Origin of the sequence: Halomonas sp. CnH100-B (genome assembly GCF_024124605.1) — a bacterium.
In the GTDB taxonomy this organism is placed as follows: Bacteria; Pseudomonadota; Gammaproteobacteria; order Pseudomonadales; family Halomonadaceae; genus Vreelandella.
Genome location: NZ_JAMXRX010000002.1, coordinates 572,306 through 629,976, shown reverse-complemented (window position 1 = coordinate 629,976; position 57,671 = coordinate 572,306). Strand labels below are relative to the sequence as shown.

The 57,671-nt window shown below is 58.7% G+C and carries 47 protein-coding genes and 4 tRNA genes (2 of these 51 running past the window's edge); 23 read left to right on the top strand and 28 right to left on the bottom strand.

The genetic code is table 11. The features are described 5' to 3' along the window. A protein-coding gene (locus NH398_RS06545) for a prolyl oligopeptidase family serine peptidase (RefSeq protein WP_253017332.1) crosses the window boundary here: on the top strand, window positions 1-1,756 show its 3' portion. Its footprint begins 311 nt before the window's first position; the window shows 1,756 of its 2,067 coding nt (coding positions 312-2,067); its start codon lies off the left edge, out of view; its stop codon occupies window positions 1,754-1,756. On the opposite strand, the gene NH398_RS06540 is transcribed toward NH398_RS06545, so the two are convergent. From NH398_RS06540 to NH398_RS06530, 3 genes are read right to left on the bottom strand one after another with little or no spacing between them, the layout of a single operon-like run. Continuing rightward, window positions 1,728-2,318: a biliverdin-producing heme oxygenase gene (locus NH398_RS06540; protein ID WP_253017330.1), complete on the bottom strand. Its 591-nt coding sequence runs from the start codon at window positions 2,316-2,318 to the stop codon at window positions 1,728-1,730. The genes NH398_RS06545 and NH398_RS06540 overlap by 29 nt on opposite strands. Before the next feature lie 10 nt (window positions 2,319-2,328). Further along, window positions 2,329-3,819: a GAF domain-containing protein gene (locus NH398_RS06535; protein WP_253017328.1), complete on the bottom strand. Its 1,491-nt coding sequence runs from the start codon at window positions 3,817-3,819 to the stop codon at window positions 2,329-2,331. Continuing rightward, window positions 3,816-8,372 (bottom strand): EAL domain-containing protein, encoded by a 4,557-nt coding sequence (locus tag NH398_RS06530; protein WP_253017326.1) that lies wholly within the window; start codon window positions 8,370-8,372, stop codon window positions 3,816-3,818. Before NH398_RS06530 ends, NH398_RS06535 begins: the two co-directional genes overlap by 4 nt. Window positions 8,373-8,732: 360 nt before the next feature. On the opposite strand from NH398_RS06530, the gene NH398_RS16730 reads away from it, so the two are divergent. Next, on the top strand, window positions 8,733-12,665 hold the full coding sequence (locus tag NH398_RS16730; protein ID WP_290441414.1) for an EAL domain-containing protein: 3,933 nt from the start codon (window positions 8,733-8,735) through the stop codon (window positions 12,663-12,665). Between the two features lie 173 nt (window positions 12,666-12,838). Continuing rightward, on the top strand, window positions 12,839-13,009 hold the full coding sequence (locus NH398_RS06510; RefSeq protein WP_253017324.1) for a hypothetical protein: 171 nt from the start codon (window positions 12,839-12,841) through the stop codon (window positions 13,007-13,009). 58 nt (window positions 13,010-13,067) lie between these two features. Here NH398_RS06510 and NH398_RS06505 read toward each other — a convergent pair whose 3' ends face one another. The 8 genes from NH398_RS06505 to grxD form a co-directional block, all read right to left on the bottom strand. Beyond that, entirely contained in the window at window positions 13,068-13,526 is a 459-nt protein-coding gene (locus tag NH398_RS06505) for a YcgN family cysteine cluster protein (RefSeq protein ID WP_253017322.1), read from the bottom strand. A 39-nt stretch (window positions 13,527-13,565) separates the two neighbouring features. Beyond that, a complete protein-coding gene (locus NH398_RS06500) occupies window positions 13,566-14,138 on the bottom strand; it encodes an ACP phosphodiesterase (protein ID WP_253017320.1) in 573 nt (190 codons plus the stop codon). 31 nt (window positions 14,139-14,169) lie between these two features. Further along, window positions 14,170-14,463, bottom strand: a complete 294-nt coding sequence (locus NH398_RS06495; RefSeq protein ID WP_253017318.1) for a YcgL domain-containing protein — start codon at window positions 14,461-14,463, stop codon at window positions 14,170-14,172. After that, window positions 14,460-15,593 (bottom strand): ribonuclease D, encoded by a 1,134-nt coding sequence (rnd, locus tag NH398_RS06490; RefSeq protein WP_253017316.1) that lies wholly within the window; start codon window positions 15,591-15,593, stop codon window positions 14,460-14,462. The genes NH398_RS06495 and rnd overlap by 4 nt, the downstream gene beginning before the upstream one ends. A 53-nt stretch (window positions 15,594-15,646) precedes the next feature. After that, window positions 15,647-16,252 (bottom strand): recombination mediator RecR, encoded by a 606-nt coding sequence (gene recR / locus NH398_RS06485; RefSeq protein WP_159341718.1) that lies wholly within the window; start codon window positions 16,250-16,252, stop codon window positions 15,647-15,649. A 3-nt stretch (window positions 16,253-16,255) separates the two neighbouring features. Then, window positions 16,256-16,582 (bottom strand): YbaB/EbfC family nucleoid-associated protein, encoded by a 327-nt coding sequence (locus tag NH398_RS06480; RefSeq protein WP_044630130.1) that lies wholly within the window; start codon window positions 16,580-16,582, stop codon window positions 16,256-16,258. A 49-nt stretch (window positions 16,583-16,631) separates the two neighbouring features. Continuing rightward, window positions 16,632-18,578 (bottom strand): DNA polymerase III subunit gamma/tau, encoded by a 1,947-nt coding sequence (gene dnaX / locus NH398_RS06475; RefSeq protein ID WP_253017314.1) that lies wholly within the window; start codon window positions 18,576-18,578, stop codon window positions 16,632-16,634. Window positions 18,579-18,738: 160 nt separating this feature from the next. Further along, complete coding sequence (gene grxD / locus NH398_RS06470; RefSeq protein ID WP_159341716.1) at window positions 18,739-19,089, bottom strand: Grx4 family monothiol glutaredoxin; 351 nt, start codon at window positions 19,087-19,089, stop codon at window positions 18,739-18,741. A gap of 217 nt (window positions 19,090-19,306) precedes the next feature. On the opposite strand from grxD, the gene argF reads away from it, so the two are divergent. Next, window positions 19,307-20,227, top strand: coding sequence for an ornithine carbamoyltransferase (gene argF / locus NH398_RS06465; protein ID WP_159341715.1), 921 nt, complete (start codon window positions 19,307-19,309; stop codon window positions 20,225-20,227). A 92-nt stretch (window positions 20,228-20,319) separates the two neighbouring features. Here the strand turns inward: argF and NH398_RS06460 are convergent. Beyond that, a tRNA-Ala gene (locus tag NH398_RS06460) sits at window positions 20,320-20,395 on the bottom strand. A gap of 174 nt (window positions 20,396-20,569) precedes the next feature. Between NH398_RS06460 and uvrY the strand changes: the two genes are divergently transcribed. From uvrY to nadB, 7 genes are all read left to right on the top strand, one after another. Then, window positions 20,570-21,220, top strand: a complete 651-nt coding sequence (gene uvrY, locus NH398_RS06455) for a UvrY/SirA/GacA family response regulator transcription factor (protein WP_253017312.1) — start codon at window positions 20,570-20,572, stop codon at window positions 21,218-21,220. A gap of 46 nt (window positions 21,221-21,266) precedes the next feature. Next, on the top strand, window positions 21,267-23,081 hold the full coding sequence (uvrC, locus tag NH398_RS06450) for an excinuclease ABC subunit UvrC (RefSeq protein WP_159341714.1): 1,815 nt from the start codon (window positions 21,267-21,269) through the stop codon (window positions 23,079-23,081). Between the two features lie 99 nt (window positions 23,082-23,180). Continuing rightward, entirely contained in the window at window positions 23,181-23,729 is a 549-nt protein-coding gene (gene pgsA, locus NH398_RS06445) for a CDP-diacylglycerol--glycerol-3-phosphate 3-phosphatidyltransferase (protein ID WP_253017310.1), read from the top strand. Window positions 23,730-23,828: 99 nt separating this feature from the next. Further along, window positions 23,829-23,903, top strand: a tRNA-Gly gene (locus NH398_RS06440). A gap of 26 nt (window positions 23,904-23,929) precedes the next feature. After that, window positions 23,930-24,003 (top strand) — tRNA-Cys (locus NH398_RS06435). A gap of 39 nt (window positions 24,004-24,042) precedes the next feature. After that, window positions 24,043-24,129, top strand: a tRNA-Leu gene (locus tag NH398_RS06430). A 192-nt stretch (window positions 24,130-24,321) separates the two neighbouring features. Then, the gene (gene nadB, locus NH398_RS06425) at window positions 24,322-25,908 is read left to right on the top strand and encodes an L-aspartate oxidase (RefSeq protein WP_253017308.1); all 1,587 of its coding nucleotides are present in this window, start codon (window positions 24,322-24,324) and stop codon (window positions 25,906-25,908) included. A gap of 4 nt (window positions 25,909-25,912) precedes the next feature. On the opposite strand, the gene NH398_RS06420 is transcribed toward nadB, so the two are convergent. Beyond that, window positions 25,913-26,311: a hypothetical protein gene (locus NH398_RS06420; protein WP_253017306.1), complete on the bottom strand. Its 399-nt coding sequence runs from the start codon at window positions 26,309-26,311 to the stop codon at window positions 25,913-25,915. Continuing rightward, the gene (locus tag NH398_RS06415; RefSeq protein ID WP_159341711.1) at window positions 26,271-26,564 is read right to left on the bottom strand and encodes a succinate dehydrogenase assembly factor 2; all 294 of its coding nucleotides are present in this window, start codon (window positions 26,562-26,564) and stop codon (window positions 26,271-26,273) included. Before NH398_RS06415 ends, NH398_RS06420 begins: the two co-directional genes overlap by 41 nt. 222 nt (window positions 26,565-26,786) lie before the next feature. On the opposite strand from NH398_RS06415, the gene NH398_RS06410 reads away from it, so the two are divergent. The 3 genes from NH398_RS06410 (at window position 26,787) to lapB (ending at window position 28,681) form a co-directional block, all read left to right on the top strand. Next, a complete protein-coding gene (locus NH398_RS06410; RefSeq protein WP_139525607.1) occupies window positions 26,787-27,083 on the top strand; it encodes an integration host factor subunit beta in 297 nt (98 codons plus the stop codon). 98 nt (window positions 27,084-27,181) lie between these two features. After that, complete coding sequence (locus tag NH398_RS06405) at window positions 27,182-27,487, top strand: LapA family protein (protein ID WP_159341710.1); 306 nt, start codon at window positions 27,182-27,184, stop codon at window positions 27,485-27,487. Beyond that, on the top strand, window positions 27,488-28,681 hold the full coding sequence (lapB, locus tag NH398_RS06400) for a lipopolysaccharide assembly protein LapB (protein WP_159341709.1): 1,194 nt from the start codon (window positions 27,488-27,490) through the stop codon (window positions 28,679-28,681). On the opposite strand, the gene pyrF is transcribed toward lapB, so the two are convergent. Further along, complete coding sequence (gene pyrF, locus NH398_RS06395; protein ID WP_253017304.1) at window positions 28,682-29,383, bottom strand: orotidine-5'-phosphate decarboxylase; 702 nt, start codon at window positions 29,381-29,383, stop codon at window positions 28,682-28,684. Window positions 29,384-29,656: 273 nt separating this feature from the next. Here pyrF and NH398_RS06390 point away from each other — a divergent pair, with 273 nt between their 5' ends. Beyond that, window positions 29,657-29,941, top strand: a complete 285-nt coding sequence (locus NH398_RS06390; RefSeq protein WP_159341707.1) for a ComEA family DNA-binding protein — start codon at window positions 29,657-29,659, stop codon at window positions 29,939-29,941. A gap of 66 nt (window positions 29,942-30,007) precedes the next feature. Here NH398_RS06390 and prpF read toward each other — a convergent pair whose 3' ends face one another. The 5 genes from prpF to NH398_RS06365 all read right to left on the bottom strand — a co-directional run bounded on the left by prpF (window position 30,008) and on the right by NH398_RS06365 (window position 36,784). Next, on the bottom strand, window positions 30,008-31,186 hold the full coding sequence (gene prpF, locus NH398_RS06385) for a 2-methylaconitate cis-trans isomerase PrpF (RefSeq protein ID WP_253017302.1): 1,179 nt from the start codon (window positions 31,184-31,186) through the stop codon (window positions 30,008-30,010). 79 nt (window positions 31,187-31,265) lie between these two features. Then, window positions 31,266-33,905: a Fe/S-dependent 2-methylisocitrate dehydratase AcnD gene (acnD, locus tag NH398_RS06380; protein WP_253017300.1), complete on the bottom strand. Its 2,640-nt coding sequence runs from the start codon at window positions 33,903-33,905 to the stop codon at window positions 31,266-31,268. A 31-nt stretch (window positions 33,906-33,936) separates the two neighbouring features. After that, window positions 33,937-35,064 (bottom strand): 2-methylcitrate synthase, encoded by a 1,128-nt coding sequence (gene prpC, locus NH398_RS06375; protein WP_253017298.1) that lies wholly within the window; start codon window positions 35,062-35,064, stop codon window positions 33,937-33,939. Window positions 35,065-35,131: 67 nt separating this feature from the next. Continuing rightward, window positions 35,132-36,028, bottom strand: a complete 897-nt coding sequence (prpB, locus tag NH398_RS06370) for a methylisocitrate lyase (RefSeq protein ID WP_253017296.1) — start codon at window positions 36,026-36,028, stop codon at window positions 35,132-35,134. Window positions 36,029-36,040: 12 nt separating this feature from the next. Continuing rightward, on the bottom strand, window positions 36,041-36,784 hold the full coding sequence (locus NH398_RS06365; protein WP_253017294.1) for a GntR family transcriptional regulator: 744 nt from the start codon (window positions 36,782-36,784) through the stop codon (window positions 36,041-36,043). Between the two features lie 250 nt (window positions 36,785-37,034). Between NH398_RS06365 and pabB the strand changes: the two genes are divergently transcribed. Beyond that, window positions 37,035-38,393: an aminodeoxychorismate synthase component I gene (gene pabB, locus NH398_RS06360; protein WP_253017292.1), complete on the top strand. Its 1,359-nt coding sequence runs from the start codon at window positions 37,035-37,037 to the stop codon at window positions 38,391-38,393. 118 nt (window positions 38,394-38,511) lie between these two features. Continuing rightward, the gene (locus NH398_RS06355) at window positions 38,512-39,132 is read left to right on the top strand and encodes a phosphoadenosine phosphosulfate reductase family protein (RefSeq protein WP_253017291.1); all 621 of its coding nucleotides are present in this window, start codon (window positions 38,512-38,514) and stop codon (window positions 39,130-39,132) included. A 58-nt stretch (window positions 39,133-39,190) separates the two neighbouring features. Here the strand turns inward: NH398_RS06355 and cysB are convergent, their stop codons facing one another. After that, window positions 39,191-40,165 (bottom strand): HTH-type transcriptional regulator CysB, encoded by a 975-nt coding sequence (gene cysB / locus NH398_RS06350; protein WP_253017289.1) that lies wholly within the window; start codon window positions 40,163-40,165, stop codon window positions 39,191-39,193. A 276-nt stretch (window positions 40,166-40,441) separates the two neighbouring features. On the opposite strand from cysB, the gene trxA reads away from it, so the two are divergent. Beyond that, on the top strand, window positions 40,442-40,825 hold the full coding sequence (trxA, locus tag NH398_RS06345; protein ID WP_159341700.1) for a thioredoxin: 384 nt from the start codon (window positions 40,442-40,444) through the stop codon (window positions 40,823-40,825). 88 nt (window positions 40,826-40,913) lie between these two features. Here trxA and NH398_RS06340 read toward each other — a convergent pair whose 3' ends face one another. Next, the gene (locus tag NH398_RS06340; protein WP_159341699.1) at window positions 40,914-42,047 is read right to left on the bottom strand and encodes an AI-2E family transporter; all 1,134 of its coding nucleotides are present in this window, start codon (window positions 42,045-42,047) and stop codon (window positions 40,914-40,916) included. Window positions 42,048-42,241: 194 nt separating this feature from the next. Between NH398_RS06340 and NH398_RS06335 the strand changes: the two genes are divergently transcribed. After that, on the top strand, window positions 42,242-43,072 hold the full coding sequence (locus tag NH398_RS06335; RefSeq protein ID WP_159341698.1) for an SIMPL domain-containing protein: 831 nt from the start codon (window positions 42,242-42,244) through the stop codon (window positions 43,070-43,072). Here NH398_RS06335 and serS read toward each other — a convergent pair. After that, the gene (gene serS / locus NH398_RS06330; protein ID WP_253017278.1) at window positions 43,014-44,291 is read right to left on the bottom strand and encodes a serine--tRNA ligase; all 1,278 of its coding nucleotides are present in this window, start codon (window positions 44,289-44,291) and stop codon (window positions 43,014-43,016) included. The genes NH398_RS06335 and serS overlap by 59 nt on opposite strands. A gap of 243 nt (window positions 44,292-44,534) precedes the next feature. Between serS and NH398_RS06325 the strand changes: the two genes are divergently transcribed. The 3 genes from NH398_RS06325 to NH398_RS06315 all read left to right on the top strand — a co-directional run bounded on the left by NH398_RS06325 (window position 44,535) and on the right by NH398_RS06315 (window position 49,679). Then, window positions 44,535-45,788, top strand: coding sequence for a dicarboxylate/amino acid:cation symporter (locus NH398_RS06325; protein ID WP_159341696.1), 1,254 nt, complete (start codon window positions 44,535-44,537; stop codon window positions 45,786-45,788). A 110-nt stretch (window positions 45,789-45,898) separates the two neighbouring features. Further along, a complete protein-coding gene (locus tag NH398_RS06320; protein WP_253017276.1) occupies window positions 45,899-46,489 on the top strand; it encodes a DUF4202 domain-containing protein in 591 nt (196 codons plus the stop codon). Window positions 46,490-46,577: 88 nt separating this feature from the next. Next, a complete protein-coding gene (locus NH398_RS06315) occupies window positions 46,578-49,679 on the top strand; it encodes an FAD-binding and (Fe-S)-binding domain-containing protein (protein WP_253017274.1) in 3,102 nt (1,033 codons plus the stop codon). A gap of 43 nt (window positions 49,680-49,722) precedes the next feature. Here NH398_RS06315 and trpC read toward each other — a convergent pair whose 3' ends face one another. From trpC to NH398_RS06290, 5 genes are all read right to left on the bottom strand, one after another. After that, entirely contained in the window at window positions 49,723-50,526 is an 804-nt protein-coding gene (trpC, locus tag NH398_RS06310) for an indole-3-glycerol phosphate synthase TrpC (RefSeq protein WP_159341693.1), read from the bottom strand. A gap of 8 nt (window positions 50,527-50,534) precedes the next feature. Beyond that, the gene (gene trpD / locus NH398_RS06305; RefSeq protein ID WP_159341692.1) at window positions 50,535-51,554 is read right to left on the bottom strand and encodes an anthranilate phosphoribosyltransferase; all 1,020 of its coding nucleotides are present in this window, start codon (window positions 51,552-51,554) and stop codon (window positions 50,535-50,537) included. Between the two features lie 36 nt (window positions 51,555-51,590). After that, window positions 51,591-52,196, bottom strand: coding sequence for an aminodeoxychorismate/anthranilate synthase component II (locus NH398_RS06300; RefSeq protein ID WP_253017272.1), 606 nt, complete (start codon window positions 52,194-52,196; stop codon window positions 51,591-51,593). Between the two features lie 86 nt (window positions 52,197-52,282). Next, a complete protein-coding gene (gene fdhF / locus NH398_RS06295; RefSeq protein WP_253017270.1) occupies window positions 52,283-55,099 on the bottom strand; it encodes a formate dehydrogenase subunit alpha in 2,817 nt (938 codons plus the stop codon). Further along, window positions 55,096-56,835, bottom strand: a complete 1,740-nt coding sequence (locus NH398_RS06290; RefSeq protein WP_253017268.1) for an NAD(P)H-dependent oxidoreductase subunit E — start codon at window positions 56,833-56,835, stop codon at window positions 55,096-55,098. The genes fdhF and NH398_RS06290 overlap by 4 nt, the downstream gene beginning before the upstream one ends. A 291-nt stretch (window positions 56,836-57,126) precedes the next feature. On the opposite strand from NH398_RS06290, the gene NH398_RS06285 reads away from it, so the two are divergent. Continuing rightward, window positions 57,127-57,671 carry the 5' portion of a zinc ABC transporter substrate-binding protein gene (locus NH398_RS06285; protein WP_159341688.1) on the top strand. Its footprint extends 373 nt past the window's final position, so only the first 545 of its 918 coding nucleotides appear in the window; it begins with the start codon at window positions 57,127-57,129; its stop codon lies beyond the right edge, outside the window.

The window sequence follows — 57,671 nt, the reverse complement described above, 5'->3', positions numbered from 1 at the left end:
GCCTGAGCAAAAAACCTGTTTTCTCGACGTCCGCGAGCGCGCCGCTGACCAGCCCTTCTTTGACATGGGGGACATGGCACTCTCCCCCGACGAGCAGTGGTTGGCCTGGACGGAGGATACTCAGGGCGACGAGCGCTTTACGCTATGGTTGAAAGCCTTGCCCAGCGGAACGCCCCGCCAGCTACTCAGTGATATCGGCCCCAGCGTTTGTTGGGCGGAAGATCAGCGCGCAGAGGGGGCCACGCTACTGTTCACTCGCTTCGATGACACTCAGCGCCCGGATAGCTTATGGCGGCTATGGGTAGCATTTGACGAGGAAGAGAAACAGCCAGCCCCTGAAGTGATCTATCGCGAAGCCGATGCCGAATTCTGGGTCGGCGTGGGCAAAACGCGCTCAAAAGCGTGGTTAATGATCGAGACGGGCTCGAAAGAGACCACGGAAGTGCTCGCCCTCCCTGCCGATCAGCCCAGCGCCCAGCCCATGTGCTTGCATGCTCGCCAACCGGGCGTCGAGGTGAGCATCGACCATCGGCCAGGCACGTTTTACCGCCTACATAATCAGACAGGCCCCCACTTTCAACTGGATATGCGCGCCGAAGGCGATAACGCTAGTTGGCTACCGCTGATTGCGCATCGCGATGACGCAACGCTGGAGGGGGTCGATGCGTTTGAGTGGGGCTTGATACTCGCTGAGCGAAGCCATCAGGATGCGCAGGTACTGCTGCGACGTTTGGAGCTGGATAGTCATCACCAAACGCTGCTTGATAGCTACATTGACCTGCCCGAAACGCCCTGTTCACAGCTGCTGGAAGACTCGCCACACTTTAACGCGCGCACGCTGCACCTGCGCGAAGAGTCGTTTACCCGCCCTCCGAGCTGGTATGCCTTAAACCTAGATAACGGTGTACGCACGCTCTTAAAACAGGTGCCCGTTCATGGCAGCCTCGCCCCAGAGCAGCTAGTCAGCCGCCGAGTCTGGGCCACCAGCCATGATGGCGAGCAGGTCCCAGTCTCGGTCGTCATGCGAGCAGATTTGGCAGGCCAGCCACTGCCCACCCTGTTATACGGCTACGGCGCCTACGGAGAAGCGCTGGACCCCTGGTTTTCGATTGCCCGACTGGAGCTTCTGGAGCGCGGCGTCGCGTTTGCCGTGGCCCATGTGCGGGGCGGCGGCGAGCGCGGCGAACCGTGGTACTTGAAAGGCAAAATGGCCCACAAAGAGAACAGCTTTCACGACTTTTTAGCCGCCCGTGACGCCCTTGTCACCGCCAATATCAGTCAGCCTGAGCGAATGGTCGCCTATGGTGCCAGCGCCGGTGGGCTACTGGTGGGCACGTGCCTCAACCGCGCCCCCGAGGCGTTCTGTGCCGCCGTGCTGGATGTCCCTTTTCTGGATGTGCTGCGCACCATGCAAAACCCAGAGCTGCCGCTCACCACCGCCGAGTACACGGAGTGGGGAAACCCGGAAGCGCCAGAGGTCGCCCAGCGTATCGCGGGCTACTCGCCTATCGACAACATCCAACCGCGCCACTACCCAGCGCTGTGGATCGAAGGCAGCTGGTTCGATACCCGGGTGAGCTACTGGGAGCCTGCCAAGTTCTACGCCCGTGTCACGCAAGCACAGCAAGGAGACGCGCCCATTCTGCTGCATACCGACATGAGCAGTGGTCATGGCGGCGCTTCGGGAAGGTTCAAAGCCTGGCGAGATGCCGCGCGCCAGGATGCGTTCATTCTATGGGCGCTGGGGTTGGTGTAACGGGGTCGGCGGGCAGCGCCGCTGTGAGTGCTTGGATGAACTCGCCGAAGGCCTGCCGAGCGCCTCTCACGGCGTCAGGCCATGCGTGCTCAGGACACGCAACCTCTGCATAGTGCCAAAAGGCAGCCCAGGCGTGGGGAGTCAGCGGCATGTCGGTAAAAAAACGGCATGGCACCTGCTCCCCCAGCATGCGCTGAGCATGGCGCCCTATAAAGTGGCCGCCCAGCCGCGAGCCTTCCAGCACGTAGAGCATGCCTACCCGCTCATACGTATTGGCAGGCGCGGTGAACGCCCACGCTGAAGGCACTGTTTGGCCCAGCCGCCTGATGTCATGGCGCAGCAGCGGCTCACGCAGGGTCAATGCGTAGTGGCCTGGGTCACCACCCACCGTATGAGTCAGCGCCCGCTCTAGCCCGGCAATGGCGGGATAGAGCGCGGCAAGCCCGACGCCGTAGCGTGCCATGTCCAGCTGGGGGCTCAGCAGCGACGCCAGCGCCGGGTGATGATCGACGCGGTGATGGTCGGCTTTCGTTGCCTGCCGGAGCCGCCGGGCCAGTGTCATGGGCGCTGCCTCACTCGCCATCGTGACGCCAGGGCATGCTTTTGGCCTGCTGAAGAAGCGCACGCAGCTTCAATAGATAAAGGCGGGTACTGGCCGTCCAAGGGCGGCTGTGGCCCAAGCGCTGCTCGACCCATGCTTCGAAGGAGCGACGCGGCGAGACCACGCTCCCCCCATCACGGTAGTCCACTGGCTTATCGGGATTGCCCCCCCACGTGACGTCGTAAATATGCTCCACACGACACAAGTAGAGATTGACAGTGTGGTGCTGATCAAGAGGGAGATCGCTGATCAAAGCGACGCCAGCCACCTCACTGAGCGGCATGCCAGGACAGTCACGCTGCAGAGAGTCGCTGAGCCAAACATGGGTAGCCTCGGCCGCTGCCTGCTGCGCCACCATGCTCATGACGTGAGGCGTCAAGCCCACACCGTGCTGGTAGTACTCCTCGCCCATCTGCAACATCACCCCATCCGCAGCGAAGGTCTCCATGAGCCAGTCACTCAACTCTTCCCAAGCGCTTTCCAGCTCGCCGTGCCGCATCAGCACCGTTTTGGCGTGGTCAAAATGGCGCTGAAGACCGTCGATCACCTGCTGGCGCCGCCGCGCCTTGAAGTCACGTAGGCGAAGGTTAAAGCCCTCGCTCAGAGCACGCATGGAATCCAACTGGCTGACCGTGAGCTGCTTGGGCGCTGCGGCGTGGCAGGAGATCAACGCATCCAGCTCCCCGCCTTGAATAATCGGTAGCGAAATAGCGCCGCCCACGCCCATGTTGGCCATGTACTCCAAATGCACCGGCGAAGCGCTGCGCAAATCGACGAAGCTTAAATCGGGTGTGGCATCGGCCTGCGCCGCGTAAATCGGCACAGGGGCAGCGGTGGCATCAGGAATCGTGCGCCAAGGGTTTTTCAAATAGAGCTGACGCGCAATGTAGGGAATATCGCTGGCTGGAAAACGCAGTCCTTGATAGCTGCCCGTCACGCCTTCGCGACTCGCCTCGGCCAGCACTTCCCCATCGCCCTCCGGCATGAAGCGGTAGTACAGCACCCGATCAAAGCCACTGAGCGCCAGCAAGTTCTCCATCAACGTCTGACACTGGGTCGCCAGCTCCTCCCCACTCTCGGGCACGGCAGCCACATGGCTGCTGGCCGCCATCGGCGCGGCATGGGCATCGACAGGGTACAGCTCGTAGATCCAACCGTTGCCGTGATGGCTGGTGACCACCACATCGAACTCCTGTTTAGGCGTATCGCACTGGCCAATATAACGCTCGCCTGGGCCGAGTTCAGGCAGCGCAGCGGTCACATCGTGCAGACAATCCGGCAGCGGCTGACCGAGTCCGACAGGAGGCTCGACGTCGCTCAACAGGGTCTCGGCGTTGGCCGAGCAGTGAGATACCACGCCTTGGGCATCGGCGATCAGCAGTACGCCATGCGGCTGAATGGCGCCTGAGAGGTGCAGCTCCTCCTGCTCACACTGATGGATAAAGCCACGGGGTTGGGTCATGACAAGGCATCCTGGGAGGGGTCGTCGTTAGAAGAGGCGCTGGCGCCGATCAATGTCGTAAATTCGGTCAGCGGTAGCGGCATCGAAAGCAGGTAACCTTGAACAAAGTCACAGCCATTTTCAATCAACCACGTTAATTGTGCCGACGTTTCCACCCCTTCTCCTACGGTGCGAATCCCCAAGGCCTTGGCCATCCCCAAAATAGCCAGCGCAATGGCTTGATCCCCCTCATCGTTGCCACCCAAACCGTCCACGAAGCTCTTATCGATTTTTAGCTCGGCCAGCGGCAGCCGCTTCAAATAGGCCAGCGACGAGTAGCCGGTACCGAAATCATCCACCGCCAGCTTGATGCCCGCTTCGCGCAGTTTTTCAATGTTACCCAGCGCCGAGCTAGACCGGTCCACCAGCGTGCTTTCGGTAATTTCTACCTGAACCAGTGAGTAAGGCACTCGGTACTGCTTCAAGCAGCTGAACAGGTGCGTGATGAAGCGCTCTTCCTGAAAGCTGCGCGCCGACACGTTCATGGCGATCGGCGGCGGCGTCAGCCCCTCGTCACGCCACTTGGCCAGTTGGCGGATCAACTGCAAAGCTACGTAGCGGTCCAACTCCAGAATCAGTCCGGTCGCCTCGGCCACCGGGATGAAGTCGGCGGGACTGACCTGCCCCAAATGGGGATCCGTCCAGCGAAGCAGCGCTTCCGCCCCGCATAGCGGGCCCTGGTCGACGCAGACGAACTTCGGCTGATACACCAGCTGCAAACGGCCGCGCTCCATGCCCTCACGCAGCGCATGCTCGATAGCGACATCGCGCATCAAGCGCGCCTGCAACTCGGGTTTGAACAGCTCGAAGCGGTCACGGCCGTTCTCTTTGGCTCGGTACATTGCCGTATCGGCGGCTTTGGTGAGCCCTGCCACGTCGTCACCATCGTCCGGACAGAACGCCAGCCCAATACTGGACGTCACGAACAGCGCATGGCGGCGTACTTCGAAGGGTTTGGAAAGCGCCTCAACAATACGCTTGGCGACCTGCTCGGCACCTTCGATAGAGGTATCCACGAGGATGATCGTGAACTCGTCGCCTCCCAGTCGGGCAACGGTGTCCATATCGCGTACCAACTCTTTGAGCCGGTTGGCCACTTGGATGAGAAGCTCATCCCCCACGTCATGCCCCAAGGTATCGTTGATACTCTTGAAGTTATCTAAATCCAAAAACATCAGCGCGCTGAGTTGCTCGCTGCGTTTGGCATGGGCAATCGCCACTTGCAGCCGGTCCTGAAACAGCGTGCGATTGGGCAAACCGGTCAGCGCATCGTGAGTGGCCAGATACTCAGCCTGGCGCTGAGACTCCTTGATATGCGTAATATCCGAAAAGACCGCCACACACAGCCCATCGTCTTGGCTGTCCGGGGCGATCATGTTGAGCGTTAGCCACTGGGAAAACAGTGTGCCGTCTCGGCGCTTGTTGAACACCTCGCCTTGCCAGTAACCGTGCTGTTTGACGATCTCCCACAGCACGTAGCAGGTGTCTGGCGTCTGCCCCCCGCCCTGGTTTTCGTCTTCGCAATACAGCAAAGGCAGCGCTGGCTGTCCCTCGACGGCGCTGGCGGGGTACCCGGTAATACGGCTAAAGGCGTTGTTGACCGATTGAATGTCACCGAGCGCATTGATCACGACGATGGCCTCGCCCGCTTGTTCAAACACTTTGGAGGCGACCAGCATGTCTCGCTCGGCGTGTTTGCGCGCGGTGATGTCTTCGGATTCGGTCAAGATGAGGTAGGGGTGACCCTGCTCGTCGCGTAGCACCTGATGCACACAGGAAAGGATCCGCGTAGTGCCGTGCTCGCTGGGCAGCGTGTGCTCGGCCTCCACGATCCGCTGAAAACGCACCGCGTCCATGTCCCTCGCCCATACCGAGCCCGCGTAAACGTCGGGAAACACCTCGAACACGTTGCGGCCGATCAGTTGCTCTTGGGTGAGACCAAAGGCAGTGAGAAACTGCGGGTTGGCAAAGGTATAGCGCCCGTTGAGGTCTTTCAGCGCAATCATTACCGTGCTGTTTTCCATCAGCGCCTGCATTTGCGCCTGGGACTGCCGGAGCTTCGCTTGCACCTGACTGAGGTCGGTCACGTCCATCAGCGTCACCACGAGCAGCTCCACCTCCCCTTGCTGGTTCACGCCGGGGGTGATCAGTCGCTGTAGTAACCGCCCCTCTAGCTCGACGACGTTCTCCACCGGCGAGGCCTGTCGAGAGACGTTTGTCAGCGCCTCTTCCAGGTCGTTGAAGACGGAGGGTAGACGTAGCCCCGACACATGGCGCAATAGCGCCGTTGGGCGGACGCTGAACGAGCGCGCGGCGGGGGCGTTATAGCGTTTGAGACACAGCTCGCTATCGAACACCATGAGCGGAAAATCGAGCGCGTCGTAGAGGTAGGTATACTCATCGTTGAGCTTGGTCAATTCGCCCGTTTTGACGTTGAGCTCTTCGTTTAGGCTGATCAGCTCTTCGTTGGTCGCTTGGAGCTCCTCGTTAGAGGCCTCTAATTCCTCGTTCGTAGCCTGAAGCTCCTCGTTGGAGGCCTGAGCTTCTTCGTTGAGCGACTGCATCTCCTCATTGGCGGTCGCCAACTCTTCGATGAGTGATTGAAGATGTTCCCGGGTGGCTTCTAATTCATCTTCCAAACTATCGGCACCACCGAGCAGAGGTGGCTCCATCAACTGATCGAGCGGCAGGCTGGCAGGCTTTTCGATCTCAGCCAGTGGTGCCAACACGATCAGGATACGCCGGTCGTCCTCCTGTTCGGTGAGCCCGCGCACGCTGAGCCGCATCCACTCGTCGTCAAATCGTCGACGCCGCCCCACCTGGGGCTCCCGCTGCTTGTTGAACTGGTGCAGTAGCGACATCAGCTCGCCGCGAAAAGGATCGATCATGACATCCTGAATGCCCACCTGGGTGCGCCCGGCGGGAAAACGCAAGAACCGCTTCACGTCGCCCGCCGTGTGCTGCACGTTGCCTTGCGCATCACACAAGGCCACGGTAGCGCCCATGTGCGCTACCAGTGCATCCAGCAGCTGCTGCATATCGCGGTCTCTGCGCTTTAGAGGAGAGTTCGTCCGCCTAGAGGTCGGTGCGTTATCCAGCACGTCGCGACTTTCGCCCTGCTTGGCAAACAGCCGTTCACGTCGATCGATAGGCGTGAACAGCGCCTCGGAGTGGCCAATGCTCTCAGAGCGCCCCAGAAACAGCGCGCCCTTGACTTTGAGACCGAAATGAAACCGCTGCAGAACTTTAGACTGGAGCTCATTATCGAAATAGATCAAAACGTTACGACAAGTAATCAGGTTCAAGCGCAAAAACGGCGGGTCATCGACCAAATTGTGCTTGGCAAACACGATCATGTCGCGCAGCGTTTTATTCACTTCATAGAAGTGTTCATGGGCCGTAAAGTAGCGCGCCAACAGCGGTTGGGGTAACGCCTCCAACGCGGCCCCTAGGTAGCGCCCACGCCGGGCGATTTCCAACGCTTCCTCGTCGATATCCGTGGCAAAGACTTGCACCACCGCCTCGCTATCGAGCACACGTTTCGACTCGGCCACCAACAGTGCGATGGAGTAAGCCTCCTCGCCAGTGGCACAGCCCGCCACCCAGATGCGCAGCGGCCCCTTATCGACTTGCTCCACCATGGGATGGATGACTTTCTTGAGCGCGTCAAAGGCACTGGCATCGCGAAAAAAGGCGGTGACGGAGATGAGAATATCGCGCCCAAGCTGCTCCAACTCAGCGGGGTCCTGCTCCACCAGCGCGACGTACTGCTGCATGTCGGCGACCTGGGTCGCCACCATACGGCGGCGAATCCGACGGCTGAGAGTGCCCGGTTTATAGCCTGAAAAATCGAGCTGGCGACGCTCTTTCAATAGCGTCAGTAAGCGCTGCGGCACCGCGACTTGGTTGCCTTCGAGACTCGCGCACTCCAACCTCGCCAGCTCTGCCAATCGTGGGGCCATCTCTTCGACGTCGAGGATATAATCGATAACCCCAGCATCGATCGCTGATTGGGGCATTCCCTCATACTTGGCGCTGCCGGGCGTTTGCACCATGGTAATGCCACCTGCGGCCAAGATCGCCCGCAGCCCGGCGGTACCGTCAGACCCCGTGCCTGACAGCACGATGCCGACAGAGGCTTCGTGGGCATTACTGGCCAACGAGGAGAAGAAATCGTTCACCGACGGCTTGGGCACCACATGGGGCAATGCCGCCGTGGTGTAAAACACGCCGTCTTTAATCGTGGCATTGGTATTGGCGGGCACGACATAGATCACCCCCGGTTCGGGGCGCTGCAGGTTTTCGAGCCGCGTCACCCTTAGGCGCGTTTCGCGGCTGAGGATATCCACCAGCATGCTCTTGTGGGTAGGGGAGACATGCTGCAGCACGACAAACGCCATGGGCAAAGCAGGATCAAGCGAGCGGATCAATTTCGAAATGGCTTCGAGCCCGCCCGCCGAGGCACCAATACCCACCACAATAGGCGAGAGAGGAGCAGAGGTTGCAGCCGTCATGAGGTTCCCTTACGAATCGATAGGTCTTTTCCCCAGTCTACACAGCTCGATAGCAAAGCTATATGTTCTCGCTCGATAAACTGCCCGCCTGACCGCTGTTTATCATTTATGAGCCAGGTCTTTTCGCCGACCTAGGCGACAAGGTCGTTACACCCCTTAACATGGCCTGCCTCTTTTTAACGCTGTCGTTAAAATATGGCGGGTTACGATCTAATGCGCCTTGCCAGCCCCTTACTTCGCTGAGATTATTCGAACGCCACCCGGCTTGGCGACAGCCAGTCTGATTCTCTCCCTGCTTTAGATGATTCCTGCCTAATGGATGTAAACAACCGTGAGCTAGCGTTACAAACGGGCCTACTCATGCTGCTAACTACCACCGTCATCATCGGTGGCGCTAGCCTAGTATTCGGCGTCGTTCCCAGCCTGCCTCAGCCTCAGGCGCTGGCCGTCCTGCCCGACAGCTCGCTGGTCATTCTGCTCTCAGGCCTAGGCTTGAGCGCCGTCATGGCCAACGCTCCGCGCTGGCGGCGCATCGCAGGCCTTGCCCTATTGATATTGGCGTTTTACACGGCAGTGCATAACGTCATCGCAGGCAACACCGGCGTCTCCTGGCTCACCGGCCAGCCCAGACTTCCCACTCAAGCCGCGCCGACCTTACTGCTGGCGGCCTTCTGTTTGTGGGTAGGCCCCCAGGGCACTTGGCAGCGTCGCGTATGGCAAGTGGGTGGCATCGTGCTGTGGGGCATTGGCAGCTTGACGCTGCTCTATCAGGCGGGCCTTCCACTGCCTAGCTGGCTCCCCCGTGCCAGTGCGCTGTTACCGGGGCTACTGTGCTTCTCGTTTGGTTTGGCCATGATCATGGTCAGCCGACACGTGCCGCATTTGGCGACCTCCCTGAGCAAAGCCGCTGTCGCCGCAGGCATCGTGGGGGTGGCGCTGAGTATGAGCGCGTGGTTTTTGATCAGTTGGAATCAACACGAAACGACCCGGGCCGAAGCACACAATACGCTCGCCAGCGTAACGACCAGTATCGAACGAACGTTCAACTCTCGCACCATCGTACTCGAACGTCTCGCCGAACGCTGGCAAGACGTTTTCGAAGACGAGGCGTCCCGCCAACGGGAAGTCGCTCGCTACTGGAACGACTATCCCAGCATCCTGGCGCTGGCCTATTTCAACCCCTTGGCCCGGGACGTTTGGCGCCGCGCTCAGCAGGGCCGCGATCTTTTATGGCTGGATGATCAGCTCGTTAGCCTGCCGGTATTACGCTGGCTCAATCAACAGCAGCAATCCGTCCAGTGGCTCTTTCCTGATCCCGAGCGTCCCGATATCGCCCTGCTGGCGTTGAAGCCTTCCGTCGAGCAGCGCTACCAACTCGTGGCAGTTATCGATATCGCTTATCTGCTGGCCAAAGAGACCCAGATTGCAGATCAAGCCTTCACGCTTTCGATCAGCCATCCCGATGGGCATATCCTCGCTCCAGGCATCGCGCCTGGAGTGCCAGCAGCGTTACAGGAGAGCACACCGCTCAGTGAGCAGCACCTGGGGTTACCCGGCGGAGCTGCGCTGCATTTGAGCCTTTGGCTGCCCCCTTCCTCCGTGTTCGAGCTGGCCAATTTCATTGCCGCCGGTATTGGCGTGGCGGGCCTGCTGCTCACCTACCAGCTAGTCCTGAGCCTGGCGTTGATTGCCGCACGGGCACAGCGCACGCTGGAACTTGCCAAAGCCAAAGAGGCACTGGAGGACCAGCACCGCATTCAGGCCATGATTGCCCGCGACGAGCCGTGCAGCGCCACGCTATTACAGATTTGCCGACTGTTGGAGCAACAAAGCCCCCATTGCCACACCGCGATATGGCGACTGGACAACGCTGCGGCCTACCGAGTGGAGCTGCTCTCCTGCAGCCTTCCCTTTGCCTTGCAGGAATCCATGCCCTTCAACGAGAGCCTCATCACCTTGGCGACCGAGCTGCATCAGCAAGGAGAGATGGCGGCGAACTTGCCGATAACCCCCAGCGCGTCGACGGCGTTTAGCCAGATGGCCGCCCAGTACGGCTACGTTAGCGCCACCGTTCATATACTAAGCAGCGGAGAGGCGCTGCCGTTAGGGGCGGTAGTCTTGCTGTGGAAACAGGACCAGCCCTTATCAGGCCACCGCGCACTCGAGGTAGAGTCATCGCTGCTACCTAGCGCGCTGCGGCTAATGCGTCTGGCCATCGAGCGCTATAACCATCAGCAAACGCTACAAGACAGCGAGCAGCGCTTTCGTTCACTGTTTACCCAAAACCCGGACGGCGTGTTTTCGCTGGATGTCGACGGCTACTTCCTCAGCGTGAACCAGTCGCTGCTGACCCTGCTGTCCATGAGCGAAGCCGATATTATCGGCCAACACCTGTACAGTCTGCTGCCGACTGAACAGCGCGAGCCGATCAATGAGGTCTTTAGCCAAGCCCTCACCGGCGTATCACAGCGCTTCGAGATCGAGCTGCCCAGCCAAACGGGCGAGGTACATTTCATCGATATCTCGTTTCTGCCGACCGTGGTCATGGAAACGGTGGTCGGCGTGTATGGGGTGGTGAAAGAGATGACCGCACTGCGCTTCAATGAAGCGCAGCTGCGTATTTTTCAACGCAGCCTAGAGGCGAGCAGTAACGGCGTCTTGATTTGTGAGGCGCAAAACGACGATTTCCCGATCATTTACGTCAACCCAGCGTTCGTTGAGATCACCGGCTACGACTTTGATGACGTGCGGCACCGAAACTGCCGCTTTTTACAGGGGCCGGATACCGACCCCAAACAAGTGCAGGAGATTTGTGACGCGCTTCTTCAGCAGCGGGACATCAGCTTGACGATTCGCAACTACCGCAAAGATGGTCGCGCCTTCTGGAACAACGTCTTTATTTCTCCGGTACGGGCGCAAGACGGGCAGGCCACGCATTTCGTCGGCATCATCAACGACATCTCCGAGCGCAAAGATCACGAAAACGAACTGGCCTTTCATGCAACGCACGACGCGCTCACCGGGCTTGGCAACCGAGCGCTATTCGAAGACCGTTTGCGCCATGACGTCGATCTCGCCAAACGCCACCGTCAGCAGCTAGCGGTGCTGTTCATCGATCTGGACGAGTTCAAGCCGATCAATGACACGCTGGGCCATGCGGTGGGCGACCAAGTATTGATCAGCGTCGCACGGCGCTTGGAAGAGGTGATTCGCCCCTCGGATACGCTCTGCCGCTTCGGCGGCGATGAGTTCGTACTGCTGCTGCCCGACTTGGACGCGCCGCATCAGGCCCAAGAGGTGGCCGAGCGCTTGCTCCTGGAGCTGGCCCAGCCCTATCGTATTGATCGCCATGAACTCTACCTCTCCGCCAGCATTGGTATCGCATTGAGCGATGAGGGCCTGGAAAACCCTGCGGCGCTCCTGCAACAAGCGGACATGGCGATGTACAAAGCCAAACAGCAAGGGCGCAACACGCTACAAACTTTCACCCACGACATTAATCAAAAGCTGACGCAGCGCGTCACGCTGAGAAACGACCTGCAAGAGGCCATCACACAGGAGCAGTTCGAACTCCACTATCAGCCGCTTCTGGGTCGAGCGGGCGATATCCGAGGGTTCGAAGCGCTCGTGCGCTGGAACCACCCCGTCAAAGGGCCGATATCGCCTGCGCTGTTCATTCCCATTGCCGAAGAGACGGGACAGATCATTGGCTTGAGCCAGTGGGTCATGGAGCGCGCCGCCAAGGATTTCTTACAGCTGCAGCCGCTGCTATCGAGCGACTGTCGCATGGCGGTCAACCTCTCTCCCATGCAGTTTCATCGTCCTAGCTTTTTAAGCTCGCTACGCAAAACGCTAGAGGTCACGGGATTACCGCCGACCGCCCTTGAACTAGAGCTGACCGAGGGCATTTTGATGAACGACACCGACGCCGCCATCGATACGCTGCACGCCCTGCGCGGCATGGGCATCAGTATTGCGATCGACGATTTTGGCACGGGGTTCTCGAGCCTTAGCTATCTGCGCCATCTCCCCATCGACAAAATCAAAATCGATCGCAGCTTTATCCTCAATATCGAGGACAACAGCAAAGATGCCGCCGTCGTGCAAGGCATCATCGCCCTGGCGCACCATCTGGAACTCAACGTGGTTGCCGAGGGGGTAGAAACCCGCCAACAGGAGCAGCAGCTCCTCTCGCTGGAGTGCGACGTGCTACAAGGGTATTTGTTCGCCAAGCCCATGCCGTTCGACGCCCTCACCCATTGGCTAACCGAGCGTGGCACCCGCCAACATTAAGCGATGACACCGGTGAACGAGCAGCGCCTAGGCGCTGCTTTTTTGTTGGCGAGCACGGCTCCACCATATTTTATGAAAACATTTTCCATAAAAACTTCACAGCGTGCCTTTTTTACGCCATACTAGCCATAAGTTGTATATACCAACGTCTAACCATTTTGACGAGGCACATCATGAGCTATGAAGAGAAGTTTCTGACCATCTGGGACGCACAGGCCACCAACGCGGCGCAAAAAAAGGCCAAGCAAAACGTTCAGCAACGTTCCAACACACCGCAGCCCTCGACGCTGAAAGAAGCGTTCTTGACGATTTGGGACAGCACCAAAAGTAAAGCCGCCAGCTAACCCAGAGGGCAGCGAGCGGCTTCATGGCCAAGGATGGCAATGCCACACGGGCGTCCCATCACGTCATCGGAATCACGGCAATGATGTGCTCTTCGAGGTATTTTTCTGGCACCTCATCCTGCGACACGGCAAATCCACGTACGCTGACCCCTTTACGGTGCACCCGCTCGGCATCGTTACTCAACAAGGGGTGCCAACCTGCCAGCTTACGCCCTTCCGCTACGCGTCGATAACCGCAGGTGTGGGGCAGCCAAGTAAACTCCTTGACCAGCGCGGGGGTTAGCTGCGTACAATCCGGCACGCTGTCAAAGCGGTTCTCATAATCACTGCACTGACAGCTATGAGTATCCAACAGTCTGCAAGCCACGTTCAGAATGGCCAGCTCTTGCGTCTCGTCATCGTGCAGCTTGAGCAAGCAGCACTGGCCGCAGCCGTCACACAGCGCCTCCCATTCGGGCTGGGTGAGTTCTTCCAGGGGATAGCGTTCCCAGAAGCGCTCGCGTAGCGCGGTTTCCATCTCTCGTCACCTCGGTTAACCATAGCATCGTTGAAGGTGTCAGCGTGCGTCACCATGACTGGTGAGCTCGGCACGACATTCGCTCCATAGTCGACTGAAATCTTGTTCCAACGCGGCGTAATCTTCGCGCAACCAAGGGACGAGCTCGGCCAAGCGATTAGCGCCTGATAGCCGCTGCCCAATCCCCGATACCGCGCGGCACGTAAAGTCGAAATCCGCATAGCGGCGTAGCCAGTCCTGCTCGATCAGGATCGGCATCATCGTCGACAGGCGCTGTGGTGCGGGCCAAGCAGTCAGTAGACGATAGCAGCGCTCGACCAAGGCGTGTTGCTCTGTGCCTGCATGCTGGCGGGCAATAAAGTGGTCCCAAACGATATCCAGTGCAATACCCGCGTAACGCCGTTGCATCTTCGGGGCGCGCCGCTTGGCCAACAGGACACTAGGGTGCTGATCTACCCAGGCATCGACCCGTCGATGATGGCGAATACCGCTTGCGACGCTGGGCGACCACGCCGAGAGATCACTGCCCTTCACCCCATCGGCGATCAAGTTACCGTACAAAAAACCATCGTTTCCTGGCTGTGCCAGCCATGCGTGGGCCAGAAAATTCATGGTAAAGCCCCCCGACGGCGCCTTCGTCCGTTCACGAGCGGTCTGCGGACTGCGCCCGATGAATGTCGAGTAAATAGGGCTCTTTGGCAGGCGGCATTTGCAGGTAAAAGCCCTGCTCGTCAATGGCCGCCATGACATCCGCCGCCTTGACGCGGGCAAGCGTCTTGTCCTCGGTCAGGATCATGGTCAGCACAGGCACCGGCTTACCAAAGGTGTCCATCAGCGCATCCGGCACGCTCTCTATGCCCTTACGCTTGTCCACGTACAGGTACATTTCGTCTTTGCGTGAGCTTTTGAAAATCTCACAAAGTAACTTGTCGCTCATAAAGAGGCCTCCTCGAGCGCTTGGTGAATCGCCTGGGTGAGGCAGTGGCCACGCCAGCCGCCGAGCTCCGTCAGCGGCTGCTCGGCAAGTCGCTGCATCACGAGCGCTTCGATATCCCGGCGTCGCAGCAACATTTCCGGGGCAATATTCAACGCGGACGCCTGTTCGGTCACGACCCCTTTGATGGCCTTGAAGCGGCGCTTGAACGCAGGCTGCATGGGGTCCGGCCAGCGCGCAGGCAAGTCACTCTCAGGGCAGAGTTGCGCCTGCTTAACGAGGGCCAGCAAGGCGTCGCCCTCTTTCTTGACCAGCGGCGGTTTGACACCCTCGACCTCGGCCAACTCATAGCGGTTTTTCGGCATCTTTTCCGCCACGGCAAACAGCAGCTTATCGCTCACTAACCAGTTACGCGGCAGGTCGCGGCGGCGCGTTTCGCCTTCGCGCCAGATGGTCATCAACCGGTACGCTTCGAGCTGGCGGGGCGACAGCCGCCACAGCTGACGCTGGCGAGTATACCATTGACCATCGCTCTCGACGCTGCGACCAGCCTGTTCGATCAGGCTTGCGCACTCACTCTCCAGCCAGTCACGACGCCCCAATGCATCGAGTTGTTCCGCTTGACACTGCCACACTTTGAGCAGGTAAATCACGTCGAGGGCGGCGTATTCACATTGAGAGGGCGTCAACGGACGTTCCAACCAATTGGAGCGCGTCTCTTCCTTGGGAAGCGTTTCTCCCATCCAATGTTCGACCAGCTTTTGGTAGCCCATCCCCGGGTTTTCACCCAAAAAGGCCTGCGCTACTTGGGTGTCTACCAGCGGCGTGGGCAGCACGCCTGCCCAGTGCTGGAACACCTCCAAATCTTCACTGCAGGCATGCAGTAGTTTCACCGCGCTATTTTGCAACAGCGCTTTGAACGATGCCGTACAGGGGGTGGCGAGCGGATCGACCAAATAGGCGACGTCGTCGCTGGCGAACTGGATCAGCGCAGGTACCGGGAAGAAGGTATTCTCGCGGAAAAACTCGGTATCGAGGGCAATGACGCGGGCACCGGCCACCTTTTCGCAGGCGGCATCCAATGCCTCGGCATTATCAATCCATTGATATAAAGAAGAGCTTGAAGAGGACAAAGCAGTTTTCCGGGTTGGCACAACCGCATCAGCGCTTGCGTTTCTTATCAGTGTTAGTCGCCAGCAAAGGGTTGGCGACCGTTAAAGGCGCGGCTAAGCGTGCCGCCATCGACATACTCCAGCTCGCCGCCCATGGGGACACCGTAGGCGAGGCGCGAGAAAGAGACACCGTAATGCGCGAGCTGTGAAGCGATATAGTGGGCCGTGGCCTCGCCCTCTACAGTGGGGTTGGTGGCCAATACCACTTCACGGACGGTGCCTTCTGCGACGATGCCTTCGAGCACATCGAGGCCGATGGCCTCGGGTCCAATACCGTCGAGCGGCGAAAGATGGCCATGCAGCACGAAATAGCGACCTTGGAAACCGCCGGCCTCTTCGACCGCTAGCTGGTCTGCGGGGGATTCGACGACGCAGAGCAAAGCGTCGTCTCGGCGCGGACTCTCACACAGCGCACAGATCTCTGCCTCGGTCAGCGTTCGACAGCGTTGGCAGTAACCGACCTCTTCAATCGCCTGCTGGATCACCGCTGCCAGACGCTGGCCGCCTGGGCGCTCGCGCTCTAACAAATGCATGGCCATGCGTTGGGCCGTTTTCGGCCCAACGCCTGGCAGCACGCGAAACGCGTCCATCAATTGCTCGACAAGCGGGGAAAATCGCATGATTTAGAAGGGCATCTTAAAGCCGGGTGGCAGGTTCAGGCCAGCCGTTGCTTCTTCCATCTTCGCCTTGGAATTGGCCTCCACCTTGCGAACGGCGTCGTTGACGGCGGCCGCTAACAGGTCTTCCAGTAGCTCTTTATCTTCTTCCAGTACGCTCGGATCGATGGTGACATCGCTGACGTCATGGCGACCGTTCATGGTGATCTTGACCATGCCAGCGCCCGCTTCGCCATGCACTTCCGCTTTGGCGACTTCTTCCTGCACGCGCTGCATCTTTTCCTGCATCTCTTGGGCTTGCTTCATGATGTTGCCCATTCCGCCTTTGAACATGCGGTGTTCTCCTCAAATATTGAAACGAATATTGGGTCGCCGTTGGCCGTTACGAACGCGACGCTGGCGTGGGTCTGACACTGGACTCAATTAGCGTAGCCCCAAACGCCTGCTGTAACTTCTGAATATTGGGGTCGTGATGCAATAGATCAACCGCCTGTGCGTGACGCTCCTGCTGCTGACGCTCTTCCTGCTGACGGGGCGTCTCGAGCGCTGTATCTAGCTCGGCCACACTGAACTGAACGCTTCTCGCCATGCCCAGGGCCTTGAGCGCTCGCTCGATTCGACCGTTATGCACATCGGCTTGCATGGCCGATTGGCTGGGATCGAGTCGCAGTATCACGGTCTGCCCATCATCGCTCTGCAGTTGACAGTGCGCGGCCAAATTGCGCGTTAGGCCACCCAAACCCAGCGCGTCAAAATGGGCTAACCATGCCGCATGGTCACAACGGCCATGCTCGGACACGGAGTCGGCACTGGGCGTCATCGCTGTCGAAGGGGGAGCTGGAGGCTCTGGCTCTGGCTCTGGCTCTGGCTCTGGCTCTGGCTCTGGCTCTGGCTCTGGCTCTGGCTCTGGCTCTGGCTCTGGCTCTGACGAGAGGGTAGCGGCACTTTCCACGTCTTCAAGCGACCAGGGCGGCGGCGCTTCACTGCTGAGCTCTGGCCGATGCTGCTCAGCCACCTCGACGTGCGTATCGTTGGGTGACGTGGCGGCCTGCACCTCAGCGGGCGCTGGAGGCTCGTCCTTGGCGGCTGCGGGTACAGGCTCAGGCTTTTTTGCGCTTGACTCATCCACCGAGTCAACGGTGTCGGTCGCGGCGTCGGCTGGCGCGCTTGCCTCGGCGGCGGGTTCGCGGCGCAGAGGTAGCGGCGTTGCCGGCGGTTTCGGCACACCCTGGGGGCGGAACGCCAGCATACGCAACAGCGTCATTTCCAAGGCACTGCGCAAATCCGGGGCATGCACCATATCGCCACGCCCTTGAATACCAATCTGGTAATAGAGTTGGATGTCCTCGGCGGTAAACCGGCTGGCCAACTGCTGAATCTGCGCCCGATCTCCATGGCTGTTGTCCACTGCATCGGGCACCATCTGCGCGACGGCCAAGCGGTGGAGGATGGCCGTCAACTCATCCAGCACGGCAGCAAAATCCGGCCCCTGCTCGGCCAGCTGAGCCACTTCCGCCAACAGCTTCTGCACATCCACGTCCGCCAGCGCATCGACGAGCGCGAGCACATGGCGATGGTCTAGCGTGCCGAGCATGGCAGCCACATCGGCATGGCGAACGGCGCCTTGGCCAAACGCAATGGCTTGGTCGGTCAGACTCATGGCATCGCGCATGGAGCCCTCGGCGGCTTTGCCCAGTAGCCACAACGCGCTCTCGTCGTAGTCGACGCCCTCCTGCCCCAGCACGTAGGTCAAATGCTCGACGACACGCTCAGGCGGCATATGCTTGAGCGTAAACTGCAGACAGCGGGATAGAACGGTTGCAGGGAGTTTCTGCGGGTCGGTCGTCGCCAGCAAGAACTTGACGTGGGGCGGGGGTTCTTCCAGCGTTTTCAGCAGCGCGTTGAAGCTGCTGGTGGACAGCATGTGTACCTCGTCGATGAGATACACTTTATAGCGCCCTTGTGTAGGCGCGTACTGGACATTATCGAGCAGCTCGCGGGTGTCTTCCACTTTGGTACGCGAGGCAGCATCGACTTCGATCAGGTCGACGAAGCGCCCCTCGTCGATGGCTTGGCAGCTATCACACTGACCACAGGGGGTCGAGGTGATGCCTTCGTCGCCGCGCCCATTCACCGTGCAGTTGAGGCACTTCGCCAAAATCCGCGCCAGGGTGGTTTTGCCGACACCTCGCGTGCCGGTAAAGAGATAGGCATGGTGCAAACGGCCCTGATCAAGGGCATTGACCAGGGCGCGTTGAACATGGGCCTGGCCCACGAGCTCGTGGAATGTACGTGGCCGCCACTTGCGGGCCAGAACCTGATAGCTCATTGAGCAAAACTTCCTTTGGCGGGCTGACGATCGATGCGACGCGGCCCATCGTGAGCCGCGTTTGCTAAGAGTAAGCGCTTAGTGATTGCGCACCATTCTAGCGGCTGCACCGCAGCCCGCCAACCGCCCGGCGATGCCCAGGCGACTTGTGGCGTCACGCTTAGGCGTTTTCGCCACCTTCAGCGGCCGCAGCACGCTGAGCGGCTTCTTTCACCAGCTTTTCCAGCTCGCCGTTTTGGTGCATCTCCATCACGATATCGCAGCCGCCCACCAGCTCGCCTTCGACCCACAGCTGTGGGAAGGTCGGCCAGTTGGCAATTTTCGGCAGTTCTGCGCGGATATCCGGGTTGTCCAGAACGTTGACGAAGGCGAAGCGCTCGCCACAGCTCATCAATGCCTGAACGGTTTGAGCAGAGAAACCACACTGGGGCAGCTGAGGCGTGCCTTTCATGTAGATCAGAATGGGGTTTTCGCTGATTTGACGCTGAATATTTTCGGCAGTGGTGCTCATGATGTGCTCCTAACAAGTGATGTGATCCAAGCCAGTCTACGCAATTCGTCCACTGGCTTTAACCCCATGGCCAGCATTGCAAGGTATGGCGGCCAACGCCAATACCTGAGCAAACTACTCGGCCTTAACGCGTGGCCGCCATTCTACGCATGCTACTCGCGTTGCGCATCCCCCGCCGCATCGCTAGGATGGTGTTTTTGCGCGGAGAGCAGTCATCATGGCGACACGCCATTTCCTTACCCTGCTGGATTTATCCCCAGATGAGCTGGCTTACCTGATCCAGCGTGCCATCAAGATCAAAACGGACTTGAAAGCCAACGGCCCCGTTTATACGCCCCTGCCTAATCGCACGCTGGCAATGATCTTTGAAAAATCCTCCACGCGCACCCGTGTCTCTTTCGAGACAGGGATGGCGCAGTTTGGCGGCCATGCACTGTTTCTCTCTCCTCGCGATACGCAGCTGGGTCGCGGCGAGCCGATCGAAGATACCGCTCGTGTGCTGTCTGAAATGGTCGACGCCGTGATGATTCGTACGTTCTCCCATGAAGGTTTGGAAACGTACGCCAGCGCCAGCAGCGTGCCAGTGATCAACGCGCTCAGCGACGACTATCACCCCTGCCAACTGCTGGCAGACGTGATGACCTGGACCGAGCTTCGTGGCAGCGTGAAAGGACGTACGGCCGTATGGGTGGGCGATGGCAACAACATGTGCCACTCCTGGATCAACGCCGCTCGCCAGTTCGGCTTCCATTTGCGGGTATGTTGCCCGAAAGGATACGAGCCACGCGCTGACATCATGGAAGCGGCTGGCGACTGCGTCACGCTACTCCACGACCCCAAAGACGCTGCCAAAGACGCTGACCTCATCACCACCGACGTGTGGGCATCGATGGGCCAAGAGGCAGAACAAGCCAAGCGCGAAGCGGACTTCGCTGGATTCCAAGTCACCGAAGCCATGCTCGATACTGCCAAACCCGACGCTCTCTTCCTGCACTGTCTGCCAGCCCACCGCGGCGAAGAGATCAGCCACACGCTGCTAGACGACCCGCGGGCGGTGGTTTGGCAGGAAGCCGGGAACCGCTTACACGCCCAAAAGGCATTAATCGAGTTTTTGCTGCTCGGCAAAGTCGACGCGTAGCACTCCCCCACCCTGCCATGCAGGGTGGGGGCTTCGCATAAAAAACGAACACAAAAAACGCCGCGTCGTGTATAACGCGGCGTTTTAGAATTTGGTGGAGCCTAGCGGGATCGAACCGCTGACCTCAACACTGCCAGTGTTGCGCTCTCCCAGCTGAGCTAAGGCCCCACGAACTGCAGTAGCCTGCAGCGGGGCGAATAGTAAGTGACAATCTTTACGAGGTCAAGGTTTAAAGTAAACAAGCATCAACTAATTCTCCTTTGCCAAGAGCTGTGGCACTCTATGGATTCGCAGCGTGCGTATCGCCCGAGCCAACGATGATTACCTGCAGGAGCCAGACCCTTGATCAACGTTTTAATTGCCGATGATCACCACCTGGTGAGAACCAGTATTGCTCACCTGCTCAATGAAGAGTGCGATATCAAAATCGTCGGTGAGGTCGATGACGGTGAAAGCGCCGTCACCCAGTGCCGCCAGTTGAAGCCCGACATCGTGCTCATGGACATTCGCATGCCAGGAATCGGTGGACTCGAAGCCACACGGCGCATTCACCGCACCTTGGCCGATGTCAAAGTCATCATTCTCACTGCGCATTTGGAAGATAGCGTACTACGACGGATGCTCGAGGCCGGCGCCTCAGGTTTTCTCAGCAAAGGGGCCGATGCCGTCGAGATGACCGAAGCCATCCGTCAAATCTTTCATGGCCGCCGCTATGTCAGCCAAGAGATTGCCCAGCGCCTCGCCTTGGCGCACTTCACCGACGAAGACAACCCTTTCAGCCACCTTTCACATCGCGAGTTACAAATCGCGCTGATGATCGTCAACTGCCAACGCGTTCAAGACATTTCCGACCGCTTGCACTTGAGCCCGAAGACCGTAAACACATACCGCTATCGCCTGTTTGACAAGCTACAGGTCGCGACGGACGTCGAGCTCACTCACTTGGCATTACGCCATGGACTGGTCGAGGGCTTTGACGCCATCTTGGGATAGACCTACCATCGCCTCTTCTGATGTTTGAGAGCGCCGATGCCCAGCCATGACTTTTGATGCCAAGCAGTTTTTAAGCTCCGTCAGCTCTTCGCCGGGCGTTTATCGCATGCTGGACGAGGAGCAAAACACGCTTTACGTGGGCAAGGCGAAGCGCCTGAAAGCACGGCTGGCAAGCTACTTCCGTGGCCAGCTCAACGCTAAAACTCAGGCCATGGTGGCGCGTATTGCCGACATCCAAATCACCGTTACCCGCAGCGAAACCGAAGCCCTATTGCTCGAACAGACGCTGATCAAAGAGCTTCGTCCGCCGTACAACATTCTGCTGCGTGACGACAAGTCCTACCCCTTCGTATTCGTCACTGACCGCCACCCCTACCCTGCCCTTGAGTACAAGCGCGCACGTCAGCGGCGTGACGATGGCCGCTATCTAGGCCCCTACCCAAGCAGCGGCGCGGTCAAAGAGAGCCTCACACTGATGCAGAAAATCTTCCGCATCCGTAACTGCGAGGACAGCGTTTTCGCCCACCGCTCTCGCCCCTGTTTGCAGTACCAAATCCAGCGCTGCAGCGCTCCTTGTGTCGACTATATCTCCGAGGAGGAGTACCGGCGGGATGTAGAGCATGCCGTGATGTGCCTTGAGGGTAAGAGCGAGCACGTTACGCAGTTACTGACCCAAGAGATGGAGACCGCCAGCCAAGCGCTCGACTTCGAAGAAGCCGCCCGCCTACGCGACCAAATCCAGCAGTTGCGCCAGCTTCAGCAGCGCCAGTTCGTCGATAATGAAAGCGGCGACGCCGATGTGTTTGCCTTGGCCCAGCGACCTGGCGCGCTCGGCATCTCCATTCTGAGCGTGCGCGATGGCCGCCTTCTAGGCGCCCGGCACCATACGCCGAAAAACGATCTCGACCTACCGCCAGACATGCTACTGACCGAAGTGGTCAGCCAGTACTATTTCGGGCAACCCCATAACGTCCCTGGCGAAGTCATTACCAGCCATCCGCTGGAGGATAGCGCGCTGATTGCAGAGGCTCTATCTCAACAGGCGGGCAAAAAAGTCAGAGTCGCCAGCCAAGTCCGCGGGCACCGCGCCCAGTGGCAGCATTTGGCCATGACCAACGCCGAGCAGCAGCTCGCGTCGCAGTTAGCCAACAAGACTCAGTTGACGCAACGCTTCGAAGCGTTGCAAAACGCCCTCGGCCTCGAACACGTGCCAGAACGCCTGGAGTGCTTCGATATCAGCCACAGTCAAGGCGAGGCGACGGTGGCTTCGTGCGTCGTCTTCGACCATCAAGGCCCACGCAAAAGCGACTATCGCCATTTTCGCATTGAGGGCGTTGCCGCCGGTGATGACTACGCGGCCATGCAGCAAGCACTCACCCGGCGGTTGAAACGGGTCAAAAGTGGCGAAGCCGTGGCGCCCGATATCCTCATCGTGGACGGCGGCAAAGGGCAGCTCAACATGGCACGCGGCGTGCTGAACGATTTGGCGGTCACCAATATCGTGCTTCTGGGCGTTGCCAAAGGCACTACCCGCAAAGCAGGGCTGGAAACGCTTTTTCTCGAGAGTAGCGACAACCCGCTGCCAATGGATCCAGCGTCGCCAGCGCTGCATTTGATTCAGCACATTCGCGACGAGTCGCATCGCTTTGCCATTGCAGGGCACCGAGCCGCACGAGACAAAGCGAGACGCACCTCTACCTTGCAAGACATTCCAGGCATCGGCCCCAAACGACGGCGTGAACTTTTGCGCTTCTTCGGCGGCCTACAGGGCGTACAAAAGGCGAGCCGCGATGAACTGGCCAGGGTACCCGGCATCAACGCCTCGCTCGCAGAAGCCATTTATACGGCATTGAACGGATAAACTTGTTCTTAACATGGATGCAATGCGCTAAGGGGGATAGAATAACCCGCACATTACACTCCGACTTTCATGATTCTCCGGCAAGGATCGCGCCCTGCGATGAATATACCCAACATACTAACACTGGCAAGAATCGTCTTTATTCCACTACTGGTCGTGCTTTTCTATCTACCGTTTAGTTGGAGCATGCCAGTGGCTGCGGGCTTGTTTGCCCTTGCCTCCGTGACGGACTGGCTAGACGGCTACCTCGCCCGTCGCTGGAATCAATCTACGCCCTTCGGCGCCTTCTTGGATCCTGTGGCGGATAAACTGATGGTCGCCGTGGCCCTTGCCCTGCTTATCGAGCGCTTCGATACGTTAGTCCTTACGCTTCCCGCTCTGGTCATCATCGGGCGTGAAATCGTCATTTCGGCACTGCGCGAGTGGATGGCCGAAATGGGCAAACGTGGCATGGTTGCGGTCTCCTGGATCGGTAAACTGAAAACCACGCTACAGATGATCGCCATTTTGGTGCTTTTGGCTTTCCCACCGGGGCACCAGATTGCCCTCTTAGGCGTTGGCGTTCTGTACGTCGCCGCCGCGCTGACGCTGTGGTCCATGGCCCAGTACCTAAAGGCCGCTTGGCCACACCTGAGCCGCTCCATGTGAGCGGCTTGATTCAGAGTCGCAAAGTAGCTCTTTGAACCCATTGATAAATTGATTGTTTGACAAGCGCGTGGCGATGCGTATAATTCGCCCTCGAGTCGAGCGGGAATAGCTCAGTGGTAGAGCATCGCCTTGCCAAGGCGAGGGTCGAGAGTTCGAATCTCTTTTCCCGCTCCAATTTGGTTGATACCAATGACTTGTTAGGCTGGATGGCAGAGTGGTTATGCAGCGGACTGCAACTCCGTGTACGCCGGTTCGATTCCGACTCCAGCCTCCATTTTCAGTGTAGCGATGGCTTTCATGGCACCGATACACTGCCCGGATGGCGAAATTGGTAGACGCAAGAGACTTAAAATCTCTCGGAGGTAACTCCGTGCCGGTTCAAGTCCGGCTCCGGGCACCATTGATGACTCACTCGAAATAATGAATAGATGACGCTGCGAGATGTTTACATCGACGCGGCTTTTTTTGTGTCTATTCTCCCCTCACTGCCTACCAACCCGCTGATTTTTTTGCGCAAACGCATCGCTTGGGCTATGTCGTCACGCTATGATGCCTCTTCTTACTCTATTCGTGATTGGAAGGAGCGGGCCGAATGAGCACGCTAACATCTGACATCGTGATTATTGGTGGCGGCGTCGCTGGACTGACCTTAGCGTTAGAAGTTGCTGATCATTTGTCAGTTACCCTGGTTCGCCCTGCCCAGGATGACCAAGGCGCCAGTCGCTGGGCACAAGGGGGCATCGCTGCCGTACTATCACCAGATGACCGCTTGGACGATCATATAAAGGACACGTTGATTGCCGGTGACGGCCTGTGTGACGAAGACGCCGTTCGCTTCACCGTGACGCACGGGCCGAATGCGATTCAGTGGCTCATCGACAACGGCGTGCCATTTACTCCCGACCCCGATCCGAATGCCCGCTATCCCTATCACCTCACCCGTGAAGGCGGACACAATGCCCGTCGTATCATTCACGCCGACGACGCGACGGGCCGCGCCGTCGTCAATACCCTGGTGAGCAAGGTCGCGGCGCACCCTCGTATCACTCAGCGCAGTGACATCACCATCGTGAACTTGCTTCAGGATGCTGACGGCCGCTGCATTGGCGCCCAAGGCGTGGACAGCGCCCAACGGGTACAACGGCTTTTCGCCCACCGGACGATACTAGCGACCGGCGGAGCCAGCGGGCTCTATCGTCATACGACGACGCCCTCGCCCAGTAGCGGCGAAGGAATGATGATGGCCGCAGAGCTTGGTGCAACGCTCTGCAATCTGGAGTTCCAGCAGTTCCACCCAACCTGCCTCTTCGACCCCGATGGCCCCGCCTTTCTCATCAGCGAAGCCGTGCGCGGCGAAGGGGGACACCTGCTCAATGAAGCAGGCCACCGCTTCATGCCCGACCTGGATGCCCGCGCCGAGTTAGCACCAAGAGACGTGGTGGCCCGAGCCATCGATGTGCAAATTCAACGGGGCACACTCGGGCACGTTTGGCTAGATATTCGCCACTTGGGCGAAGCCGCCATACGCCATCACTTCCCAACGATTTTGGCCCACTGCGCCACTCGAGGGATCGACATCATTCGTCAACCGATCCCCGTTGTGCCTGCCGCCCACTATAGCTGCGGCGGCGTTGTCACGAACCATGTGGGGGCCACGCAGGTCGCCAATCTCTATGCGATTGGCGAAACCGCCTACACCGGCTTACACGGCGCCAACCGAATGGCTAGCAATTCGCTACTCGAATGCTTGGTATACGCACGCAGCTGTGCGCAGCACTTATGCGCTTCTTTATCAAACCCGCCCAAGACACTGTCGACTGACGTCGTCAAGGCGACTCTTCTACGCCCTGACGCTCCTCTGAACACTCACCAACTACTGGAGTGGCGGCGCGCGATGCGTGGCATCATGAGCCACTACGTCTCCATCGTCAGAAGCGATCATGGGCTGGCGGCCGCCACTGAAGCACTGGCCGCACTAACGAAGGAGTGGGAAACGAGCAACTCAACGAAGAACCACCCGGAGAGCGTGCGTTTCAAGCAGGCACTGACGCTGGCCAAAATGACGGTCATGGCCGCCGCACAGCGCCACGAATCGCGAGGATTGCACTACTCGACCGACTGGCCCAACCGTGCCGTGGATACACGCCCCTCGCAATTAACACTGGATCAGTTGGACTGACGCCTCAGCGACCCGGCCGATGAAAACAGCGGCGCAGCGCGCGTTGATTGGCAGTCGCCGAAGAGTCGGGCCACACCCACAGGCGCTGGGAACCGATGCGCAGACCCACCAGCCAGGGTCCTAAATAGTCGCAGCTGACACCCAGCACCACCCCTGCCTCTCCTGTGCTCTGCAGCCAACTACCTTCCCACTGACCGCCACGCTGAACCAAACGAAGCTCACCGCTCGGCTGAGCTCGATACGCCTTGATGGTCAGCCAGACACCGGCGGCGAGCACCATTGCACCTAGCCAAACGCCTAACGTCCACGCGGCGAGTAACACCAAGCCCGACACCAGGGCGCTTTGTACGCCCATAGCCATTTTAGAGCGTGCGATATGCAGCGTTGTCGGTGGTTTCAGCATGTTCAACGATCATCTGCACGAGGTGGCGCAGCGCCGGATCTTCAGGCCACTCACGGTGCATCAACCACACGAACAAATCTTGATCCTCCTCGTCGATCAACCGCTGGTAAGTCTGTTGCTCCTGCTCGCTCAGCGTATCGAAGCGTTGCTCCAAAAAAGGGATCAACAGCAGATCCAGCTCCCACATACCGCGCCGGGAGTGCCAATAAAGCCGCTTTCGCAGAACGGCAGCAGGGGAAGTATCGTCGCTCAACGTTAGCCTCTCCGAGTAAATGAAATGAAAAGCCAGTATACCGAAGCTGTTGGGTCGCGCCAGCGCCGAGCATCGCCTATGCTGTTATTCAGCTTCGTACTTACTTACCTAGTACCTTGTTTTATCTGAATTGTTTTATGCGGTTATGCGCAGTATGCTGATTTCGAAGTTATCGAGGTCGCATGCGCGTTACGGCCTTTAAAGTTCGCAGGGAGCCAACCGATGACCAAATCTGAACTAATCGAACAAATTGCGATGCGTCAACCGGAGCTATCCGCCAAAGAAGTCGAAACGGCGGTGCGTATTATTTTAGATGATATGACCGATGCGCTCGCCAACGGAGGGCGAGTGGAGATCCGTGGTTTTGGTAGTTTCTCACTCCACTATCGCGAGCCACGCACGGGGCGTAACCCCAAAACCGGTGATCCGGTCGACCTGGACGGCAAGTACGTGCCGCACTTCAAACCGGGTAAGGAGCTGCGTGAGCAAGTCGATGCCAGCCGTGCGCTAGGCTATTAAGCGTCCGAATAGCGCTATCCGACCTTCTGCGGGATGACGCCACGCCCAGACTCAGACACAATAGCAGCATCGTGAACGTCACTGACTAGGAAACTCTCATGCGTTGGATCAAAGGGCTGATTCTGGCCGTTATTTTATTGGTAGTGCTGCTGGTCGGCATTCTTTTTGCCGTCAATAACCAGCAGGCGATTCCCTTGAACCTGATCTGGGCCGAGCTGCCCGCCGTATCGCTGTCCGTGTGGTTGCTGGCCACGTTAGCGGTCGGCGTCATCGTGGGCATGTTGGCCATGCTGGGCGTTTACGTGCGCCTGAAGGCGCAGCTCGCTCGCAGCGAGCGTCACAACAAACAGCAGCGTAAAGAGCTCGATCGTTTACGTACCCAGGGGTTTAAGGAACTGGCGTAAATGCAGGATGCGGTGCTGCTAGGCGTTCTCTTGGCAGCCATAGCCATCGGCTTTGGCCTGGGGATACGCTACGCCCACCGCCGCCCTCAGCGCCCCGCTCGCCCTCCAGGCCTCTCTCGGGAGTATTTCGTCGGGCTCAACTACTTATTGAACGAGCAGCCCGACGAAGCCATCAAGACCTTCATCCATGCATTGGATGTCAACAGCGATACCGTCGACACCCACATTGCTTTGGGTAAACTGTTTCGTTCACGGGGTGAAGCGGACAAAGCCGTGAGCATCCATCAGAACCTGCTCGCCCGCCCCGCCCTCTCGACTACGACCAACGAAACCATTCAGCTCGAACTCGCACGCGATTTTATCGCCCTAGGCGTGCATGACAGAGCGCAACGATTACTGCGCACTCTGCTGGAACACACCCATCATGAAGGGCTGCGCCTAGAGGCCAAACGGCTGTTGATCGACCTCCTCGAACGGGAAAAAGAGTGGCAGGACGCGTTAGAGGTCGTCCAGCCACTGATGAAACAGCAACCGGCCATGCGTCGACCCGCTTCTCACTGGCTGTGCGAACTTGCGCAGCAAGAGATCGACCAGTCCAGCCGCGCACTTGCGCGTAAACACCTCAAGAAAGCACTACAGTTGGATGAACGCTGTGTGCGTGCCACCCTGATGCTGGCCGAGCTGGAGATGGATAATGGCCACTACGCCAAAGCCATCGAGCGGCTCGACCACATTCCACAGCAGGACATTGCCCACATTCCGACCATGCTGCCCGCGCTGCAGCGTGCTTACACTCGCAACGATGACCTGCCCGGCCTGGAAACCCATCTGTACAAACTGCTAGGGGAAGCCCCCTATACCAGCGTCATCGTGGCGTTGGGAGCCCTAGTGCATCAACGAGAAGGAGTGGACAGTGCCATCGAACGCACCGGTGAATGGCTGGGCGAGGCACCGAGTTTGGGCGGGCTAGATTACCTGGTGGACCTTTACCTCGAGAGTGAACGACTCGCGGGTAAAGACACACCGGATACGCGACTGTTGCTACTGAAGCACCACACTCACGCCCTGCTGACCGGCAGGCCTCGCCACCGATGCCGACGCTGCGGTTTCAGCAGCGACAGCCTGGCATGGCAATGCCCGAGCTGTCGCCGCTGGGGAACGATCAAACCGATCACTGGCGTCGAGGGCGAATAATCACACGCCGGCAAGCTCTGCCTCGATGGCTGCCAGCGCGGCCATGGGGTCTTCGGCCTGCGTCACCGGACGCCCTACTACCAAGTGAGTGCTGCCCGCCTGCATCGCGTCAGCGGGTGTCATGATGCGCTGCTGGTCGTTCGCCGCGGCAAAGCGTGGCCGAATGCCAGGGGTGACTTTCAAAAAAGCGTTGCCACACTGCGCCTGAATGTGCGCCGCCTCCTGTGCCGAACAGACCACTCCATCCAAGCCACTCTGCTGCGTCAGGGTGGCCAGTCGCATGACCTGCTCGGCGAGGCTTGCCGTAACGCCGGCCTCTGCCAAGTCCTCCGACTGCATACTGGTCAACACCGTGACCGCAATCAGATGCGTGGTGAGCCGATGGTCGGCAAGCCGCTTGGCGGCCGCTTCCATCATTTTGCGCCCACCCGAAGCGTGTACGTTCACCATCCACACGCCCTGCTCCGCCGCCGCTTGTACGGCACTGGCTACCGTGTTTGGAATGTCATGAAATTTCAGGTCCAGAAACACCTCAAAGCCGCGACCATGAAGCGCTTCCAGCACGGCTGGGCCACTCCGGGTAAATAGCTCTTTACCGACTTTGACGCGGCAACGGGCCGGGTCGAGCTGGTCGGCCATGCAGAGCGCCGCATCGAGTGAAGGGTAATCCAAGGCAATAATCAGGGGGGAATCGGTGGGCACGCGCTTACTCCGTGTTCGTGAACGCTGGTGGACAACGACGTCTTTGACGGGTGATACGCGCTAAGTGTACCAGTCTCACTAAGGGAGCTGTGTAAGCGATTCGCCATCTTCCCGTAGCAAAAGACTTACAAATGCTATCGTTGATCGCTTACAGCGCTTACGTTTTGAAAAGATTAAGTTCATTAAGGCGGCGACCATGAAGGTGACCGCGTTTACTCGCCATCACGTTGAGCACGTGGCTGGCTCCGAAGCACCAAAAAAGGGACATGAATCATGCCAACAACCGTCAAACGCTTTGTTATCGCACTGCTCATCAGCCTAAGCCTGGGCTTGTCCAGTGCCACGTTAGCGCAAACCGTTGCCCCCATTAACGTCAATAGCGCCGATGAAGAGCTGTTGACCGAACTACCGGGTATCGGCCCCAGCCGCGCCGCCGCCATCATTGAAGAGCGCGAAACCAACGGCGCCTTCACCGACGCCGATGATCTGACTCGCGTCAATGGCATTGGGCCTGCCACGGTGGATCGCATGCGCGATCAGGTCACGTTCGACGAGTAACGCGAGCCATCGCCGTGCTCTGCCGCCGCTTGGCACTAGCCAGCGGCGGCAGAATGCCTCCACCGATCAGAAGGTATCGCTGGGGATACGGACCTCACCCTCCATCAATACCCGGGCACTGCGGCTCATCAGCGCCTGATCGATCTGCCAACGCCCATCGACCACACTGGCTTTCGCCCCAACCCGCAGTGATCCAGACGGATGCCCAAACGTCACCGCGTCACGCTCGACGCTTCCTGCGGCCATATTCACTAACGTGCCTTGAATCGCCGCTGCTGCGCCAATCGCCACTGCCGCCGTGCCCATCATGGCATGGTGTAGCTTGCCCATGGAGAGCGCCCGCACGACAAGGTCAATATCGTCCGCATGGACGGCTTTACCACTCGACGCCGTATAACTGGCCGGGGGGCCTACAAACGCCACTTTAGGGGTGTGCTGACGGCTGGCGGCCTCTTCCACATGGTTAATCAGTCCCATGCGGACGGCCCCATGGGCGCGAATCGTCTCAAACATTGCCAGCGCCTTGGCATCTCCATTGATCGCTTCTTGAAGCTCACATCCGGTATAGCCCAACGCCTCGGCATTGACGAACACTGTTGGGATTCCGGCGTTAATCAACGTTGCTTTCAGGACACCAACGCCCGGCACCTCTAGGTCATCGACCACGTTGCCAGTGGGGAAAATCGCGCCCTCGCCGTCGGCAGGGTCCATAAACGCGACGGGGATTTCTGCGGCTGGAAAGGTGACGCCATCCAACTCAAAGTCACCGGTCTCTTGCACCTGGCCATCTATGATAGGTACGTGGGCCACGATGGTTTTCTGAATATTGACCTGCCAAATACGCACTTCCGCGATGCCGTTGTGCGGCACCTTGGAAGGGTCCACTAAGCCGTTGGCGATAGCGTAAGGCCCTACCGCCGCGGATAGATTGCCGCAGTTACCGCTCCAGTCCACGAAGGGCTTATCGATGGAGACTTGACCGAACAGGTAATCCACATCGTGATCGGGCGAGTCACTCTTCGAGAGAATCACCGTTTTGCTGGTGCTGGACGTAGCGCCCCCCATGCCATCAATTTGTTTTTCATAAGGGTCGGGGCTGCCTATCACCCGCAGCAGCAGCTTATCCCGCGCCTCACCCGGCACCTGAGCGGCGGAGGGTAGGTCGCTCAGGGTAAAAAAAACGCCCTTACTAGTACCGCCCCGCATATAGGTGGCGGGAATACGGATTTGTGCTTTATGAGCCATGACGCACCTCTTAAACAATAGCCTGGCAACTGCCAGGCTATTCGTTATCCATCACACCCTTACCATCGCGCGGTAGCCACTAGGCAACGGAGGATTCCAAAAAGTCCTGAGCAAACCGCTGCAGTACGCCACCGGCTGAATAGATGGTCACTTCTTCAGCCGTATCCAATCGGCAAACCACCGGCACGCGCTCGGTGCTGCCACTGGTGCGGTGAATAACCAGCGTGAGCATGGCGCGGGGTTCAGGCGTGCCTTCCACATCGAAGACTTCCGTGCCGTCCAACCCAAGCGTTTGTCGCGTGGTGCCTGCTTCAAACTGCAGGGGCATCACACCCATGCCAATCAAGTTGGTTCGGTGAATACGCTCAAAGCCTTCGGCGACAATGGCTTCCACCCCTGCGAGCGCGACGCCTTTGGCCGCCCAATCACGGGATGAGCCTTGGCCGTAATCCGCGCCGGCAATAATAATCAGCGGCTGCTTGCGGGCCATGTAGGTCTCGATGGCTTCCCACATGCGGGTCACCTTGCCCTCTGGCTCGATCCGCGCCAGCGACCCCTGCAGCACCTTGCCCTGCTCGTCGTGGACCATTTCGTTGAACAGTTTCGGATTCGCCAGGGTGGCCCGCTGAGCGGTCAGGTGATCCCCGCGGTGGGTGGCGTAGGAGTTAAAGTCCTCCTCCGGCAGGCCCATCTTGTGCAGGTACTCCCCCGCCGCGCTATCGAGCATGATGGCATTGGAAGGCGAAAGGTGGTCGGTGGTGATGTTGTCCGGCAGAATCGCCAGCGGGCGCATGCCCTTCAGCCCGCGCTCTTTCGCCATATTGCCTTCCCAATAGGGCGGGCGGCGAATGTAGGTACTCTGGGGTCGCCATTCATACAGCGGGCTTACCTGCGTACGCGCACTTTTATCCAGATCGAACATCGGGATGTAGGTTTGGCGGAACTGCTCGGGCTTCACCGCCGACTTTACGATAGCATCGATTTCACTATCGTCGGGCCAGATGTCCTTAAGCGTGACCGGATTGCCCTGCGTGTCATACCCCAGCACGTCTTTTTCGATATCAAAGCGGATGGTACCCGCAATGGCATACGCCACGACCAGCGGCGGTGAGGCCAAAAACGCCTGCTTGGCGTAGGGGTGAATACGCCCATCGAAGTTACGGTTACCGGAAAGTACCGCCGTGGCGTACAGGTCGCGGTCAATGATTTCTTGCTGAATGTGCGGCTCCAGCGCACCAGACATCCCGTTACAGGTGGTACAGGCGTAGGCCACCACCCCAAAGCCAAGATTCTCTAACTCGTCCATCAAGTGCGCTTCTTCTAAATACATCTTGACGGTTTTCGAGCCAGGGGCCAGCGACGACTTCACCCACGGTTTGCGGGTCAACCCTAATCGGTTGGCGTTGCGAGCAATCAGCCCCGCCGCCACCATATTGCGCGGGTTAGACGTATTGGTGCAGCTGGTGATGGCGGCAATAATCACCGCGCCATCCGGCATTTTGCCTGCCTGCTCATCGGCCCGGGCTTTATCCAAGTCGATGGCGATACCCCGCTTGGCCAGCTCGGACGTAGGCAGGTGGGCATGGGGATTAGAGGGGCCAGCCAACGTGCGCGCCACGCTTGAGAGATCAAACGTTAGCACTCGCTCATAGTAGGCACTCTTGAGATCATCTGCCCACAGCCCAGTATGCTTAGCGTAGGCTTCCACCAGCGCGACTTGTTCATCTTCACGACCAGTAAGCTTGAGATACTCAATGGTTTGGTTATCGATGTAGAACATCGCCGCAGTGGCACCATACTCCGGCGTCATATTGGAAATCGTGGCGCGGTCGCCCACGGTCAGCGCGTCCGCCCCTTCGCCGTAGAACTCTAAGTAAGCGCCCACTACCCGCTCTTTACGCAGAAACTCGGTAATCGCCAGCACCATATCCGTGCCGGTAATGCCCGGCTGCAGTTTGCCGGTAAGCTCGACCCCGACAATATCCGGCTGGCGCATCATGGAGGCGCGGCCAAGCATGACGCTTTCCGCTTCCAAGCCGCCGACCCCCACGGAGATTACCCCTAATGCATCCACCATCGGCGTATGGCTATCGGTGCCCACGCAGGTATCCGGGTAGGCGATACGCATACCCTGCTCATCGGGGCGGCACTGCACCACTGGGGACATCTTCTCCAGGTTGATCTGGTGCATGATGCCGTTGCCGGGGGGAATCACATCGACGTTTTCAAACGCCAGCTTGGTCCAGTTAATAAAGTGGAATCGGTCATCGTTACGACGATCCTCCACTTGGCGGTTTTTCTCGAAGGCATCCTTCTCAAAACCCGCATGTTCGACGGCCAACGAGTGGTCGACGATCAGCTGAGTGGGCACGACCGGGTTGACCTTGGCCGGGTCACCGCCTTTATCAGCAATGGCATCACGCAGGCCAGCTAAATCTACCAATGCGGTCTGACCAAGAATGTCGTGACATACCACTCGCGCCGGGTACCAGGGAAAATCTAAATCCTGCTTGCGCTCAATGAGCTGTTTTAGAGCATCAGTGAGCAGCTCAGGGTCACAGCGACGTACCAGCTGTTCGGCCAATACGCGCGAGGTGTAGGGCAGTTTGGCATAGGCGCCGTGCTGGATATCCTCGACCGCTTGGCGTGCATCGAAGAACTCTACCGGCTCGCCCTCTACCAGAACGCCCGGTAGCGGCTTGCGATAATTCGTGTTCATAACGCCTCTCACTTAGTCACCACGCAACCGATTAGTCACGCGCTTCGATGGGTACCCATTCGCTCTTCTCAGGACCGATGTAATCGGCGCTGGGGCGAATAATGCGGTTATTGGCACGCTGCTCGAACACGTGCGCAGCCCAGCCGGTCACTCGCGACATCACGAAAATCGGCGTGAACAGCTTGGTGGGAATATCCATGAAGTGGTAGGCGCTGGCATGGAAGAAATCGGCGTTGCAGAACAGTTTCTTCTCCCGCCACATTACCTCTTCACAGCGGACAGAGACCGGGTAGAGCACGGTGTCACCAACGTCATCCGCTAGTTTCTTCGACCACTCCTTGATGATGGCGTTGCGCGGGTCCGACTCGCGATAGATCGCGTGGCCAAAGCCCATGATCTTCTCTTTACGCTCCAGCATACCCAGCATTTCCCGCTCTGCTTCCTCTGGCGATGCCCAGTTCTCGATCATCGCCATGGCCGCTTCGTTGGCACCGCCATGCAAAGGGCCGCGCAGCGAACCAATCGCGCCGGTGATGCAGGAGTGCATGTCGGACAACGTCGACGCGCACACCCGGGCAGTAAAGGTAGAAGCGTTGAACTCATGCTCGGCATAGAGAATCAGCGAGACGTTCATCACGCGGGCATGCAGCTCGGAGGCTGGCTCGCCGCGCAGCATATGCAGGAAATGGCCGCCTACCGAGGCGTCATCAGTTTCGGTGTCAATACGCACGCCGTCATGGCTGAAACGGTACCAGTAGCAAATAATCGAGGGCAGCACGGCTAACAGGCGGTCCGCCACATCCTGCTGCTCGTCAAAGCTCTCTTCAGTTTCCAAGTTGCCCAGCATGGAGGCCCCGGTGCGCATCACGTCCATCGGGTGAGCGTCTTTAGGAATCTGCTCCAGCACGGTTTTCAGCGCATCAGGCAGGCCACGCAGGCCTTTGAGCTTGGCAATGTAGTGGTCCAGCTCGGCTTGGTTAGGCAGCTTTCCTTTCAACAGCAGGTAAGCGACTTCTTCAAATTTGGCCTTTTCAGCCAGCTCTTTGATATCGAAACCACGATAGGTAAGTCCAGAACCGGTTTTACCCACCGTACATAGCGCGGTGGCTCCCGCGCTCTGCCCTCGTAATCCTGCACCTGCTAACGGTTTATCAGCCATGTGATGTCTCCTGACGTGTTTATTTATAAGAGTTGTTGGTCCATGTCATTACAAATGAACGCGCGGCTTAAACGTCTTTCTGCTCAGCAAACAGCGCGTCAAGCTTTTGCTCAAAGTCGTGGTAATTCAAAAAGTCGTACAGCTCATCGCGGGTCTGCATGGTGTCGACCACCTCACGTTGATGGCCATTCTCTAAGATGCTTTGGTACACCTTCAGCGCGGCCGCGTTCATGGCGCGGAACGCCGACAGCGGGTAGAGCACCATGCGGCAGCCCACTTCACCCAGCTCTTGCTGAGTAAACAGCGGCGTCGCGCCGAACTCGGTAATGTTGGCCAGAATGGGGGCATTCACTCGCTGGCAGAACGCCTGATAGTCATCCAACGTATGTACCGCTTCAGCGAAGATAGCGTCAGCACCCGCTTCCACACAGGCATTCGCCCGCTCAATGGCCGCGTCCAGCCCCTCTTTTTGGAACGCATCGGTGCGTGCAATCAGGTAAAAATCCGGGTCCAGCTTGGCATCGGCAGCGGCTTTGATGCGGTCTACCATCTCTTGTTGCGAGACAATGGCCTTGTTCGGCCGGTGGCCGCAGCGCTTTTGCGCGACTTGGTCTTCCAGGTGCACAGCAGCCACGCCCGCCCGCTGCATCTCCTTCACGGTACGTGCAATGTTGAATGCACCGCCCCAGCCAGTATCAATATCTACCAGCAGCGGCAGGTCCGTCGCGCCGCAAATACGGTGCGCATCTTCCACTACATCGTTCATAGTGGTCATGCCCAGATCCGGTAGGCCAAACGATGCGTTCGCCACACCGCCACCTGACAGGTAAATGGCTTGATGCCCTACCCGCTCAGCCATCATGGCCGTATAGGCGTTAATGGTGCCTAAAATCGGCAGCGGGCGATTGGCTTCCAGCGCGGCACGAAAGCGTGCCCCAGGAGTAAGTTTGGTTGAGGTAGACATGGGCATAAGCTCCTAATCGAGCGATGTTGTGGTTTGTTGTTCGAGAATAGCGGCGTAGCGGTCAGCCACATTGGCACGGGAAGCGCTGACATGGCGGCGCATTAACAGCTCGGCTAATTCGGCGTCACCGGCTTCAATGGCATCGACAATGCGGTGGTGCTCAACAAACGCCCGCTGAGGGCGTGTGCCGCTGGCGCTAAACTGAGTACGGTAGAGGCGCACCAAGTAGTAAAGGTCATCGCAAAGCAGGTTCATGAGCATTTTGTTGTGACTGCCTTGAACAATGCGATAATGGAAGTCCAAGTCGCCTTCGCGCTGGTAGTAGGCTTCACCGCGTTTTAAATCGCCCTGGCTTTCATGCAGTGCCAGCACGTCGCGTAGCCCCTGTATCTCCTCTGGCGACATATGCTCGGCGGCCAAGCGGGCCGCCATGCTCTCCAAGGCTTCGCGCACGTCAAACAGCTCCAATAGCTCTTTCATGGAGAGCTTGACCACCCGAGCCCCCACATGGGGTACACGTTCGATCAGACGGTGGGCTTCTAAGCGACGCATGGCTTCTCGCAACGGCCCACGGGAAATACCGTAGGTTTTGGAGAGCCCAGGCTCGGTAATTTTACTGCCTGGCGCTAGCTCGCCGCGCACGATGGCGCTCTGTAGCTGATGAAACACGCGCTCCGCTAGCGTGCGTACTTCTGGCGATACCGGCTCGGCAGCGATTTCATCAGAAGTCGAGGAAGTAGTAGCAAGTAACGTCATGGAAAATTGTCGACAATTAGGGAATAAAAGAACTTTAGCCCGCTGCATTTCCCCCGTCAACCATACGAAATAGGCGCTTTTATTCACCTTTCGTTGCAAGCATCCGCCTTCTCTCCCAACCAGTGTCAACAATCAGCATTTTATGAGCCTTTTCTGCCTGACTGCGTGAGAAAGGCGTCGACGACGGCACTGGTGTCATCAAGTCGCGACCTCTAAAATACGTCGCCCCCACTGGCTTGGCGTTTGCTTCATGACAACGGCGTTGACGATTTCAGCCCTGCCCTACTCTACCGATCCTTTGGCGATCTTCGCCAAATTGCGACACCGCCCAGGCGCCGTGCTGCTCGATAGCGGCCGCCCAAAAGCGACGACCGGCCGTTTCGACATCGTCAGCAGCGACCCGCTGGCAACGCTAGCGATCACCTCAGAGGGCAACACACTTTTCTCATCTGACACGCTGACGCTCCCCGCCTCACTTGCGAACGACGTCACGGCGCAGCAGCAGTGGCTGCTCGAGCAGCTACCTGACGCTAACGAGGAGAGCGAACTGCCTTTTCTGGGCGGGCTGATGGGGTATTGGAGCTACGACCTGGGCCGCGATCTCGCCGATATTGCTAGCCAACACCCGGCAGCCACTCACCTACCTTCATTACGCGTAGGGCTATTTGATTGGTGTATTACACTTGACCATGTGAACGAGCAAGCGTGGTTCGTAGGCAGTCCGGCGCGTCGTGCACAGGTGATGGCGTGGCTGGCAGCGCCCGATGCGCCGGTAGCGCCGTTTAAACTTACTCGGCGATTTTCGCCAGAGCTCAGCCAAGCGGCCTACACCGAGCGATTCGATGCCGTGCAGCGCTATATTCGCGCCGGGGATTGCTATCAAATCAACCTCGCGCAGCGCTTCTCGGCGCGTTACGAAGGCGACGAGTGGCAGGCCTATCTCCAGCTCAGGGAAGCCACGCCCACGCCTTTTTCCGGCTTCATGGCCTGGGGCGATCACGCCGTTCTGTCGCTTTCTCCCGAGCGTTTCATCCAAAGTCGTGATGGCTTGGTGGAAACGCGCCCCATCAAAGGCACTCGGCCACGGGGCAAAACGCCCGAAGAAGACCGCGTGCTGGCTGAAGACCTGCTCAAGAGCACCAAAGACCGTGCCGAAAACGTCATGATCGTGGATCTTCTGCGTAACGATTTGGGACGTGTGTGCGTACCTGGCTCCATTCGCGTGCCGCAGCTATGCCAGTTAGAGAGCTACCCCAACGTTCACCACTTGGTCAGCGTGGTGCAAGGTCACCTGGCACCTCAACACTCACCGCTTTCATTGCTGACGGCCGCCTTCCCCGGCGGCTCGATTACCGGCGCCCCCAAAATACGAGCGATGCAGATCATCGATGAGCTGGAACCCTGCCAACGCAGCGTGTATTGCGGCAGCTTGGGCTATATCGACGTGCGCGGCAGCATGGATACGTCGATTGCCATACGCACGATGGTGGCTGACAGGGGTGACCTACATGTGTGGGGCGGCGGCGGATTGGTGGCCGATTCGCAGGCAGGCGAAGAGTACACCGAGACGCTGGACAAGATTCGCCACTTGATCAGCGCTTTGGAATAAGCGCACTGCCTTCTTACATCGAAAAGAAATATAAAAGCCTAACCAAACGGTATTGGGGAGAAGCCCCTCGCCTTTGGTAGCCTAGAGACATTGCACGCTTTTTCACAAAGGAGGCCGCATGTCCTCAACGCTTGAACAGATCAATCGCGATTTTGCCAACGACCCGCAAGGACTCATCGAGTGGGCGTTCAGCCAGGGCGAGCGCCCGATCTGCACCACCAACTTCCGCCCGTTCGAAGCCGTCATCCTGCACATGGTGACGCAAGTACGCCCTGACATCCCCATTGTCTGGATGGATAGCGGTTATAACACCGAAGCAACTTACCAGTTCGCCGATGCGCTGAATCAGCGCTTGAATTTGAATATCGTCAGCTTTTTGCCAATGCGTACTCGCGCTCATCGTGAAGCGCTGGACGGCCCCATGCCCGGCATCGATGACCCGCGCCACGCTGCCTTCACTCAAGAAGTAAAGCTGGAACCTTTCGAACGCGCGCTGCGTGAGATGCAGCCTGACGTATGGTTTACCGCACTGCGCGCCGAAGATACGCCCGAACGGGCAAAGATGCAGGTCGTCAGCCGCAACAGCGACGGCTTACTGAAAGTAGCCCCACTGCTGCAGTGGACCGCCAAAGACATGTACTACTACTTAGAAGCCCACGACCTGCCCAACAACTTCGACTACTTCGATCCCACCAAAGTGGAAGAGAAGCGCGAGTGTGGCTTGCACCTTCAGCACTGAGCGGCCAATCATGGACACATCACCTGCTCCGACGTAGCGTCGGAGCAGGTTTTTTTGATCAATACTCGGGCAGCTCGACCCCTTCGAACAGCGCCTGTTCGAAGCGTGGCCCGGCCATGAGCGCCTCGTCCACCCGGTCACGGGTCAAGTGCGGCGCAAAACGCGCCAAGAAGTCGTACATGTAGCCACGCATGAAGGTTCCGCGCCGAATCCCGATTTTCGTCGTCGAGCTGGCAAACAAATGGCTAGCATCCAGTGCGACCAAATCGCTATCCAGGGAGGGATCGACGGCCATGTGCGCAACGATGCCCACGCCCATTCCCAAACGTACGTAGGTCTTGATCACGTCCGCGTCGGCAGCGGTGAGGACAACGTTGGGCGTCAGACCTTTTGCTTTGAAGGCATCGTCGAGCTGTGAACGTCCGGTAAAGCCAAAGACGTACGTCACCAACGGGTGCTCGGCCAACGCCTCCAGGGTCAACGGGCCTGATAAGGTGGCCAAGGGGTGCTCTTTCGGCACCAGCACGCAGCGATTCCAGCGATAGCAGGGCAGCAGCACCAAGTCGGTAAACAGTTCCAACGACTCCGTGGCAATGGCAAAGTCCGCCTGCCCCTCGCTCACCATCTGCGCAATTTGCTTAGGCGTGCCCTGCTGCATGTGCAGCGCCACTTCCGGGTATTTCAGGGTGAATTCACTGATGATCGGCGGCAGGGCATAGCGCGCCTGGGTATGGGTGGTCGCAATGGACAGGCTGCCGCGACGTTCGTCGCTGTGCTCTTGAGCCACTTGCTTGATATTCTCAGTAAGCTTGAGCACCTGCCCAGCCAGTTCGATGATCGACTGCCCGGCAGGCGTGACACGGGTCAGGTGCTTGCCGCTGCGGGCAAAAATTTCGACCCCCAACTCATCCTCAAGCAAGCGAATCTGTTTGGAAATGCCCGGCTGGGACGTGAACAGGCTCTGGGCCGTCGCCGAAACGTTGAGATTGTGTCGATTGACTTCCCAGATATAGCGAAGTTGCTGTAGCTTCATATCCTCACCTTATTATCTATGCAGGAAGCACGTAAAAGCGCATCCTCGCGCTGCAACTCTGTGCTTGGCCAAGCGCCCGGTTACCATGGCTCAATGAGCACATTTTTGAATAAAAAAATGGCTTATAATTCCCTTATAGTATAAAAAATAGAGACTATGGACATCTATTAATTTTTTCTATTTAAGGACAAATCGCATCAGGAATTTGCCAGCACCCTTCTCGCCCGCTAACATCTGGCAACTTGGCGCGGTGAAAGTGCGCTAATATATCGCGTAATGACCGTTGCTCCATTTGAGGCAACGAAACAGCAAGAGCAACGCAAACGGGAGAAGCAAATGGCTACCAATGTTGATGTCACCAACGCCAATTTTGAGCAAGAAGTCCTCAACGCCGAACAGCCTGTCCTGCTGAAATTCTGGGCCCCCTGGTGCGGCCCGTGTAAAGTCATGGCACCTGTTGTCGATGAAGTGGCCGCAGAGCGTGGCGACAATCTGAAAGTCGTCAGCGTGAACGTTGACGATGCCCCGGAAATCGCCGCCGAACAGGGCGTCCGCGGTGTACCGACCGTGATGCTGTTCAAGTCGGGCACCAAGGTTGCCTCTCTGGTCGGTGCGCAATCCAAGTCTCAGCTGACGCAGTTCATCGACCAGAACGCCTAAGCCGTTCACGTTACCGCTGGCACTGCCAGCGGTAACGCCGCTCCCCCCTTTCCTCACGTCTCTCTTTCACCAGCGCCGCGCCTAGTCATCAAACGTCGCTCTCTTCACGCTTAGACCACACGCCACGCCGCCATGGCGGTCGGCGCGCATCGCCAGGTCGTCTTACCTGCACGTTTCGTTGCCTGCCAGGCCCCAGCAAGTGGGCAATCCAGCGCGTTTGTGGATGACTATCCAGCGCGATTTTCAGCGTCATGGTGAGCACCACCGATAGCAACATACCCGCTGCACCAAAGATCCACCCCCATACCACTAGCGAAAGAAACGCCACGAAAGTGGATAACCCCAGCGCTTGGCCCATCACTCGCGGCTCGATCAAGTTACCCAAAATGAAATTGATGACGAGATACGCAGAGGCCAACAAAAATGCCTGTAGCAAACCGCCATCCTGGGAGACCAAAAGCAGCAGCACCGGAGGAATCGCTGCCAGTGCCGAACCGATGTTGGGGATGAAATTGAGCGCAAAGGCCAGCACCCCCCAGAGCAGCGGGAATTCCACCCCCACCATCAGGCATGAGAGCCATACCAGCACGCCGGTCGCCAGACTAATCACGGTTTTCACCGCCAAATAGCGTTTCAACGTCAAACTGAACTCGCTGAACCGCTTGAGGCTTGGCGCGGGATTCTCGAGTGCGCGCGACACCTTATCGCGGAAGTGCAGCGTCTCGAACAGCATGAAGATCACCAGCAGTGCGACGATACTGCCCTGCATGAACAGCGAACCAAGTTCCCCCAACAGCGTGGCAACCCAGGAACCGTCCTCTTCCATGGCGAACATAGAGCTGAGCTGATCGGGATCGATGGCCAATCCATGGGAAGCCAACGTATTGAGCAGATCCCAATAGTGCTCATAGAGCCTAGACTCGATGTCCGGCAGCGCCTCGACGAAGGTACTAAAGCTGTTGACCACCAGTAAGCCAATCAGCGATAGAAACCCCACCAAGACCAACAGCGTAATCAACGCCGACATTCGTCGGCTGAGGCCGCAGTGATGCAGCCACTGAACGGGAGAGGTACATACCACGGCAATGAACACCGCTAGCAACAGCGGCACCAATAAATCAGCCCCTACTTTCATGCCCGCAATGATCACCACCAGCGCAGCGAGCGCCAGCGTGGCATTGAGCGGAATACTTCGATAATCCTCATCCGACAACTTCGACATAGCCCTTTCCTTAGCATGTTATCTATACATGATGGTGGTTTGGCTGGTATTGCACAAACCATGCAAACATTCAGCAACTGTTTTTCGTCTAAGCTTAGCCTGTGAACTTTATGGCCACGCCCCCTTCAAAGCAGCGACATCACACGCTATTCAGCGCACACAACGTACTGGCTCTCTCAGCAAGGAAGTGACCAATGAAAACAGCAACGCACCCTTTGAAACGACTCCGCCATGGCGTGATAGGTGGCGCACTATTAGCCCTCTTGGCCGCCCCGGGCGCTCATGCCGCTCCCCCTGCACCCCCTAGCCTGAGCGTTCAAGCGCAGTCGTGGGTAGAAGTCGAACCCGATAAAGCCACGCTCTCAGCACGCCTATGGGAGAATACGCCCGCCGTCTCTACCCTAGAAGATACGGACAGTGCCGCGCTTGGCAGCGCTCGCGAACGTCTCGAGCAGCGGGCCAGCGAACTCATCGCCGCCATGGAAGAGATGGGCATCGAGCAACGCGCGATCAATGCCGGTTCACTGAACGTTTATCCTGAGCATGTTGCGGGACCGCGCAATGAAGGGGGCGAGCAAGATACTCTGATGCGCACCCGCTTGGAGCGCCCCTTCAGCGTAGAGCTAACTAATATAGACCAATTAGGCGATGTGCTGGACGCGCTGATTGGCGCTGGCGTCAATGCGCTGGATGGCGTGCAGTTCGACCTGCAGGACCGGGACGCAGCGACCGACGAAGCACTGACCAAGGCGCTGGAAAAAGCCCGCCATAAAGCCGATCTCATGGCGAGCACTCTCGATGTCACGCTTGGCCCCGTTCAGCGCATCGAAGAGACCCAGGCGCCCATCTTTCAACCCCGCATGATGGCCATGCGCGCCGAAAGTGACGCCATGGGCAGCGGTTCAGCCAGCGACTACCGCCCCGGCACCATTCGCATCGATGCCGGGGTGAACGTCGAGTGGGCGCTTAGAGGGCAAGACGCTCGAGGCCGCCCAGGTAGGGTTGCAGGGGAGCCGGAACAGTAATCGACCCATCCGCCTGCTGGTGGTTTTCGAGCACCGCCAGCAGGCAGCGGCCAACAGCAAGGCCAGAACCATTGAGCGTATGCAGGAGCTGCGGCTTTTTGGCTTCCGGATGACGGTAACGCGCTTGCATCCGACGCGCCTGGAAATCTTCGCAGTTGGAGACTGACGAGATTTCCCGATACGTGTTCTGGCTCGGTAGCCACACTTCCAAGTCGTAGGTTTTTGCCGCGCCAAAACCCATGTCACCCGTACATAGCGTCACCACTCGATACGGCAACTCAAGCGCCTGCAGAATGGCTTCTGCATGGCCGCGCATCTCTTCCAACGCGTCGTAGCTCTTCTCCGGCTCCACAATTTGCACCATTTCGACTTTATCGAACTGGTGTTGACGAATCATGCCACGGGTATCGCGCCCATGGGAGCCGGCTTCCGAACGGAAACATGGAGTATGCGCCGTGAGCTTCATCGGCAGCGCAGACAGCTCGACGATCTCATCACGCACGAAGTTGGTCAGCGGTACTTCCGATGTGGGAATCAGGTGGTACTCCCGCTCATCGTTCAGCTTGAACAGATCCTCGCCAAACTTGGGCAGCTGGCCCGTACCCATCAGCGAATCGCGATTCACCATGTAAGGCACGTAGCACTCCTCATAGCCGTGCTGCTGGGTCTGTGTATCCAGCATGAACTGCGCCAGCGCGCGATGCAGGCGCGCAACGGGCCCGCGCATCACTGCAAAGCGCGCGCCGGTCAGCTTGGCCGCCAGCTCAAAATCGAGATAACCAGACTTCTTGCCCAAGTCCACGTGATCCAGTACGTCGAAATCGAACTCTCGCGGCGTCCCCCAGCGGTGCAGCTCGACGTTATCGTCTTCGCTCTTGCCTTCCGGCACGCTCTCATGGGGCAGGTTGGGAATACCGCTAATCGCGTCGTCCCACTCGGCCTGCACCTCGGCCAGCTCGCGCTTGGCCGCGTCCAAACGATCGCCTAGATCACTCACCTCGTCCAACAGCGGTTGAATGTCCTCACCGTTGGCCTTGGCCTTACCAATCGCTTTGGAGCGCATATTACGCTCGTTCTGCAGTTGCTCGGTCTGAGTTTGCAGCTCACGACGGCGCGACTCTAGCGCCTGCAGCGCTGCTGTATCGAGTTCGAAGCCCCGGCGGGCCAGTTGTTGCGCAGTCGCATCAAGATCACCGCGCAGCAGTTTCGGATCGAGCATGGATTATCCCTTGGCCTGAATACTGTGGAACACGGCACATCGACGCCGTGACAAAGAGAGCTATTGTAGGCAAAAGCGAGACAGGGGGCTATGGGGCATGGCCTTAGCAACGCGCAGAGGAAGCGCAGGCATGCGCCATGAGCACATCACATACCCATCCCCAATCATTAGCCAAAAGTGATAGAGTGCCCGCCGCTTCATAGCAAGAACCACTAACAACGGGTTTTAGAAAAGGAGAATGTTGTGCAGGAAACCGCAACGAAAGGAACATTCGGCTGGTGGCGGCGTATCGCGCTGTGGAAAAAAATCCTGGCGGGTTTAGCCCTTGGGGTCTTGGCCGGTGCGCTGCTGGGTGAAACAGCCAGTGTGTTCAAGCCTCTGGGCGATATCTTCATTAATGCCATCATGATGCTGATTGTACCGCTGGTATTTTCCACCCTGGTGGTGGGCATCACCTCCATGCGAGATCCACAAAAGATGGGCCGTATCGGTGCACGCACCATCACGCTTTACCTAGTGACCACTGCCTTTGCCATCACCATTGGCCTCGTCCTTTCCACTCTGCTACAGCCTGGGGTGGGAGTGGGGCTGAGCTTCGATGCCGAGGTCTCGGCCAATGAAGCGCCCTCTCTGGTCTCTATTTTGGTCAACCTCGTGCCGCGAAACCCGCTGGATGCCCTAGCGAACGGCAATATCATGCAGATCATCGTCTTTGCCATTGGTTTGGGAATCTCGCTTACCCTGATCGGCGAGAAGGGCGAGCCGGTCATGAAGGTTTTCGATAGCTTCGCAGAGGCCATGTACAAACTCACCGGCCTCGTGATGGCGTTCGCCCCGTTCGGGGTGTTTGGTTTGATTGCACACGTCTCCGGCCAGTACGGATTGGAAATCCTGCTACCGCTCGCCAAACTCATCGGCGTGGTCTACGTGGCCAGCATTCTGCATGTTCTGGTGATTTACTCGGGCTTTATCTCCCTGCTGGGTCGTTTGAATCCCGTGCGTTACCTGAAAGGCAGCCTGGACGCCATTGTCGTCGCTTTCTCTTCTGCGTCCTCGGCAGGCACCCTGCCCGTCTCGATTCGCTGCGCACAGAAAAACCTGGGCGTCTCCGAAGGGGTGTCCGGCTTTGTACTGCCCGTAGGCGCCACCATCAATATGGATGGCACGGCACTGTATCAAGGCGTGGTGGTGCTGTTCATTGCACAGATGACCGGCACCGATCTCAGCATGATGGACTATGGCATGATCGTTGCCACCGGTACGCTGGCTTCGATTGGCACAGCGGGCGTTCCCGGTGCAGGGCTGATCATGCTGTCGATCGTTATGGCGCAAATTGGCCTGCCGCTGGAAGCCATTGCCGTGGTGGCGGGTATCGACCGCATTCTAGACATGGCACGCACCAGCGTGAACGTAGCCGGTGATTTGATGGTCACCACGCTGGTAGGTAAAAGCGAGGGCGAGCTCAACGAGGAGATTTACAACACCAGCCGTTCTTGATGCCAGGTTCTGCCACCTCACACGCCCGCTGCCCTTGGCAGCGGGCATTTTTTATAGTGGCTGGCAAGCTGCTAGGATACGACTCTTCCACTCTCCCCAAGCGAGCCGCCATGTCGTCCACCGTTGAAAAGACCCTTGCCGCTATCGATGCGCTGCACGCCCAAGATCCTCAGACGACCACCCTGCCAAATGGTGACGCCCAGCCCAAAGAGCTGGCTTATGCACAGCGCATGAGCCGGTGGCTAGAGCGACTGCAGGAGACGCCGAGCGAGCTGTTGCGCATTGCCGTGCGTGCCCAGCATCTGCAGCGCTGGCAACTGCCGCGAAGCGATTACCCAGAAGGCCGTATTGGCTACTTAACTTGGCGGCGAGACCAAAGTGCCCAGGCAGGCGATACCACGGCGGCAATCATGGAAGAAGCGGGCTACTCCCAAGAGGAGGCCAAGCGCGTGGCCAGCATGATTCGCAAGCAAGGCCTGGGGCGGGATAGCGATGTGCAAGCCCTGGAAGACTGCGCCTGCTTAGTGTTCTTGGAAAACTACTTCGCCGATTTCTCCCGAAAGGTAGAGCACGACCATATGGTGCGCATTGTGCAAAAGACCTGGGGCAAGATGTCGCCGCAGGCGCACACCCTGGCTCTGGCGCTACCCATGAACAACGCCTGTTCAGCGCTCGTCAAAGAGGCGTTAGGCAGTCACTGAGACGGCACGTCAAGATGCACCGGCGCAGCAGCTGCGGTAAAGTAACGCTATCCCCTATCCGCTTCCAGCAGTGACGGCTCAACCCTCTATGATTGCATCCCTGGATTCTCGCACGGCCCCTTTCGAACGAATTGGCAGCCACTATGTGCGTTTTCTCGAAGCCCTCCGCGCGCGTGGGTTCGAAGGTGAAATAGCGCCGGATTACGCCAACCGCACCGTGCTGGCAACGGATAACTCGATTTATCAGCGCCTTCCCCAGGCGGCGGTTTTTCCCAAACACGCCGAAGACTTAGAGCGCCTTGCCAAGCTTGCCTCCGAACTGCCCCATCGGGATATCGTCCTGACCCCACGGGGTGGCGGCACCGGTACCAACGGCCAGTCGCTGACCGATGGCATCGTGGTGGATGTCTCCCGCCATATGAACCAAATCATTGAGATTGATGTGGCAGCCCGCCGGGTGCGGGTACAAGCAGGCGTGGTCAAAGACCAGCTCAACGCCGCGCTGAAACCCCACGGGCTGTTTTTCGCCCCTGAACTTTCAACATCGAATCGCGCCACCATTGGCGGCATGATCTCCACCGATGCCAGTGGCCAGGGTAGCTGCCAGTACGGCAAAACCCGCCACCACGTGCTAGAGCTGGATACGATTCTGCTCGGCGGGCAGCATTTACACAGCCGCCCACTCAACGCGGAAGAGGAGCAGCAGGCGCTGGCGCAAGAGGGTGTGCTAGGCAATGTACACCGCACTGCCGCCACGATAATCGATCAACAGCGGGAGCTGATCGAAGCAACATTCCCGCCGCTCAACCGCTGCCTGACCGGCTACGACCTAGCGCATCTGCGCGAAGAGGGCCAGCTTAACCTGAATAGCCTGCTGTGCGGTTCGGAAGGCTCCCTGGGCTTTTTAAACGAAGCCGTGCTCAACGTCTTGCCGATCCCCAAGCACTCCACGCTGGTCAACGTACGCTACCCAAGCTTTATGGATGCCTTGCGGGATGCCAAAGCGTTGATGGCCAGCAGCGCGAAGCCAACGTCCATTGAAACCGTGGACGACACCGTGCTGCAACTGGCGATGGAAGACTTCGTTTGGGACAGCGTGGCAGAATTTTTCCCGGCGGGCAGCACGCCTATTCAGGGCATCAACCTGATCGAGTTCAACGACGATGACCCCGAACAGCTCGCAGCGCGTGTAACGGCGTTTACCCAGCACCTGAGCCAGGATGCCACCGTAGAGCGATTAGGCTACACCCTGGCGGAAGGCCGCCCGCAGATCCAGAAAGTCTACGCCATGCGCAAACGCTCGGTGGGTCTGCTGGGTAACGTTCAGGGGGAAAAACGCCCGCTGCCGTTCGTGGAGGACACCGCCGTTCCGCCGGAACACTTGGCCGACTTCATTACCGAGTTCCGCGCCGCGCTGGATGCGCGCCAGCTCTCCTACGGCATGTTTGGCCATGTGGATGCGGGGGTGCTGCATGTGCGCCCGGCACTGGATATGAAAGACCCCGCCCAGGAAGCGCTGATTCGCGAGATTTCTGATGAAGTCGCTGCGCTCACCCAGAAGTACGGCGGGCTGCTGTGGGGCGAACACGGTAAAGGCGTGCGCTCCGAGTACGGGCCGAAGTTCTTCGGTGAGCTTTACCCCTGCCTGCAGCAGGTCAAGGCGGCGTTCGACCCGCACAACCAGCTCAACCCCGGCAAGATCGCCTCACCTTCTGAAAGCACCACGCTGATTGCGAAAGAGAGCGACCCGGAACTGCTCACCGTTGACGGCGTGCCCATGCGCGGCCAGCTCGACCGCACTATTGACGAGCGGGCCTGGCAGGCCTATGACGCAGCGGTGTATTGCAACGGCAACGGCGCTTGCTACAACTACGATGTGGACGACCCCATGTGCCCATCGTGGAAGGCCACCCGCGACCGCCGCCACTCCCCTAAAGGCCGCGCCAGCTTGATTCGTGAGTGGCTGCGCTTGCAGTCGCAAGCGGGCATCGACGTGGTGGAAGAGTCGCGCAAAAAGAAAGCCGAGCGCACCTGGGGCTTTATCAAAAGCTTCCCCAAGCGGGTGATGAACACCGTTAGCCGCCAGCAGCACCACGACTACTCCCATGAAGTCTACGATGCCATGGCGGGCTGCTTGGCGTGTAAGTCCTGCGCGGGCCAGTGTCCGATCAAAGTCAACGTACCGCAGTTCCGCTCACAGTTTTTAGAGGTGTATCACGGCCGCTATCTGCGCCCGCTGCGGGATTACGTGATTGGCGGCACCGAATTTATGCTGCCTGCGTTAACCAAGATGGCTCCGCTGTATAACGCCGCCCTTGGCCAGCGCTGGGTCGAGCAACTCATGCAGAAGGGGCTCGGTATTAGCGACTCTCCCGCGCTCTCTCGCGCTAACGTGAAAAAGCAGCTGCGCGCCTGGGGCATTGCGGAAGCCACGCCCACATCGCTTGCGCTACTCACCGAGCAGCAGCGGGCCAACAGCGTCGTGATTGTGCAAGACGCCTTCACCACCCACTTTGAAGCCAAGCTGGTGATGGATGTGGTAGAGCTGCTATCGCGGCTGAACCTGCGCGTGTTCGTCATGCCGTTTTCCGCCAACGGCAAGCCGCTACACGTACAGGGCTTTTTGGGTGCCTTTGAGCGCACGGCAGAAAAGCAGGCCAAACGCCTTCGCGCACTCAGCGAGTTCGAGGTGCCCATGGTAGGCATCGACCCTGCCATGACGCTGACCTACCGCCAGGAGTACGTCAAAGCGCTGGGCCCTGAGCAAGTGCCGAACGTACTGATGCTGCAAGAGTGGCTAGCCACCCGCGTCAACACCCTCGCCCCCGGCCAGCTAACGCTCAAAGACCCAGGCTTTAAGCTGCTTTCCCACTGCACCGAAAAAACCAACGCGCCGGGCAGCCCAAAAGCGTGGCAGCAGGTATTTGCAGCGTTTGGTTTGCAGCTAGAGCTGGCCACCACGGGCTGCTGCGGCATGTCCGGCACCTACGGCCACGAGACCCGTAACGTCGCCACCTCGAAAACGATTTATGCCCAGTCGTGGCAGCCCCAGGTGGAAGCGGAAGAGAACAGCGGTAAGCTACTAGCCACCGGCTACTCCTGCCGCAGCCAGGTGAAACGCTACTCGGCGCAAACCCTGCCCCACCCTCTGCAAGCTCTGCTGACCAGTATCAAACAGGCCAGCCGCTAACGCGGCTGGCCTGCTGGGGCTTGCTGGCATCCGTGTGGAGCGTTCAGAAAAACAGCCGCTTGAGGGCCAAACCAGGGTCCTCTTCGCGCATAAACGCTTCCCCCACCAAAAAGCCATTGACCTCGTGGTCACGCATTAGCTCTACATCATCACGCGTGTGAATGCCGGATTCGGTAATCACGGTCACGCCTTCAGGGATACGCGGCAGCAGATCCAGAGTGGTATTCAGGCTGGTATCAAAAGTGTGTAGGTTGCGGTTGTTAATACCCACCAGCTTTAGGTCCAGCGCCAGGGCGCGCTCTAGCTCCTCTGCATCGTGAACTTCCACCAGCACATCCATCCCCAATGCGTTGGCCTGCTGGTGCAGGTCACGCAGCTGAGCGTCATTGAGCGCCGCCACAATCAATAGGATGCAGTCCGCACCGATGGCGCGCGCTTCAGTGACCTGATAGCCGTGGGTAATAAAGTCTTTACGGATCACCGGCAGATCGCAGGCATCGCGAGCGGCAATGAGGTAATCCTCATGGCCCTGGAAGAAGTCGGCATCGGTGAGCACGGAAAGGCACGCTGCGCCGCCCTGGGCGTAGCTTTTGGCGATATCCGCTGGGTGAAACTCTTCCCGCATCACGCCTTTAGAGGGCGAGGCTTTTTTCACCTCGGCGATGACTGCCGCGTCGCCTGCCGCAATACGCTGATTCAATGCAGCAATAAAGCCACGGGGCGCACTCTGCTTCTCCGCTAGCGCTAGCAGATCAGCCTCAGATACTGCTTGCTGACGCTCAGCGACTTCCTGATCTTTACGGGCCAAAATGCGCGTTAAAATAGTCGGCGTTGCCTGGTCACTCATTGGAAGTTTTACCCTTTAAAGACGCTAGTGAAGTGCGAAAGCTCTCGGAGCTTCTCAAGCGGTAGTTTGGAGGCCTGGGCATCCTGGGCCACCATCACGCCCTCTTTCAAGCTATCGGCCACGCCCGCGCAGTAAAGCGCCGCCCCGGCGTTGAGCGCCACCATATCTGCCGCCGCTCCTTCACCGCTAAGTGCGGCTTTCACCAAACGCAGGCTATCTTCCGCGCTGGACGCTTTAAGGGTGGCGAGGCTTTGGCGCTCAATGCCCATGGATTCCGGCGTAATCGTGTACTGGGTAATCTCGCCCTCTTTTAGCTCTGCCACCAGAGTGGGCGCTGCCAGGGAGATTTCATCCAGTCCATCTTCAGAATGCACCACCATGACATGGCGGCTACCCAGCTTGCGCAATACTTCGGCCATCAGAGGCACTAGCTCCGCGGAATACACGCCCAGCACTTGATTGGGCGCACTGGCGGGGTTGGTTAACGGGCCAAGAATATTGAACAGCGTACGTACGCCCATTTCCCGCCGTGGCCCAATGGCATAGCGCATGGCTGGGTGGTGGTTGGGTGCGAACATAAAGCCAACGCCTACCTGCTCAATGCAGCGCGCCACTTGTTCAGGCTTGAGGTCGAGATAGATGCCGGCAATATCGAATAAATCGGCGCTGCCAGAAGAAGAGGAGACGCTGCGATTGCCATGTTTAGCCACATGGGCACCGCCAGCGGCGGCCACAAAACTAGACGCCGTGGACACATTAAACAGGTTCGCGCCATCGCCGCCGGTGCCGACGATATCCACCACGTTCTCGGTGTGTAGCTCAACGCGTTTCATTAAATCGCGCATCACCTGGGCGGCGGCGCTAATCTCTTCAGCGCTTTCGCCTTTCATGGCCAGCCCCACCAGCAGGCCGCCAATTTGCGCGTCGGAGGCTTCGCCGGTCATGATCTGGCGCATCAGTGCGTGCATCGCATTGAAAGAGAGGTCTTCGCGGCGCATCACCGCGTTAATTGCGTCTCGCATTTGCATGAGCAGGAAAGCCCCTAAAGCGTATGAATTTGGCGATCAGCCGCGTTGTAAAAAATTGGCCAATAACGCATGGCCCTGGCGCGTGAGTATCGACTCAGGGTGAAACTGTACCCCCTCCACATCAAGGGTACGATGACGAAAGCCCATGATCAGCCCGGGCGTTACGTCATCCTCGGCGGTCCAGGCGGTCACTTCCAGGCAGTCGGGCAGGCTCTCCTGCTCAACCACCAATGAGTGATAGCGTGTCACTTCCAGCGGGTTTTCCAGCCCGCTGAACACGCCCTGCCCACGGTGTACCACGGCCGAGGTTTTACCGTGCATCACCTGGGGTGCCCGCACCACTTTGCCGCCGTACACCTGGCCAATGGCCTGATGCCCCAGGCAAACGCCCAAAATAGGCAGTTTGCCCGCAAAGTGCTCGATGGCCGCTAGCGAAATGCCCGCTTCGTTGGGCGTACACGGGCCGGGCGAAATCACCAGATGGGTAGGCGCCAGGGCACGCATCTGCTCCAGGGTAATCTCATCGTTGCGATAGGTCATCACCTCGGCATCCAGCTCACCCAGGTACTGGACGATGTTAAACGTGAAGCTGTCGTAGTTATCCAGCATCAACACCCGTTGCTCTGCCTGCGCTTGCGCCATCGCCCCGCTTACTCCATCACATAAATAAAACCGCACAGGCTAGATGATACCCCAACCCAGACGCTCCTTGCAGAGGCAGCGCGCGCTTAGTGGGGCTGCGGCACTGCTGCCCGCTCCAGTCGGCAGGCGGCGTACTTGAACTCGGGTATTTTGCCGTAGGGGTCCAGGGCCGGGTTGGTGAGCAGATTGGCGGCGGCCTCGGCGTAGGCAAACGGCACAAACACCATCCCATCGGGGATTTTATCGTCCACTCTGGCGGTCAGCGTTATTGTGCCTCGCCGCGTGGTAATGGTGAGCTTCTCGCCCGGTACTACCCCCAGACGGTTGAGCTCGCCCGGTGAGAGGCTGGCGACCGCTTCTGGCTCTAGGGCGTCGAGCACCTGAGCACGCCGCGTCATGGAGCCCGTATGCCAATGCTCCAACTGACGGCCGGTGGTCAGTACCGTCGGGTAATCATCATCCACCGGCTCATCCGGCGGTAGCGGGCGCGTGGGGGCGAATTTAGCCAGCCCGCCAGCGCGCGGAAAGGCGTCGCTAAAGACCACGTCCTGGCCGGGGGCATCCTCGGCTGGGCAGGGGTATGTGACGGAGTTCTCCCGCGCTAGCCGCTCCCAGCTAATGTGATTGAACGAGTGCATGCCCTGCTGCATTTCGGCAAACACGTCTTGCGGGTGCTGATAGCGCCAGCCCAGCCCAAAGCGGTTAGCGATCTCTTGAATGATCCACCAGTCCGGTTTGGCTTCTCCTGGCAGCGGTAATGCCGCCCTGCCCAGCTGTACTTGGCGGTTAGTGTTGGTCACGGTGCCGTCTTTTTCGGGCCACGCGGAGGCAGGCAGAATCACGTCGGCGAACTGGGCGGTTTCAGTGATAAACAGATCCTGCACCACCAAATGCTCAAGCTTACCCAGCGCGGCGCGGGCGTGGGTAAGGTCCGGGTCTGACATCGCTGGGTTTTCACCCAAAATGTACATACCGCGCACCTCGCCTGCGTGAATCGCATTCATCACTTCCACCACCGTCAGCCCAGGCTCATCGCTCAGCGGCGTGTTCCATAGTTCCTCAAATGCGGCGCGCAGCTGGCTATCGCCTACTGGCTGGTAGTCCGGCAGCACCATGGGAATCAGCCCCGCATCCGAGGCACCCTGCACGTTATTTTGACCGCGCAGCGGGTGCAGGCCTGTGCCGGAGCGACCGGTGTGACCGCAGGCCAGTGCCAAAGAGATCAAACAGCGGGCATTGTCGGTGCCGTGGGTGTGCTGGGAGATGCCCATCCCCCAGAAAATCATCGCTTTCTCGGCGTTGGCGTAGCGGCGCGCCACCTCACGAATAGTGTCGGGGGCTACGCCGCACAGCGCGCTCATGGCGTCGGGTGTGCTGTGGGCCACGCTCTGCTTGAGCGCTTCAAAGCCTTCGGTGTGGGCGTCGATGTAGGCTTGGTTATACAGGCCTTCCGCGATGATCACGTGGAGCAGCGCGTTGAACAGCGATACATCTGCCCCCGGTGTAAAGCGCACGCTCATGCTTGCGTAAGCATCCAGCGCCTGCCCGCGAGGGTCGAGAATGATGATCTCGGTACCCTGCTTGGCTGCCTGTTTAAAGAATGTCGCCGCCACGGGGTGATTCACCGCCGGGTTGCAGCCGGTTAGAATCACCACGTCGGCCTCCAGCGCCTGCATAAACGAAGCGGTCACCGCGCCTGAACCCAGGCACTCCATCAGCGCTGCGACGGAACTGGCATGGCAAAGCCGCGTGCAGTGGTCCACGTTATTGCTGCCAAAACCGGTACGCACCAGCTTCTGGAACAGCCACGCCTCTTCGTTAGAGCACTTGGCGCTGCCAAAGCCCGCCAATGCTTTGGGGCCTTGCGCCTGCTTAATCGCCATTAGGCCACCCGCCGCGATTTCCAGCGCTTCGTCCCAGCTGGCTTCGCGGAAGTGGCTAAATGGATTGGCAGGCTCAAAGGTAGAGTCGAGCGCCTTGGGAATCCCAGGCAAGCGTATCAGCGGCTTGGTCAGCCGTGCGGGATGGCTCACGTAATCAAACCCAAACCGGCCTTTCACGCACAGGCGGTTCTGGTTAGCGGGGCCATTGCGTCCTTCCACATAGGCCAGGGCATCGTCGTTAATATGGTACGTCAGCTGGCAGCCCACCCCGCAGTAGGGGCACACGGAATCCACCTGCCGCTGGCTTTGAGAATCGCCCTGACCTGCGGCATTGACCACGGTGGCGGGCATCAACGCGCCGGTAGGGCACGTCTGCACGCACTCGCCGCAGCCAACGCAGGTGCTTTGGCCCATCGGGTCAGCAAAATCGAATACCACGGTGGCGGCGGCGCCCCGCTGCGCCATGCCGATGACATCGTTACTCTGCACCTCGCGGCAGGCGCGCACGCACAGGTTGCAGGTAATGCAGGCGTCCAAGTTGACGTGCATCGCCGGGTGGCTGGTATCTGGCTGGCTCACCTGTGGCGCTGCCGCCGCATGGCTGACGGCTGCTTTACGGCGTGGCGGCAGCCATGACTTAACGGCCGCTTCGTTGACCGCTAACTGATCGGCTAATTCCCAGAAGTGGCTGGAGCGGTCAGGGCTTTGGACGCGGCTGGGCTGGTCGACCATCAGCAGTTCCAATACCGTTTCACGCGCTTGTATGGCACGGGGCGAGTGGGCGCTGCGTACCACCATGCCGGGTTTGGCCTCGCGGATACAGCTTGCCGCCAGCACTCGCTCGCCTTCCACTTCCACCATACAGGCCCGGCAGTTACCATCGGCGCGGTAGCCGGGGGCATCTTTGAAACAGAGGTGGGGAATGCTCTCACCAGCGCGCTTGGCCACCTGCCAAAGGGATTCTCCGGGGTAGGCAATGACTTCTTGATCATCCAAGACAATAGTGAACGAAGCAGTCATGGTGCACTCCCTTCAGCGGCATCGCTGACGATAATCTGCTGCTGGACAAGCGCAGGGCGGAAATCCTTGAGTAGCCCCAATACAGGATTTGGAGCCGCTTGCCCCAGGCCGCAAATCGAGGCGTCCTGCATCACTTGTGCCAGTCGAGTGAGCGCCTGCACATCCCATGTGGGTTGCTCTAGCAAGCTGAGCATTTTCTCGGTGCCTACCCGGCAAGGCGTACACTGCCCGCAGGATTCATCGGCAAAAAAAGCCAGCAGGTTGGTGGCCACCGCTTGAAGATTGTCTTGCTCAGAGAGCACGATAATCGCCGCTGACCCAATAAAACTGCCGTGCGCCTGCAGCGTGTCAAAATCCAGCGGCACATCGGCTTTGCTGGCGGGCAGAATGCCACCCGAGGCGCCGCCGGGCAGATAAGCGGCCAGCGTATGCCCGTCTGCCATGCCGCCGGCATACTCCTCTATCAACTCGCGCAGCGTGATGCCTGCTGGCGCCAAGTACACGCCGGGCTTGTTCACTCGCCCTGAGACAGAAAAACTGCGTAAACCGCGCCTACCGTTGCGCCCATGCCCGGCAAACCACTCCGCCCCTTTGTGCCAAATGGCGGGAATCCAATAAACGGTTTCAACGTTATTGACCAGCGTGGGGCGGCCAAACAGCCCCTGCTGGGCTACGTAAGGCGGGCGGTGGCGCGGCTTGCCGGGCTTGCCTTCCAAGGATTCGATCAGCGCCGACTCCTCACCGCATATATAAGCGCCCGCGCCCCGGCGCATGATGATGAATCCAGACGCGACGATGCCCGACTGCTCAAGCTCTGCAATCGCTTCATGGAGCACGCGGTGCAGGCCGGGGTATTCGTCGCGCAGATAGATATAGAGCGCCTCGGCCTCTATCGCCCAGGTGCTGACCAGCGCGCCCTCAAGAAACTGATGCGGCGCGCGCTCTAAATAGTAGCGATCTTTAAACGTCCCCGGCTCGCCCTCATCAGCGTTAATCACGCAGTAGCGCGGCCCGGCGGCTTGGCGCACGGCCTGCCACTTTTTAAACGTGGGGAAGCCTGCCCCCCCCAAGCCTCGCAGGCCCGAGACTTCAAGCGCCTGCAGCACATCATCAATGCTGACCTTACCGCTGCGCACATGGGCCAGTAACTGGTAACCGCCAGCCTGCTGATAGGCGTCAAGCCGCTGCCACAAAATCGCTTCAGGGTGAAAGTGGCCGGTATCCACTACGGCCTCGACGCCTTCTGCGGTGGCATACAGCACATGGTGATGGCCCACCTCGGCCACCGGCGCGGTATCGCAACGGCCCATGCAGGGCGCACGGATCACCCGTACACAGTCAGGATCGACGTGGGCTTCCAACGCTTTGTGTAGCGCACTGGCCCCCGCTAATTGGCAGGAAAGAGAATCACAGACGCGAATCGTCGTATCCGGCGGGGGCGCTTGGTGGTCGTGCACCACATCGAAATGGGCATAGAACGTCGCCGTCTCGTACACCGCTGCCATAGGCAGGTTCATGTAGGCTGCTAGGGCACGCAGTTCCACGAGTGACAAATAGCCGTGAGCATCCTGAATGGCGTGTAGATGCTCTATCAGCAGGTCGCGACGTTTCAAGCGGGGCGTTTGGCGCTCATCGCCTAACAAATCGCGAAGCGCCGCCAGCGCCACAGGGGCCACATCGCGCCCTTTTGGGTAGCCGCGACGGCGGCGAGAAGACGTAATAGGTTGAGAGGTCATGACGCGCCATCCAGAGCTAGGCCAAAGAACGTTACAAATACCGCCGTCAAAGCCGCTATGCTCAGAGAAGCGCCCAAACGTTACGAAAGCGACTTGATGGGGCAGCCGCCACGAGCGACGCCTGCGTTGACGGCTTTTTCATAGCATAGAGGTTAAGCGTCAGCGGGGAAACCATCGCGCCTTTCAGTCTCTTGCCACTTGCCACAGCAGCTCACTCAGCAGAGCAAAACTGGCAACGGGGCGCGACTCTCTTTATTATTTGCCGTCATTTTAATGAGTTAGGAGCGTGGCATGGATAAGCGAACCCCTTGGATCATCACGCTCTTGTTAGCAGCACTCCTCGCCTCCTCCCCAGCGCTCGCCGCGTCGTCGCTCAAGATCATTGCCTCTTTTTCAGTGATCGAGGACTTGGTCAAACGCGTTGCCGGTGACGACATCGCCATTACGACCATCGTACCGATTGGTGAAGACGTACACCGCTGGGAGCTTACCCCGCCTAACGTACTCGCCGTGGAAGAGGCCGATATCGTGTTCTATAACGGCCATGGGCTAGAGCCGTGGATTCGCCATGTCGAAGCGATGGCCAGTGACACGCTCACACTGATGGCCCTGGCCGAAACCGCCGATTACCCCACTCTGGCATTACAACAGGGCCAGCATAAGGGGCGTCCTGATCCGCATATGTGGATGGACCCTAAAGGCGCGGCGGCCTATCTCGATGTCATTACTCAAACGCTCAGCGTGCACTCGCCAGAGAAGGCCGCGGCCTTCCAAACCCGCGCAGCCGAAGCTAAAGAGGCGCTGGTGCTGCTCGACCAGCAACTCACCGAGCGTTT

Bases quoted from the DNA above. Each gene is read 5' to 3' on its own strand.
- NH398_RS06365 (WP_253017294.1), bottom strand. From the start codon at position 36,784: ATGACGTTACTTGCTACTACTTCCTCGACTTCTGATGAAATCGCTGCC.
- NH398_RS06405 (WP_159341710.1), top strand. From the start codon at position 27,182: ATGCGTTGGATCAAAGGGCTGATTCTGGCCGTTATTTTATTGGTAGTG.
- grxD (WP_159341716.1), bottom strand. From the start codon at position 19,089: ATGAGCACCACTGCCGAAAATATTCAGCGTCAAATCAGCGAAAACCCC.
- NH398_RS06390 (WP_159341707.1), top strand. From the start codon at position 29,657: ATGCCAACAACCGTCAAACGCTTTGTTATCGCACTGCTCATCAGCCTA.
- NH398_RS06320 (WP_253017276.1), top strand. From the start codon at position 45,899: ATGTCGTCCACCGTTGAAAAGACCCTTGCCGCTATCGATGCGCTGCAC.
- NH398_RS06300 (WP_253017272.1), bottom strand. From the start codon at position 52,196: ATGGCGCAAGCGCAGGCAGAGCAACGGGTGTTGATGCTGGATAACTAC.
- cysB (WP_253017289.1), bottom strand. From the start codon at position 40,165: ATGAAGCTACAGCAACTTCGCTATATCTGGGAAGTCAATCGACACAAT.
- argF (WP_159341715.1), top strand. From the start codon at position 19,307: ATGGCGACACGCCATTTCCTTACCCTGCTGGATTTATCCCCAGATGAG.
- pabB (WP_253017292.1), top strand. From the start codon at position 37,035: ATGACAACGGCGTTGACGATTTCAGCCCTGCCCTACTCTACCGATCCT.
- NH398_RS06290 (WP_253017268.1), bottom strand. From the start codon at position 56,835: ATGACCTCTCAACCTATTACGTCTTCTCGCCGCCGTCGCGGCTACCCA.
- dnaX (WP_253017314.1), bottom strand. From the start codon at position 18,578: ATGAGCTATCAGGTTCTGGCCCGCAAGTGGCGGCCACGTACATTCCAC.
- acnD (WP_253017300.1), bottom strand. From the start codon at position 33,905: ATGAACACGAATTATCGCAAGCCGCTACCGGGCGTTCTGGTAGAGGGC.
- nadB (WP_253017308.1), top strand. From the start codon at position 24,322: ATGAGCACGCTAACATCTGACATCGTGATTATTGGTGGCGGCGTCGCT.
- NH398_RS06315 (WP_253017274.1), top strand. From the start codon at position 46,578: ATGATTGCATCCCTGGATTCTCGCACGGCCCCTTTCGAACGAATTGGC.
- prpB (WP_253017296.1), bottom strand. From the start codon at position 36,028: ATGTCTACCTCAACCAAACTTACTCCTGGGGCACGCTTTCGTGCCGCG.
- fdhF (WP_253017270.1), bottom strand. From the start codon at position 55,099: ATGACTGCTTCGTTCACTATTGTCTTGGATGATCAAGAAGTCATTGCC.
- NH398_RS06340 (WP_159341699.1), bottom strand. From the start codon at position 42,047: ATGTCGAAGTTGTCGGATGAGGATTATCGAAGTATTCCGCTCAATGCC.
- prpC (WP_253017298.1), bottom strand. From the start codon at position 35,064: ATGGCTGATAAACCGTTAGCAGGTGCAGGATTACGAGGGCAGAGCGCG.
- NH398_RS06420 (WP_253017306.1), bottom strand. From the start codon at position 26,311: ATGCTGAAACCACCGACAACGCTGCATATCGCACGCTCTAAAATGGCT.
- trxA (WP_159341700.1), top strand. From the start codon at position 40,442: ATGACCGTTGCTCCATTTGAGGCAACGAAACAGCAAGAGCAACGCAAA.
- NH398_RS06535 (WP_253017328.1), bottom strand. From the start codon at position 3,819: ATGACCCAACCCCGTGGCTTTATCCATCAGTGTGAGCAGGAGGAGCTG.
- NH398_RS06335 (WP_159341698.1), top strand. From the start codon at position 42,242: ATGAAAACAGCAACGCACCCTTTGAAACGACTCCGCCATGGCGTGATA.
- NH398_RS06500 (WP_253017320.1), bottom strand. From the start codon at position 14,138: ATGAATTTTCTGGCCCACGCATGGCTGGCACAGCCAGGAAACGATGGT.
- NH398_RS06505 (WP_253017322.1), bottom strand. From the start codon at position 13,526: ATGGAAACCGCGCTACGCGAGCGCTTCTGGGAACGCTATCCCCTGGAA.
- prpF (WP_253017302.1), bottom strand. From the start codon at position 31,186: ATGGCTCATAAAGCACAAATCCGTATTCCCGCCACCTATATGCGGGGC.
- NH398_RS06495 (WP_253017318.1), bottom strand. From the start codon at position 14,463: ATGAGCGACAAGTTACTTTGTGAGATTTTCAAAAGCTCACGCAAAGAC.
- NH398_RS06530 (WP_253017326.1), bottom strand. From the start codon at position 8,372: ATGACGGCTGCAACCTCTGCTCCTCTCTCGCCTATTGTGGTGGGTATT.
- NH398_RS06510 (WP_253017324.1), top strand. From the start codon at position 12,839: ATGAGCTATGAAGAGAAGTTTCTGACCATCTGGGACGCACAGGCCACC.
- trpC (WP_159341693.1), bottom strand. From the start codon at position 50,526: ATGAGTGACCAGGCAACGCCGACTATTTTAACGCGCATTTTGGCCCGT.
- lapB (WP_159341709.1), top strand. From the start codon at position 27,488: ATGCAGGATGCGGTGCTGCTAGGCGTTCTCTTGGCAGCCATAGCCATC.
- serS (WP_253017278.1), bottom strand. From the start codon at position 44,291: ATGCTCGATCCGAAACTGCTGCGCGGTGATCTTGATGCGACTGCGCAA.
- NH398_RS16730 (WP_290441414.1), top strand. From the start codon at position 8,733: ATGCTGCTAACTACCACCGTCATCATCGGTGGCGCTAGCCTAGTATTC.
- trpD (WP_159341692.1), bottom strand. From the start codon at position 51,554: ATGCAAATGCGAGACGCAATTAACGCGGTGATGCGCCGCGAAGACCTC.
- pgsA (WP_253017310.1), top strand. From the start codon at position 23,181: ATGAATATACCCAACATACTAACACTGGCAAGAATCGTCTTTATTCCA.
- NH398_RS06355 (WP_253017291.1), top strand. From the start codon at position 38,512: ATGTCCTCAACGCTTGAACAGATCAATCGCGATTTTGCCAACGACCCG.
- NH398_RS06410 (WP_139525607.1), top strand. From the start codon at position 26,787: ATGACCAAATCTGAACTAATCGAACAAATTGCGATGCGTCAACCGGAG.
- NH398_RS06480 (WP_044630130.1), bottom strand. From the start codon at position 16,582: ATGTTCAAAGGCGGAATGGGCAACATCATGAAGCAAGCCCAAGAGATG.
- recR (WP_159341718.1), bottom strand. From the start codon at position 16,252: ATGCGATTTTCCCCGCTTGTCGAGCAATTGATGGACGCGTTTCGCGTG.
- NH398_RS06540 (WP_253017330.1), bottom strand. From the start codon at position 2,318: ATGACACTGGCCCGGCGGCTCCGGCAGGCAACGAAAGCCGACCATCAC.
- uvrC (WP_159341714.1), top strand. From the start codon at position 21,267: ATGACTTTTGATGCCAAGCAGTTTTTAAGCTCCGTCAGCTCTTCGCCG.